Origin of the sequence: Micromonospora sp. C41, assembly GCF_018070485.1 — a bacterium.
Taxonomy (GTDB): domain Bacteria; phylum Actinomycetota; class Actinomycetes; order Mycobacteriales; family Micromonosporaceae; genus Micromonospora; species Micromonospora chalcea.
Genome location: NZ_JAGPXP010000008.1, coordinates 163881 through 213548, shown reverse-complemented (window position 1 = coordinate 213548; position 49668 = coordinate 163881). Strand labels below are relative to the sequence as shown.

50 protein-coding genes, 1 pseudogene and 1 riboswitch (1 of these 52 cut by a window edge) are annotated in these 49668 nt (G+C 72.6%); of the genes and pseudogenes, 34 read left to right on the top strand and 17 right to left on the bottom strand.

Annotated features, from left to right (window positions below; translation table 11 throughout):
- Both KBX43_RS12225 and KBX43_RS12220 read left to right on the top strand, forming a co-directional pair.
- On the top strand, positions 1 to 2676 hold a 2676-nt coding region (locus tag KBX43_RS12225), incomplete at its 5' end, for a HAMP domain-containing protein (RefSeq protein ID WP_210884432.1).
- Positions 2673 to 3230 carry a two-component system response regulator gene (locus KBX43_RS12220; protein ID WP_013283536.1) on the top strand — a complete coding sequence of 186 codons (558 nt, stop codon included), beginning with the start codon at positions 2673 to 2675 and terminating at the stop codon, positions 3228 to 3230. The genes KBX43_RS12225 and KBX43_RS12220, both read left to right, overlap by 4 nt.
- 4 nt (positions 3231 to 3234) lie before the next feature.
- Here KBX43_RS12220 and KBX43_RS12215 read toward each other — a convergent pair whose 3' ends face one another.
- Positions 3235 to 3759, bottom strand: coding sequence for a GbsR/MarR family transcriptional regulator (locus KBX43_RS12215; protein ID WP_244206219.1), 525 nt, complete (start codon positions 3757 to 3759; stop codon positions 3235 to 3237).
- Between the two features lie 53 nt (positions 3760 to 3812).
- Here KBX43_RS12215 and KBX43_RS12210 point away from each other — a divergent pair, with 53 nt between their 5' ends.
- Positions 3813 to 4706, top strand: coding sequence for an ABC transporter ATP-binding protein (locus KBX43_RS12210; RefSeq protein WP_069088713.1), 894 nt, complete (start codon positions 3813 to 3815; stop codon positions 4704 to 4706).
- Positions 4703 to 6295 (top strand): ABC transporter permease, encoded by a 1593-nt coding sequence (locus tag KBX43_RS12205; RefSeq protein ID WP_069088712.1) that lies wholly within the window; start codon positions 4703 to 4705, stop codon positions 6293 to 6295. The genes KBX43_RS12210 and KBX43_RS12205 overlap by 4 nt, the downstream gene beginning before the upstream one ends.
- Before the next feature lie 96 nt (positions 6296 to 6391).
- Here the strand turns inward: KBX43_RS12205 and KBX43_RS12200 are convergent, their stop codons facing one another.
- Entirely contained in the window at positions 6392 to 6724 is a 333-nt protein-coding gene (locus KBX43_RS12200; RefSeq protein ID WP_210884431.1) for an STAS domain-containing protein, read from the bottom strand.
- 144 nt (positions 6725 to 6868) lie between these two features.
- Between KBX43_RS12200 and hemL the strand changes: the two genes are divergently transcribed.
- Genes hemL through ccsB form a run of 6 tightly spaced genes read left to right on the top strand, consistent with a single transcriptional unit; the run spans position 6869 to position 12881 of the window.
- Complete coding sequence (hemL, locus tag KBX43_RS12195) at positions 6869 to 8206, top strand: glutamate-1-semialdehyde 2,1-aminomutase (protein WP_166455683.1); 1338 nt, start codon at positions 6869 to 6871, stop codon at positions 8204 to 8206.
- A gap of 2 nt (positions 8207 to 8208) precedes the next feature.
- Positions 8209 to 8856, top strand: coding sequence for a histidine phosphatase family protein (locus KBX43_RS12190; protein ID WP_013283542.1), 648 nt, complete (start codon positions 8209 to 8211; stop codon positions 8854 to 8856).
- Entirely contained in the window at positions 8856 to 9431 is a 576-nt protein-coding gene (locus KBX43_RS12185) for a TlpA disulfide reductase family protein (protein ID WP_030500717.1), read from the top strand. Before KBX43_RS12190 ends, KBX43_RS12185 begins: the two co-directional genes overlap by 1 nt.
- A complete protein-coding gene (locus KBX43_RS12180) occupies positions 9431 to 10297 on the top strand; it encodes a cytochrome c biogenesis CcdA family protein (RefSeq protein ID WP_064448401.1) in 867 nt (288 codons plus the stop codon). Before KBX43_RS12185 ends, KBX43_RS12180 begins: the two co-directional genes overlap by 1 nt.
- Positions 10297 to 11916 (top strand): cytochrome c biogenesis protein ResB, encoded by a 1620-nt coding sequence (locus KBX43_RS12175; protein WP_210884430.1) that lies wholly within the window; start codon positions 10297 to 10299, stop codon positions 11914 to 11916. Before KBX43_RS12180 ends, KBX43_RS12175 begins: the two co-directional genes overlap by 1 nt.
- Positions 11916 to 12881 (top strand): c-type cytochrome biogenesis protein CcsB, encoded by a 966-nt coding sequence (gene ccsB, locus KBX43_RS12170; RefSeq protein ID WP_064448403.1) that lies wholly within the window; start codon positions 11916 to 11918, stop codon positions 12879 to 12881. The genes KBX43_RS12175 and ccsB overlap by 1 nt, the downstream gene beginning before the upstream one ends.
- On the opposite strand, the gene KBX43_RS12165 is transcribed toward ccsB, so the two are convergent.
- Both KBX43_RS12165 and KBX43_RS12160 read right to left on the bottom strand, forming a co-directional pair.
- Positions 12850 to 13074: a hypothetical protein gene (locus tag KBX43_RS12165; RefSeq protein ID WP_043327397.1), complete on the bottom strand. Its 225-nt coding sequence runs from the start codon at positions 13072 to 13074 to the stop codon at positions 12850 to 12852. The two genes, ccsB and KBX43_RS12165, sit on opposite strands and share 32 nt — an antisense overlap.
- Positions 13075 to 13118: 44 nt before the next feature.
- Entirely contained in the window at positions 13119 to 13589 is a 471-nt protein-coding gene (locus KBX43_RS12160) for a MarR family winged helix-turn-helix transcriptional regulator (RefSeq protein WP_113972218.1), read from the bottom strand.
- 63 nt (positions 13590 to 13652) lie between these two features.
- Between KBX43_RS12160 and KBX43_RS12155 the strand changes: the two genes are divergently transcribed.
- From KBX43_RS12155 to mqnP, 3 genes are all read left to right on the top strand, one after another.
- Entirely contained in the window at positions 13653 to 14207 is a 555-nt protein-coding gene (locus tag KBX43_RS12155; protein ID WP_210884429.1) for a carboxymuconolactone decarboxylase family protein, read from the top strand.
- 93 nt (positions 14208 to 14300) lie between these two features.
- A complete protein-coding gene (locus KBX43_RS12150; protein WP_043327390.1) occupies positions 14301 to 15761 on the top strand; it encodes a menaquinone biosynthesis decarboxylase in 1461 nt (486 codons plus the stop codon).
- Positions 15761 to 16666, top strand: coding sequence for a menaquinone biosynthesis prenyltransferase MqnP (gene mqnP / locus KBX43_RS12145; RefSeq protein ID WP_043327388.1), 906 nt, complete (start codon positions 15761 to 15763; stop codon positions 16664 to 16666). The genes KBX43_RS12150 and mqnP overlap by 1 nt, the downstream gene beginning before the upstream one ends.
- 19 nt (positions 16667 to 16685) lie before the next feature.
- Here the strand turns inward: mqnP and KBX43_RS12140 are convergent, their stop codons facing one another.
- On the bottom strand, positions 16686 to 17651 hold the full coding sequence (locus tag KBX43_RS12140) for a hypothetical protein (protein WP_064448406.1): 966 nt from the start codon (positions 17649 to 17651) through the stop codon (positions 16686 to 16688).
- Positions 17652 to 17796: 145 nt separating this feature from the next.
- Here KBX43_RS12140 and KBX43_RS12135 point away from each other — a divergent pair, with 145 nt between their 5' ends.
- On the top strand, positions 17797 to 18441 hold the full coding sequence (locus KBX43_RS12135; RefSeq protein WP_043327384.1) for a UbiX family flavin prenyltransferase: 645 nt from the start codon (positions 17797 to 17799) through the stop codon (positions 18439 to 18441).
- A gap of 57 nt (positions 18442 to 18498) precedes the next feature.
- Here the strand turns inward: KBX43_RS12135 and KBX43_RS12130 are convergent, their stop codons facing one another.
- Positions 18499 to 18765: a BldC family transcriptional regulator gene (locus tag KBX43_RS12130; RefSeq protein WP_013473529.1), complete on the bottom strand. Its 267-nt coding sequence runs from the start codon at positions 18763 to 18765 to the stop codon at positions 18499 to 18501.
- A 267-nt stretch (positions 18766 to 19032) separates the two neighbouring features.
- On the opposite strand from KBX43_RS12130, the gene KBX43_RS12125 reads away from it, so the two are divergent.
- The 3 genes from KBX43_RS12125 to KBX43_RS12115 are packed head-to-tail and all read left to right on the top strand — an operon-like array spanning position 19033 to position 21478.
- Positions 19033 to 19491: an Lrp/AsnC family transcriptional regulator gene (locus tag KBX43_RS12125; RefSeq protein ID WP_018787850.1), complete on the top strand. Its 459-nt coding sequence runs from the start codon at positions 19033 to 19035 to the stop codon at positions 19489 to 19491.
- A gap of 42 nt (positions 19492 to 19533) precedes the next feature.
- Complete coding sequence (locus KBX43_RS12120) at positions 19534 to 20376, top strand: SDR family oxidoreductase (RefSeq protein WP_210884428.1); 843 nt, start codon at positions 19534 to 19536, stop codon at positions 20374 to 20376.
- Between the two features lie 10 nt (positions 20377 to 20386).
- The gene (locus KBX43_RS12115) at positions 20387 to 21478 is read left to right on the top strand and encodes a PLP-dependent cysteine synthase family protein (protein WP_210884427.1); all 1092 of its coding nucleotides are present in this window, start codon (positions 20387 to 20389) and stop codon (positions 21476 to 21478) included.
- Between the two features lie 30 nt (positions 21479 to 21508).
- Here KBX43_RS12115 and KBX43_RS12110 read toward each other — a convergent pair whose 3' ends face one another.
- The 4 genes from KBX43_RS12110 to KBX43_RS12095 all read right to left on the bottom strand — a co-directional run bounded on the left by KBX43_RS12110 (position 21509) and on the right by KBX43_RS12095 (position 27969).
- Positions 21509 to 22129 carry a putative glycolipid-binding domain-containing protein gene (locus tag KBX43_RS12110; protein ID WP_210884426.1) on the bottom strand — a complete coding sequence of 207 codons (621 nt, stop codon included), beginning with the start codon at positions 22127 to 22129 and terminating at the stop codon, positions 21509 to 21511.
- A gap of 97 nt (positions 22130 to 22226) precedes the next feature.
- On the bottom strand, positions 22227 to 24128 hold the full coding sequence (locus KBX43_RS12105) for a DEAD/DEAH box helicase (RefSeq protein ID WP_210884425.1): 1902 nt from the start codon (positions 24126 to 24128) through the stop codon (positions 22227 to 22229).
- A 189-nt stretch (positions 24129 to 24317) separates the two neighbouring features.
- Positions 24318 to 26279 carry a hypothetical protein gene (locus KBX43_RS12100; protein ID WP_064448412.1) on the bottom strand — a complete coding sequence of 654 codons (1962 nt, stop codon included), beginning with the start codon at positions 26277 to 26279 and terminating at the stop codon, positions 24318 to 24320.
- A gap of 109 nt (positions 26280 to 26388) precedes the next feature.
- Positions 26389 to 27969 carry a C40 family peptidase gene (locus KBX43_RS12095; RefSeq protein WP_210884424.1) on the bottom strand — a complete coding sequence of 527 codons (1581 nt, stop codon included), beginning with the start codon at positions 27967 to 27969 and terminating at the stop codon, positions 26389 to 26391.
- A 221-nt stretch (positions 27970 to 28190) separates the two neighbouring features.
- On the opposite strand from KBX43_RS12095, the gene mqnE reads away from it, so the two are divergent.
- The 3 genes from mqnE to KBX43_RS12080 are packed head-to-tail and all read left to right on the top strand — an operon-like array spanning position 28191 to position 30101.
- Positions 28191 to 29360, top strand: a complete 1170-nt coding sequence (gene mqnE / locus KBX43_RS12090) for an aminofutalosine synthase MqnE (RefSeq protein WP_043327375.1) — start codon at positions 28191 to 28193, stop codon at positions 29358 to 29360.
- A 7-nt stretch (positions 29361 to 29367) separates the two neighbouring features.
- Positions 29368 to 29796, top strand: coding sequence for a hypothetical protein (locus tag KBX43_RS12085; RefSeq protein WP_209959656.1), 429 nt, complete (start codon positions 29368 to 29370; stop codon positions 29794 to 29796).
- Between the two features lie 26 nt (positions 29797 to 29822).
- Positions 29823 to 30101 (top strand): DUF4229 domain-containing protein, encoded by a 279-nt coding sequence (locus KBX43_RS12080; RefSeq protein WP_069088699.1) that lies wholly within the window; start codon positions 29823 to 29825, stop codon positions 30099 to 30101.
- Positions 30102 to 30190: 89 nt separating this feature from the next.
- Here KBX43_RS12080 and KBX43_RS12075 read toward each other — a convergent pair whose 3' ends face one another.
- Entirely contained in the window at positions 30191 to 31531 is a 1341-nt protein-coding gene (locus KBX43_RS12075) for a C39 family peptidase (RefSeq protein WP_166455691.1), read from the bottom strand.
- Between the two features lie 207 nt (positions 31532 to 31738).
- Between KBX43_RS12075 and KBX43_RS12070 the strand changes: the two are divergent.
- The 4 genes and pseudogenes from KBX43_RS12070 to KBX43_RS12055 all read left to right on the top strand — a co-directional run.
- Positions 31739 to 33058 (top strand): annotated as a pseudogene (locus tag KBX43_RS12070) (M14 family metallopeptidase); the annotation flags it as partial.
- Positions 33059 to 33178: 120 nt separating this feature from the next.
- Positions 33179 to 33272: riboswitch (cobalamin riboswitch) on the top strand.
- 107 nt (positions 33273 to 33379) lie between these two features.
- A complete protein-coding gene (locus KBX43_RS12065; RefSeq protein WP_043327365.1) occupies positions 33380 to 34312 on the top strand; it encodes an ABC transporter substrate-binding protein in 933 nt (310 codons plus the stop codon).
- A 77-nt stretch (positions 34313 to 34389) separates the two neighbouring features.
- Complete coding sequence (locus KBX43_RS12060) at positions 34390 to 35484, top strand: iron ABC transporter permease (protein ID WP_051611556.1); 1095 nt, start codon at positions 34390 to 34392, stop codon at positions 35482 to 35484.
- Positions 35481 to 36260 carry an ABC transporter ATP-binding protein gene (locus KBX43_RS12055; protein ID WP_043327362.1) on the top strand — a complete coding sequence of 260 codons (780 nt, stop codon included), beginning with the start codon at positions 35481 to 35483 and terminating at the stop codon, positions 36258 to 36260. Before KBX43_RS12060 ends, KBX43_RS12055 begins: the two co-directional genes overlap by 4 nt.
- Before the next feature lie 273 nt (positions 36261 to 36533).
- On the opposite strand, the gene KBX43_RS12050 is transcribed toward KBX43_RS12055, so the two are convergent.
- From KBX43_RS12050 to KBX43_RS12040, 3 genes are all read right to left on the bottom strand, one after another.
- Entirely contained in the window at positions 36534 to 37292 is a 759-nt protein-coding gene (locus tag KBX43_RS12050; protein WP_210871003.1) for a VOC family protein, read from the bottom strand.
- Between the two features lie 94 nt (positions 37293 to 37386).
- Complete coding sequence (locus tag KBX43_RS12045; RefSeq protein WP_043327358.1) at positions 37387 to 38124, bottom strand: ABC transporter permease; 738 nt, start codon at positions 38122 to 38124, stop codon at positions 37387 to 37389.
- A 9-nt stretch (positions 38125 to 38133) separates the two neighbouring features.
- Positions 38134 to 39021: an ABC transporter ATP-binding protein gene (locus KBX43_RS12040; RefSeq protein ID WP_043327355.1), complete on the bottom strand. Its 888-nt coding sequence runs from the start codon at positions 39019 to 39021 to the stop codon at positions 38134 to 38136.
- 154 nt (positions 39022 to 39175) lie between these two features.
- Here KBX43_RS12040 and KBX43_RS12035 point away from each other — a divergent pair, with 154 nt between their 5' ends.
- Genes KBX43_RS12035 through KBX43_RS12020 form a run of 4 tightly spaced genes read left to right on the top strand, consistent with a single transcriptional unit; the run spans position 39176 to position 41399 of the window.
- Positions 39176 to 39496, top strand: coding sequence for a type VII secretion target (locus KBX43_RS12035; RefSeq protein ID WP_064448420.1), 321 nt, complete (start codon positions 39176 to 39178; stop codon positions 39494 to 39496).
- 9 nt (positions 39497 to 39505) lie between these two features.
- Entirely contained in the window at positions 39506 to 40432 is a 927-nt protein-coding gene (locus KBX43_RS12030; protein WP_043327351.1) for a WXG100 family type VII secretion target, read from the top strand.
- Positions 40433 to 40441: 9 nt separating this feature from the next.
- Entirely contained in the window at positions 40442 to 40795 is a 354-nt protein-coding gene (locus tag KBX43_RS12025) for a YbaB/EbfC family nucleoid-associated protein (RefSeq protein WP_043327350.1), read from the top strand.
- A 4-nt stretch (positions 40796 to 40799) separates the two neighbouring features.
- On the top strand, positions 40800 to 41399 hold the full coding sequence (locus tag KBX43_RS12020; RefSeq protein ID WP_069088829.1) for a hypothetical protein: 600 nt from the start codon (positions 40800 to 40802) through the stop codon (positions 41397 to 41399).
- A 55-nt stretch (positions 41400 to 41454) separates the two neighbouring features.
- Here KBX43_RS12020 and KBX43_RS12015 read toward each other — a convergent pair whose 3' ends face one another.
- On the bottom strand, positions 41455 to 43518 hold the full coding sequence (locus KBX43_RS12015) for an AAA family ATPase (protein WP_069088830.1): 2064 nt from the start codon (positions 43516 to 43518) through the stop codon (positions 41455 to 41457).
- A 236-nt stretch (positions 43519 to 43754) separates the two neighbouring features.
- On the opposite strand from KBX43_RS12015, the gene KBX43_RS12010 reads away from it, so the two are divergent.
- The 5 genes from KBX43_RS12010 (at position 43755) to KBX43_RS11990 (ending at position 47330) form a co-directional block, all read left to right on the top strand.
- Positions 43755 to 44108: a type II toxin-antitoxin system RelE/ParE family toxin gene (locus tag KBX43_RS12010; RefSeq protein ID WP_043330725.1), complete on the top strand. Its 354-nt coding sequence runs from the start codon at positions 43755 to 43757 to the stop codon at positions 44106 to 44108.
- Entirely contained in the window at positions 44105 to 44425 is a 321-nt protein-coding gene (locus tag KBX43_RS12005) for a helix-turn-helix transcriptional regulator (RefSeq protein WP_043327344.1), read from the top strand. The genes KBX43_RS12010 and KBX43_RS12005 overlap by 4 nt, the downstream gene beginning before the upstream one ends.
- Before the next feature lie 55 nt (positions 44426 to 44480).
- Complete coding sequence (locus KBX43_RS12000) at positions 44481 to 45062, top strand: helix-turn-helix transcriptional regulator (protein ID WP_043327342.1); 582 nt, start codon at positions 44481 to 44483, stop codon at positions 45060 to 45062.
- A gap of 40 nt (positions 45063 to 45102) precedes the next feature.
- Positions 45103 to 46344: an MFS transporter gene (locus tag KBX43_RS11995; protein WP_210884422.1), complete on the top strand. Its 1242-nt coding sequence runs from the start codon at positions 45103 to 45105 to the stop codon at positions 46342 to 46344.
- Between the two features lie 134 nt (positions 46345 to 46478).
- The gene (locus KBX43_RS11990; RefSeq protein WP_030500756.1) at positions 46479 to 47330 is read left to right on the top strand and encodes a menaquinone biosynthetic enzyme MqnA/MqnD family protein; all 852 of its coding nucleotides are present in this window, start codon (positions 46479 to 46481) and stop codon (positions 47328 to 47330) included.
- Between the two features lie 44 nt (positions 47331 to 47374).
- Here KBX43_RS11990 and KBX43_RS11985 read toward each other — a convergent pair whose 3' ends face one another.
- A complete protein-coding gene (locus KBX43_RS11985) occupies positions 47375 to 48310 on the bottom strand; it encodes a hypothetical protein (protein WP_187693541.1) in 936 nt (311 codons plus the stop codon).
- Positions 48310 to 49290 carry a hypothetical protein gene (locus KBX43_RS11980; protein WP_043327335.1) on the bottom strand — a complete coding sequence of 327 codons (981 nt, stop codon included), beginning with the start codon at positions 49288 to 49290 and terminating at the stop codon, positions 48310 to 48312. Before KBX43_RS11980 ends, KBX43_RS11985 begins: the two co-directional genes overlap by 1 nt.
- 366 nt (positions 49291 to 49656) lie before the next feature.
- On the opposite strand from KBX43_RS11980, the gene paaA reads away from it, so the two are divergent.
- A protein-coding gene (paaA, locus tag KBX43_RS11975) for a 1,2-phenylacetyl-CoA epoxidase subunit PaaA (RefSeq protein ID WP_043327333.1) crosses the window boundary here: on the top strand, positions 49657 to 49668 show its start. The gene runs 1056 nt beyond the window's last position; the window shows 12 of its 1068 coding nt (coding positions 1–12); the start codon lies at positions 49657 to 49659; its stop codon lies beyond the right edge, outside the window.

Below are 49668 nucleotides of genomic sequence, written 5' to 3'. Positions count from 1 at the left end.
GACAACGTCAACTCGATGGCGTCGAACCTGACCGCGCAGGTGCGCAACATCGCCCAGGTGTCCACGGCGGTGGCCAAGGGTGACCTGTCGCAGAAGATCACCGTGGACGCGCAGGGCGAGATCCTGGAGCTGAAGTCGACTGTCAACACGATGGTGGACCAGCTGTCGTCGTTCGCCGACGAGGTCACGCGGGTGGCCCGTGAGGTGGGCACCGAGGGCAAGCTGGGTGGTCAGGCCCAGGTCAAGGGCGTCTCGGGTACGTGGCGGGACCTGACCGACAACGTGAACTCGATGGCGTCGAACCTGACCAGCCAGGTGCGGAACATCGCCTCGGTCACCACCGCCGTGGCGAACGGTGACCTGGGTCAGAAGATCACCGTGGACGCGCAGGGCGAGATCCTGGAGCTGAAGAACACCGTCAACACGATGGTCGACCAGCTCTCCTCGTTCGCCGACGAGGTCACGCGCGTGGCGCGTGAGGTGGGCACCGAGGGCAAGCTGGGTGGTCAGGCCCAGGTCAAGGGCGTCTCCGGTACGTGGCGCGACCTCACCGAGAACGTCAACCAGCTCGCCTCCACGCTCACCACGCAGTTGCGCGCGATCGCGCAGGTCTCCACGTCGGTGACCCGCGGCGACCTGACCCAGCGGATCAACGTGAAGGCGCAGGGCGAGGTCGCCGAGCTGAAGGACAACATCAACCAGATGATCGTCACCCTCCGGGAGACGACGAAGAAGAACGCCGAGCAGGGCTGGCTCGACTCGAACCTGGCCCGGATCGGTGGTCTGCTGCAGGGCCAGCGCGACCTGGGCGAGGTCTGCCGCATGATCATGATGGAGGTGACCCCGCTGGTGGACGCGCAGCTCGGCGCGTTCTTCCTGGCGGACAGCTCCGAGGGCAGCATGCGGCTGCGGCTCACCGCCTCCTACGGGTACGTGGCCCGGGGGCACGACGTCACGTTCGGCCCGGGTGAGGGGCTGGTCGGGCAGGCCGCGTTGTCCCGCCGGACCATCCGGGTCAAGGCGCAGCCGGACGGGCGCCTCGTGGTGCGCTCCGGGCTGGCCGACACGCCCCCGGCCGACCTGGTGGTGCTCCCGGTCCTGTTCGAGGGCGAACTGCTCGCCGTGATCGAGTTCGCCGGCGTGGCCACGTTCTCCGACCTGCACCTGGCGTTCCTGGAGCGGCTGGTGCTCACCATCGGCGTCGCGGTCAACACCATCCAGGCCAACCGGCGTACGGAGGAGCTGCTGGCGCAGTCGCAGCGGCTGGCGCACGAGATGCAGGACCAGTCGGCCGAGTTGCAGCGCACCAACGCCGAGCTGGAGGACAAGGCGAAGCTGCTGTCCGAGCAGAAGGCCAACATCGAGACGCAGAACCGGGAGATCGAGCTGGCCCGACTCGGCTTGGAGGAGAAGGCGCAGCAGCTCACCCGGGCGTCGGCGTACAAGTCGGAGTTCCTGGCGAACATGAGCCACGAGCTGCGTACGCCGCTGAACTCGCTGCTCCTGCTGGCCCGGCTGCTGGCCGAGAACCCGGAGCGCAACCTCAGCGCGAAGCAGATCGAGTTCGCGCGGACCATCCACGGCGCCGGCTCGGACCTGCTCTCGCTGATCGACGACATCCTCGACCTGTCGAAGATCGAGGCGGGCCGGATGGACGTGGAGCCCACCGAGATCCAGTTCGCCGAGATCCGGAGCTACGTGGAGCAGGCGTTCGCGCCGCAGGCCGAGGAGAAGGGCCTGGACTTCCAGGTACGGGTCAGCAGCGATCTGCCGCCGGCGCTGGTGACCGACGCCCAACGGTTGCAGCAGATCCTGCGCAACCTGCTCTCCAACGCGGTGAAGTTCACCGACAACGGCGCGGTGACGCTGCGGATCGGGCCGGCGGCCGAGAACGCCGTCTTCGACGTGCCGGCGCTGACGAACGCGCAGCGGGTGATCGCGTTCACCGTGATCGACACCGGCATCGGCATCTCCGACGACAAGCTGTCGCTGATCTTCGAGGCGTTCCAGCAGGCGGACGGCACCACCAGCCGGCGGTACGGCGGGACCGGCCTGGGCCTGTCCATCAGCCGTGATCTGGCCCGCCTGCTCGGCGGCACGATCACCGTCTCGTCCGCGCCCGGTCAGGGTTCGACGTTCACTCTCTTCGTACCCGATGTGCTGGCGCCGGACGCGGTGGTGGCGCCGGCGCCGCCGTCGCCGAGCCGCGCGGGCCTGCCGTCGTCGCTGCTCATGCCGATGGAGCTGCCGCAGCCGCAGGAGACGCCGGCCACCCGGCGGCTGGACGGCGTGACCGTGCTGATCATCGACGACGACGTGCGGAACGTGTTCGCGTTGACGTCCGCGTTGGAACTGCACGGCATGACCGTGTTGTACTCGGACAACGGGGCGGACGGCGTCCGCCAGCTCGCCGAGCATCCGGAGGTGGACATCGTGCTGATGGACGCCATGATGCCGGACCAGGACGGGTACGAGACGACCGCGCAGATCCGCCGCAACCACCGGTTCGCGGACCTGCCGATCGTCTTCCTGACCGCCAAGGCGATGCCCGGCGACCGGGAGTCGGCGCTCAGCGCCGGCGGCAGCGACTACATCACCAAGCCGGTGGACCTAGACGAGCTGATCGAGCTGATGGCGTCCTGGATCGGCCGCAGCCGAGGCGAGGAGAACGCGTGACGCAGACGGCCAAGGCCCTGCTGGTGGACGACCGGCGGGAGAACCTGATGGCGCTGGAGGCGATCCTCCAGGGTCTCCCGGTGCAGTCGGTCGCGGTGGAGAGCGGCGAGGCCGCGCTCAAGCAGCTCCTCGTGGACGACTTCGCGGTGATCCTGCTGGACGCCCAGATGCCCGACATGGACGGCTTCGAGACGGCGACGCACATCAAGCGGCGCGAGCGCACCCGGCACGTACCGATCATCTTCCTGACCGCCGCGGACAAGGACGCGCAGCTCGCGTTGCGCGGCTACGCGGCGGGTGCGGTCGACTACCTGACCAAGCCGTTCGATCCGTGGGTGCTGCGGGCGAAGGTGACCGTCTTCGTCGACCTGTGGGTGAAGACCCGGCAGCTCGCCGCCCAGTCGGACCTGGTGCGGGAGCGGGATCTGCAGTGGCGGCACCTGACCGACGCGGTGGACGAGGCGACGGCGCTGCTGCGCGCCGACGACGACCCGTCCACCCGCGAACGCGCGGTCGAGCTGCTGGAGCAGGCGCGCTGGGGCAACACCCGCTGACGGTTCAGCCGCCGGCCGGGCCGCCGTGCCCGGTCGCGGCCCGCCGGGCCCGCCACCGGTCGCCGAGCGATTCCAGTTCCTCCTGTACGAAGAGGAAGAAGTCGCGCATCTCGGCGACCCGTTCACCGGCCGGGGTGCTGCGGCCGTGCAGCGCGTCGACCCCGCCGGCGGCGATGTCGATGAAGTTCTTGTAGAGCGTGGTCTTGGTGATGGTCGCCTCGTACCAGGGGTTGTCCGGCATCCGGTAGCGGTCGCGCCGGGAGCCCTTGACCGGCTCGCGGACCAGCATGGCGAACTGGGTCAGGTAGCGGACCGCGCCGCTGACCGCCGCCGCGCTGACGCCGAGCCGTTCGGCGATCTCGCCCGCGGTGAGCGGGTCGTCGGCGCTCATCACCGTGAACAGGACCCGGGCGGCCATCCGGGGGAAGCCCACGTCGGCGAAGGCCATCGCCATCCGCTCCACGAAGAGGTGGACCTCCTCCTCGTCGTGGCGGAACGGCTTGTTCATGGTCGGCTCCTCGACACTCACCCCGTGACCTTACAGTCTTCACAAGTTTGTGAAACGAGCGTAGCTTCTGAATTATGGAAACGGCAATCGATGTGTCCGGCCTGGTGAAGACCTTCGGCCGCACCCGGGCCCTCGACGGGCTCGACCTGACCGTCCGCACCGGGGAGGTGCACGGCTTCCTCGGCCCGAACGGCTCCGGCAAGTCGACCACCATCCGGGTGCTGCTCGGCCTGCTGCGGGCGGACGCGGGGGCCGCCCGGCTGCTGGGCGGCGACCCCTGGCGGGACGCGGTAGCGCTGCACCGCCGCCTCGCGTACGTGCCCGGCGACGTCACGCTCTGGCCCAACCTCAGCGGCGGCGAGGTGATCGACCTGCTCGGCCGGATGCGCGGCGGGCTCGACCCGAAACGCCGCGCCGAACTGCTGGACTCCTTCGAGCTGGACCCGCGCAAGAAGGGCCGCACCTACTCCAAGGGCAACCGGCAGAAGGTCGGCCTGGTCGCCGCGCTCGCCTCCGACGTCGAACTGCTCATCCTCGACGAGCCGACCTCCGGGCTCGACCCGCTGATGGAGGAGGTCTTCCAGCACTGGGTCCGCCGCGCCGTCCACGACGGACGCACAGTGCTGCTGTCCAGCCACATCCTCGCCGAGGTGGAGGCGCTCTGCGACCGGGTGACGATCATCCGGGCCGGCCGGACGGTGGAGTCCGGCACGCTCGGCGACCTGCGCCACCTGCACCGCACCGCGATCGACGCCGAGGTCACCGCGCCGCTCGACGGCCTGGCCGACCTGCCCGGCGTACACGACCTGCGGGTCGACGGGCGGCGGGTGCGCTTCGACGTCGACACCGCCGCGCTCGACGCCGCGCTGCGCCGGCTCACCGAACTGGGCGTACGCAGCCTGGTCAGCACGCCGCCCACGCTGGAGGAACTGTTCCTGCGGCACTACGAGACGGCGGACCGGGCATGAGCACGCTCACCGGCACCCGCCACCTGGTCCGGCTGATCCTGCGCCGGGACCGTCTCCTGCTGCCGCTGTGGGTGCTGATCCTCGCGGTGCTGCCGATGACGTACGCGGCCAGCTTCGCCGGGCTGTTCCCGACCGCCGCCGAGCGGGCCGCGTACCTGGAGGGCACCGCCCGCAACCCGTCCATCGTCGCGCTGCTCGGCCCCGCCTACGGCGACAGCATCGGCGGGCTGACCGCCCAGCGCAGCGGCTTCCTGCTGCTCATCGTCGCGCTGGCCAGCCTGCTCACCGTCATCCGGCACACCCGCACCGAGGAGGAGGCCGGCCGGCGGGAACTGCTCGGTGGCAACGTGCTCGGGCGGCACGCCGGGCTGACCGCCGCGCTGCTCGTCACGTACGCGGCGGATCTGCTGCTCGGCCTGCTCACCGCCGCCGGGCTGGTCGCGACCGGGCTGCCGGTCGGCGGCTCGCTGGCGTACGGCCTGGTCACCGTGCTGACCGGCGTCGTGTTCGCCACGCTCGGCGGGCTGGCGGCCCAGTTGACCGAGACCGCGGGTGGGGCGCGGGGCATCGGCCTCGCCGGTCTCGGCGCCGCGTTCGGGCTGCGCCTGGCCGGGGACACGGCGGGCAACGACTGGCCGAGCTGGCTGTCCCCGCTGGGCTGGGCCGCCCGGGTCCGCCCGTACGAGGGGGAGCGGTGGTGGGTGCTGCTGCTGCCGCTTGCCGCCACGGCGCTGCTCGCCGCGTTCGCGTACCCGGTCTCGGTCCGCCGCGACCTGGGCGCGGGCGTGCTGCCGCCCCGGCTCGGCCCGGCCGCCGCCGGTGGTGGCCTGTCCGGTCCGTTCGGCCTGGCCTGGCGGCTGCACCGGGGGCAGATCCTCTGGTGGTCGGTCGGGTTCGGCCTGCTCGGGCTGATCCTCGGTGGCGCGGCCGAGGCGGCCGGCCGGTCCGTCGAGGGCAGCCCGCGGATGGAGGAGATCGTGGCCCGGCTCGGCGGGGCGTCCGGCATGGCCGACGCGTACCTGGGCGTGACGCTGAGCCTGGCCGGGCTGGCCGCCGCCGGGTACGGCATCCAGGCCGCGCTGCGGATGCGCGCCGAGGAGTCCGCCGGGCACGCCGAGCCGGTGCTGGCCACCGGCACCCGCCGCTCGACCTGGCTGCTCTCGCACGTGACGTTCGCGCTGCTCGGCCCGGTGGTGGTGCTCGCGGTGACCGGGCTGGCCACCGGCCTGACGTACGGGCTGAGCACCGGTGACGTGCCCCGGCAACTCGGCCGGATGCTCGCCGCGGGCCTGGCTCAGGTGCCGGCGGCGTGGGTGCTGGCCGGGCTCGCCGTGCTGCTCTACGGCCTGCTGCCCCGGCTCGCGCCGGTCACCTGGGCGGTGCTGGCGGTCTGCGTGCTGCTCGGGCAGCTCGGCGCGGTGCTGGAGCTGGACCAGTGGCTGCTGGACCTGTCCCCGTTCACGCACACCCCGCAGGTGCTCCGCGACGCCTGGACCCCCACCCCGCTCTACCTGCTCACGGCCCTGGCGGTGACCCTGGCCACGGCTGGCCTGCTCACCTTCCGCCGCCGCGACGTCCCCGTCCTCTAGCAGCGTTGATCTTGCACTTGCGGCCCCGGCGAAAGGGGTGAATCACCCTCGTGGAGGGCCGCAAGTGCAAGATCGCGGAGGAAAGCGAGGGTCGGGCTACGGGGTGGCTTCGTTGCGGATCATCAGGGCGCTGCGGAGACCGGTGATGTCCAGGACGCGGATCAGGAAGTCGCCGACGTTGGTGAGTATCAGCAGGCACTGGGTATGACTGGCCTTGCGGCTGAGCACCACGAGCGTGCCGAGGCCCTGCGAGTCGCAGAACGTGACCCCGGCCAGGTCGAGCACGATGCGCGGGGGCGGATCCGCCAGCACCTCGTTGACCACCGTCGAGAGCTGGGCGGCCGTGAGCATGTCGATCTCACCGGCCAGACGAAGCACTGCTTCGTCACCGGTCCGCTGTACGGCGATGGACAGTTCGGCACGATCCACCCGGTCAGCCTATCGCGATCTCGACCGACGGGCCTGTCGAGCGGATCGCTGGCGGCCTGCCGCCGCTCACCGGGGTGAGCCTGGTAACCCCCGTCGCGGGGTGCGTGCCAGGCAGTGCTCCGGCGCTGACACAATGGGCCCATCGTGACCGAGACGCTTTCCGCCGGATCCGGCCGCTACCCGGCCGACGCCCCGGCCTCCGAGGCCCTGTTCGACCGCGCCAAGGCCGTCGTGCCCGGCGGGGTGAACTCTCCCGTGCGCGCGTTCCGTGCCGTCGGCGGCACCCCGCGCTTCATGGTCCGGGGGGAGGGTCCGTGGCTCTTCGACGCCGACGGTCGTCGGTACGTCGACCTGGTCTGCTCCTGGGGCCCGCTCATTCTCGGCCACGCGCACCCGGCAGTGGTGGAGGCGCTGCGCGAGGCCGCCACGCTGGGCACGAGCTTCGGCACGCCCACCCCGGGTGAGGTAGACCTGGCCGAGGAGATCATCGCGCGGACGCCGGTCGAGCAGGTGCGCCTGGTCAACTCCGGCACCGAGGCGACCATGTCGGCGATCCGGCTGGCCCGCGGCTTCACCGGCCGCTCCAAAATCATCAAGTTCGCCGGCTGCTACCACGGCCACTCGGACGCACTGCTCGCCGCCGCCGGCTCCGGCGTGGCCACGTTCGGCCTGCCCGACTCGCCCGGCGTGACCGGCGCGGCAGCGGGCGACACGATCGTGCTGCCGTACAACGACCTGCGCGCGGTCGAGGAGGCGTTCGCCGCCCAGGGCCAGCACATCGCCGCGATCATCACCGAGGCCGCCGCCGGCAACATGGGCGTGATCGCCCCGCGTGACGGCTTCAACGCCGAACTGGCCCGGATCGCGCACGCGCACGGCGCGCTGCTCATCGTCGACGAGGTGATGACCGGGTTCCGGGTGTCCCGCGCCGGATGGCACGGCCTCGACCCGTCGGACGCGGACCTGTGGACGTACGGGAAGGTCATGGGTGGCGGCCTGCCCGCCGCGGCGTTCGGCGGGCGCGCGGAGATCATGGCGAAGCTCGCCCCGGCCGGCCCGGTCTACCAGGCCGGGACGCTCTCCGGTAACCCGCTGGCCTGCGCCGCCGGACTGGCCACGCTGCGGCTGGCCGACGACGCGCTCTACCGGCGGCTCGACGAGACCTCCGCCGCGCTCGGCAAGCTCACCACCGAGGCGCTGTCCGCGGCCGGCGTGCCGCACCGCCTCTCCACCGCCGGCAACATGTTCTCGGTCTTCTTCACCGACGCGGACGTGCGCGACTACGACAGCGCCCGTACCCAGGTGGTGCCGGCGTTCAAGGCGTTCTTCCACGCGATGCTCGCCGGTGGCGTCTACCTGCCGCCGAGCGCGTTCGAGTCGTGGTTCGTCTCGACCGCGATCGACGACGCGGCGTGGGAGCAGATCGCCGCCGCCCTGCCGGTGGCGGCGCGGGCGGCGGCAGCGGCGGGAAGCGGGGGGTAACTATGGCGGAGACCGTGGTGCACGTGCTGCGGCACGGTGAGGTGCACAACCCGGACGGCATCCTCTACGGCCGCCTGCCCGGGTTCCGCCTCTCCGAGCTGGGCGTGCAGATGGCGAAGGCGGCCGCGCAGGCGCTCGCCGACCGGACCGTGGTGCACGTGGTGGCCAGCCCGCTGGAGCGCGCCCAGCAGACCGCCGAGCCGATCGCGGCGCAGTTCGGCCTCTCCGTCGGCGTCGACGAGCGGCTGATCGAGAGCGCGAACTGGTTCGAGGGCAAGAAGGTCTCGCCCGGTGACGGCTCGTTCCGCGACCCGCGCAACTGGTGGGTGCTGCGCGACCCGGTGACCCCGTCCTGGGGCGAGGCGTACCGGGCCATCGCCGAGCGCATGTTCGCCGCGCTGCACGCCGCCCGCGTCGCCGCCGAGGGCCGCGAGGCGGTGCTCGTGTCGCACCAGCTCCCGATCTGGACGCTGCGCCGGCACGTCGAGCGCAAGCGCCTCTGGCACGACCCGCGCCGCCGCCAGTGCGGCCTGGCCAGCCTCACCTCGTTCCACTTCGACGGCGCCAAGATCGTCGGCATCGGGTACTCCGAGCCGGCCGCCCACCTGGTGTCGATCTCGCCGACCGCCCGGACGGCCAAGGGGGCCTGATGCTCACCCGGAGGCTCGCCGCCGCCCTGCTCGCCGCCGTCACCGCCGGTACGGCGCTGGTCGGCTGCTCCTCCGGCAGCCAGGAGAGCCGGTGCGCGGCCGACGGCTCCGTCGTCACCTGCGCACCCGACCAGCGCTCGAAGACGCCGAAGGTCAGCGGTGAGCTGCTCACCGGCGGCGGCTACGACATCTCCCGCGACCGCGGCCAGGTCGTCGTGGTCAACTTCTGGGGCTCCTGGTGCGCGCCCTGCCGTGCCGAGGCGGACGACCTGGAGGACACCTACCAGGCCACAAAGGGCTCCGGCGTGACGTTCCTCGGCATCAACGTGCAGGACAGCAAGGACAAGGCGCTCGCCTTCGAGGAGGGCCGGGTCACGTACCCGAGCATCTTCGACCCGGCCAGCCGGCAGGCGCTCAACTTCGACATCCCGCCGAACACCACGCCGGCCACCGTCGTGCTCGACCGCGAGGGCCGGATCGCCGTGGTGATCCGCCGGGCCGTCACCCGCGACGAGCTGCGGCCGATCGTCGAGAAGATCGCCGCCGAGTCACCGGCGCCGAACGGCGCCCGCTGATGGGCGAGACGTTCCGCCAGCTCGCCGAGTCCGGCCCGCTGCTGTTCGCGGTGGGCGCGGCCGCACTGGCCGGGCTGGTGAGTTTCCTGTCCCCGTGCGTGCTCCCGCTGATGCCCGGTTACCTGTCGTACGTGACCGGCCTGGCCGGCGCCGACCTGGAGGGTGCAAGGAAGGGCCCCCTGTTAACGCCTCCGGTAGAGGAAGGGCCCCTTGTTAACAGCGGCGGCGCGAGCGGGGGCGGTGTGGGCGTCGCCGAGCGGGCGGCGCCGGCCCGGACCACCGCGGCCGTCAAGGGCCGGGTGCTCGCCGGCACGCTGCTGTTCATCGCCGGCTTCACAGTCGTGTTCGTCGCCACCGCGATCCTCTTCTCCGGCGTCGGCAAGCTCTTCTTCCGGTACGAGCGCACGCTGGAGATCGTCATCGGCGCGCTCGTGGTGGTGCTCGGGCTCGGCTACCTCGGGGTGATCCCCGGCATGCAGCGGGAGTTCCGCATCCGCTGGCTGCCCTCCGCCGGGCTGCTCGGCGCGCCGGTGCTCGGCGCGGTCTTCGCGCTCAGCTGGCTGCCCTGCACCGGCCCGACGCTCGGCGCGGTGCTCGGCATGGCGGCCACCGAGGGGGGCACCGACCGGGCCGTGGTGCTCGCCGTGGCGTACTGCCTCGGGCTGGGGATACCGTTCGTCGTCTTCGGGCTGGGCTTCCAGCGCCTGCTCGGGGTGTTCCGCGCCGTCCGGCGCAACAGCCGCTGGGTCACCCGCATCGGCGGGGCCCTGCTGATCGCGATCGGCCTGGCGCTGATCAGCGGCGGCTGGGTGAACGTGGTGATCTGGCTGCAGACGAACGTGGGCGTGGGCGAGGTGAGCATCTGATGACGACCGTCGACGACCGGCCGTCGACCCCTCCGGCGCAGGCGCCCCGACGGCGGGTCAACCCGGTGCTGGCCCTGCTGCGCAACTCGTGGCGGCAGCTCACCAGCATGCGTACCGCGCTGATCCTGCTGTTCCTGCTCGCCGTCGCGGCCATCCCCGGCTCGGTGCTGCCGCAGCGCGGCGTCAACCCGGAACGGGTCAACCAGTGGTTCGTGGACCACCCCGACCTCGCGCCCCGGCTGGACCAGATCGGCGCGTTCGAGGTCTTCGGCTCGGTCTGGTTCTCCGCGATCTACCTGCTGCTGTTCACCTCGCTGATCGGCTGCATCCTGCCCCGCGCCCGGGACCACGTCCGCGCGCTGCGGATGAAGCCGCCGGCCGCGCCGAAGCGGCTCGAACGGCTGCCCCAGCACACGGTGCTGGAGGCCCCGGCCGCCGCCGACCCCGAGGCGATCGCGGCGGTGCTGCGCGGCCGCCGGTGGCGGGTCACCGTGCGCGGCAACGAGGTCTCCGCCGAGAAGGGCTACCTCAAGGAGACCGGCAACCTGCTCTTCCACGTGTCGCTGGTCGCCGTCCTGCTCGGGGTCGCGCTCGGTTCCTGGTACGGATGGCACGGCAACCGCATCCTGGTCGCGGGCGAGGACAACGCCTTCTGCAACACCCGTCAGCAGTACGCCGAGGCGTCGCTCGGCCCGCGCGTGGACAGCGCCGACCTGCCGCCGTTCTGCCTGACGCTGGAGAAGTTCGAGGCCGACTACCTGCCGTCCGGGCTGGCGTCCCGCTACTGGGCCACGGTGACCGTGGAGGAGCCGGGCGGCGAGGCGCGGACCGCCGGCTTCTCGGTCAACTCGCCGCTGCGGCTCGGCTCGGCGAACGTTTACCTGCTCGGCAACGGCTACGCGCCGCTGCTGAAGTACACCGACAAGTACGGCCGCAGCCAGACCAGCGAGGCGCCGTTCCTGCGTACCGGCGACTCCAACGCGACCGAGGAGGGCGTGGCGATCTTCCCGGACGCCAACGTCGACCCGAAGACCGGCGCGCGGTCCCCGGACCAGCAGATCGCCTTCGACGGGCTCTACCTGCCCACCGGGCCGGAGAGCGCGCCGTACGTGGCGTCGCAGTACCCGGCCGAGCGCAACCCGATGGTGAACCTGACCGCGTACCGCGGGAACCTCGGGATGGACGCCGGCATCCCCGGCTCGGTATACGCGCTGGACCGGCGGCAGATCGACGACGGCAAGCTCAAGGAGATCGGCACCAAGCTGCTGCGGCCGGGGGAGAAGTGGACCCTCGACGACGGCAGCACGCTGGAGTTCGTCGGCACCAAGCCGTACATCACGCTCGCGGTCCGGCACGCGCCCGGGCAGACGCTGCTGCTGGTGGCCAGCGGCACGCTGCTGCTGGGCCTGATGGGCTCGCTGTTCGCCCGGCGGCGACGGGTGTGGTTCCGGGTTTCGCCCCCGGAGGGTGGATCTCCGACGGGCGGTAGTAGTTTGGTGGAGGCCGGTGGGCTGCCGCGCACCGAGCACCCAGGGTTCGCCGACGAGTTCGCGCAGCTCGTCGCCGCGGTGAGCGGCGACGCGCCGGACGCGCGGCGGGCGCGAGAAGGAGACGAGTGATGTCCGCACTCTCCGACCAGCTGGTCGCGTACGCGATCCTGGTGTACCTGATCGCGATGATCAGCCACGCCGTGGAGTTCGCGCTGGGCAACGCGCGGAAGGTCCCCGCGGCCGCGCCCGCGCGGGAACTGGTCGGCGCGGGCGTCGGCGGCGCCGGCGGCACCGTCGACGAGCCGGCCGCGCCGCCGCGGCCGGACCACTCCGCCGCCCGGGCCGTGCTGGCCGGCCGGATCGCCGGCTGGCTCACCGCGGTCGCCGCCGCCGTGCACCTGGGCGCGGTGATCACGCGGGGCGTCGCCGCCGACCGGATGCCCTGGGGCAACATGTACGAGTTCGTGCTGACCGGCACCTGGATCGGTGTGGCGGCCTGGCTCGTGGTGCTCTGGAAGCAGCCGTGGCTGCGCCGGCTCGGGCTGTTCCTGACGCTGGTGATGGTGCTGCTGCTGGCGTTCGCCGAGCTGAAGCTCTACGTGCCGATCGAGCCGCTGATGCCGGCGCTGCAGTCGTGGTGGTTCATCATCCACGTCTCGACGATCATCTTTGCCTCGGGCCTCTTCCTGCTGGGCGTGGTGCCCGCCGCCGCGTACCTGATGCGGGCCGGCTGGGAGCAGGGTCGCCGCAGCTTCCCGTACACCCTGGCCCGCCGCCTTCCGGCGGCGGCCGGGCTGGAGCGGTTGACCTTCACGCTGCACGCCTTCTCGTTCCCGATCTTCACGTTCGCGGTGATCGCGGGCGCGATCTGGGCCGAGGCGGCCTGGGGCCGCGCCTGGGGCTGGGACCCCAAGGAGACCTGGGCGTTCATCTCCTGGGTGGTGTACGCGGGCTACCTGCACGCCCGGGCCACGCCGAGCGTGAAGCGCAACGTGGCCACCTGGATCTCCATCGTGGGCTTCCTGACCGTGATGATGAACCTGTTCGGCGTGAACTTCTTCTTCACCGGTCTGCACTCGTACGCCGGGGTGTAGTGGCCGGGCGCGCGCTCAGCACCTCGTCCACCCGGCGCGTGACCTGGTAGGCCACCTCCGGCAGGTCGGCCAGTTCGAGGCGGTCGGCCCGGAGCGCGAACTGGGCGTGCAGTTCGCGGGCCACCGCGTCGCGGATCTCTGCCTGGAGTGGGCTGAGGCCGTCCGGGTCACCCACCACGTATGCGTCGTCCATCCGTCGATGATGAACCGCCGTCGGCGAACCTGTCAGTGACGAATTCATCCGCCGAACCAGCCGGGGACGTCGAGGCGGAACACGTCGGCGGGAACCATCCGGCGCAGGTCGTCCTCGATGGCGGCGACCCGGTCCGCGCCGAGCGTGGCCGCCCAGCGGTCGCGTAGCTCGTCGAAGACCGCCGCCGAGCGGTGCAGCCCGTCGCGGCCCTTCGCGGTCGTCCGGACCAGCTTGCGTCGGGCGTCGGCGGGGTCGTCCACGCGTTCCAGGTAGCCGAGCGCGACCAGCCGGTCCACCGTCTTGCCGGCGGCCTGCTTGGAGACGCCGAGGCGCTGGCCGAGGTCGGAGGCGGTGGTGCCGTCCGGGCCTACGGCCTGGAGGACGAACCCGTGGGCCGGGCGCAGCTCGGGGTGCCCCTGGCGGGCCAGCTCGGCGTGCAGGTCGTCAACGAGCGTACGGAAGCCGGCGAGCAGGAGCAGCGGCAGCGCGAAGCCGGGGCGGTCAGGCGTTGCCACGTTCGACAACCACGTTTACTATTTCGTCAACCACGTTGACCATCTTACGAGAGGGGCACAGTCATGTCCCGCTTCACCACGTACGAGCCGGACACCGCACCCGCCGCCGCCCGCCCGGTCATGGCCGGGGTACGCCGCTCGCTGGGCCACCTGCCCGCTGCCGTCGGCCTGATGGCGGGCTCACCCGAACTATTGAAGGGCTTCCTCGCCGCCAACGCCGCGTTCGAGGCGACCGACCTCGACGCGGTCGCCCGGGAGGTGGTCGTGCTCACCGTCGCCACCCGCAACGGCTGCCACCTCTGCGTGGCCATGCACACCGCTACGCTCGTCCGGCACGCCGCCGCGCCGGAGCTGATCGAGGCGCTGCGGACCGGCGCGACGCTGCCCGACCCCCGGCTGGAGGCGCTGCGCCGGTTCACCGTCGCCGTCCTCGACCACCGGGGCGCGGTCCCCGACGCCGACCTCGACGCGCTGCTCGCCGCCGGGTGGCAGCGCCGGCACGCGCTGGACGTGGTGCTCGGCGTCGGCACGTACACCATCTCCACGTTCGCCAACCGGCTCACCGAGGCGCCGCTCGACGCGCCGCTGGCCGCGTACGCCTGGACGCCCGCGGCCTGAGCTGCGGGGTGTTAAGAAGGGGCCCGTCCTCTACCGGAGGCGTTAACAGGGGGCCCTTCCTTACCTCGCAGGAACGTGCGGGAGGATGGCGGCATGGCGGCTCGTGGCTTCCCGTACACCGATCTCAAGGACTTCCTCGCGGCGCTGGAGCGCGCGGGCGAGCTGCGGCGGGTGAGCGCGCCGGTCGACCCCACGCTGGAGATCAGCGAGATCGTCACCCGCACCGTCCGGGCCGGCGGGCCGGCGCTGCTGTTCGAGCGCCCCACCCGGGGCGAGATGCCGGTGGCGATCAACCTGTTCGGCACCGAGAAGCGGATGGCGATGGCGCTCGGGGTGGAAGACCTCGACGAGATCGGCGCGCGGATCGGCGACATGCTCAAGCCGGAGCTGCCGCAGGGCTTCTCCGGGATGATGGGTGGCCTCGGCAAGGTCATGCAGCTCAAGTCGATGCCGCCGAAGAAGGTCAAGACCGCCCCCTGCCAGCAGGTCGTCTACCGGGGCGACGACGTCGACCTGAACCGGCTGCCCGGGTTGCAGGTGTGGCCCGGCGACGGCGGGATCTTCCACAACTTCGGGCTGACCCACACCAAGCACCCGGAGACCGGCAAGCGCAACCTCGGGCTCTACCGGCTCCAGCAGCACAGCCACAACACGATCGGCATGCACTGGCAGATCCACAAGAACTCCACCGCGCACCACGCGGTCGCGGAGCGGCTGGGCGAGCGGTTGCCGGTGGCGATCGCCATCGGCGCGGACCCGGTGGTGGCGTACTCGGCCAGCGCGCCGCTGCCCGCCGACATCGACGAGTACCTGTTCGCCGGGTTCCTCGCCGGTGAGCGGGTCGAGATGGTCGACTGCCTGACCGTCCCGCTCCAGGTGCCGGCGCACGCGCAGATCGTGCTGGAGGGCTACATCGAGCCGGGCGAGCGGCTGCCCGAGGGCCCGTTCGGCGACCACACCGGCTTCTACACGCCGGTCGAGCCGTTCCCGGTGATGCACATCGAGTGCATGACCATGCAGCGCGACCCGGTCTACCACTCGATCGTCACGTCCCAGCCGCCGCAGGAGGACCACGGTCTCGGCAAGGCCACCGAGCGGATCTTCGCGCCGCTGCTGCGCTTCCTGATCCCGGACATCGTCGACTACGACCTGCCCGCCGCCGGTGTCTTCCACAACTGCGCGATCGTGTCGATCCGCAAGCGCTACCCGAAGCACGCGCAGAAGGTGATGAACGCGATCTGGGGCGCGCACATGATGTCGCTGACCAAGCTGATCGTGATCGTGGACGAGGACTGCGACGTCCACGACTACAACGAGGTCGCGTTCCGCGCCTTCGGCAATGTCGACTACGCCCGGGACCTGTTGCTCACCGAAGGCCCGGTGGACCATCTCGACCACGCCTCGTACCAGCAGTTCTGGGGCGGCAAGGCGGGCATCGACGCGACCCGCAAACTGCCCGAGGAGGGCTACACCCGGGGTTGGCCGGAGGAGATGCGGATGTCGCCCGAGGTGGTCTCACTGGTGGACAAGCGCTGGAAGGAATACGGGATCTGATGACGGCGGCGGTACAGGAACGGCCCGGCCGGGTCGCGTCCTTCCTCAAGCTCGTCGCCATCGAGCACTCGGTCTTCGCGCTGCCGTTCGCGTACCTGTCGGCGCTGACCGCCATGCAGCTCAACGGCGGCCGGGTGCGCTGGGGCGACCTGCTGCTGATCACCGTGGCGATGGTCGGCGCGCGGACGTTCGCCATGGCCGCGAACCGCATCCTCGACCGGCGGATCGACGCGCGGAACCCGCGTACGGCGAACCGGGAACTGGTCACCGGCGCGGTGAGCGTGCGGACGGCCTGGACCGGCGCGGCCGTCGCGCTCGTGGTGTTCCTGGCCGCCGCCGCCCTGCTCAACCCGCTCTGCCTGGTGCTCGCGCCGCTGGCCGTGGTGCCGCTGATCGTCTACCCGTACGGCAAGCGGTTCACCAACTGGCCGCACGCCATCCTCGCGGTGGCGCAGGCGGTCGGCCCGGTCGGCGCCTGGCTGGCGGTCACCGGCACGCTCGACGGCTCCGGCCCGGCCTGGCTGCTCGGCGCGGCGGTCGGCCTCTGGATCGGCGGCTTCGACCTGATCTACGCCTGCCAGGACTCGGAGATCGACCGGGAGATCGGCGTGCACAGCGTCCCCGCCCGGTACGGCCGGCGCTTCGCGCTGCACGCCTCCACCGTCGCGCACGTGGTGACGTTCGCGCTGTTCATCTGGTTCGGCGCGTGGGTCGGCTTCGGCTGGCTGTGGTGGATCGGGCTGGCGCTGACCGCTGCCGCCTTCGCGTACCAGCACCTGGTGGTCAGCCCGACCGACCTGAGCAAGGTCAACCGGGCGTTCTTCACCGCGAACGGCTTCGTCGGCATCGCGTTGTTCGTCCTCGCGCTGCTCGACCTGGTGATCCGGCTCGGCCTGCGGCCGTAACGGCAACGCCGGAACGCGGTCAGGACGCCGGGGTGACCGGATAGCGGGCGCTCTCCAGCGTCCAGTCCACGGTGCCGCGCACGGCGGCGGCCAGGCCGTCGAGGTGGACGGCGACGGCGTCGTCGAGCGTCGGGCCGAACGACGGCGCCGCCGCGCGGAGCGCCGCGAACCGGGCCATCTCGGCCCGCCAGTGCCCGGCCACCAGGTCGACCGCCGCCGGCAGCGGCACGCCCCGCTCGGCGGCCACCGCCAGCACCAGGTTGTGCCCGCCGCCGGTGGCGTGGTCGCGCTCCAGCGAGGCGATGTCGTTGAACCAGGACAGCAGGTCGTTCGCGAGGTCCGCGAGCCGCCGCAGTGCCGGGTGGTGGTAGACCGCGTCGGGCAGCGGGCGTCCGGACGCGAACTCGATGAGCGGGTACGACACGTACGCCGCCGAGGTGGCCCGGCGCAGCCGCACGTACTCGGCGACGCCCGGCGGACGGCCCGACCCGGTGGCGGTGGCCTCCCGGTGGACGCCGTCGAGGTGGTCGGCGACCGCGTCGGCGAAACGTAGCCGCCAGCGGGCCGGCATCCGGCGGCGGGGCTCCCGCCACGCCTGCACCAGCAGGCGCCGCAGCGGGCCGGAGAAGCCCGGATGGCGGGCTCGCGGACCCTCGCGCAGCAACGCGAGCGCGCCGTCGCGCAACGCGCGGATCTGCCCCGGCGTCAGCCCGTCCCGCCCGTCGCAGGCGTCGTCGACCAGGAAGAACCAGGTGAACAGCGCGGTCAGCACCCGCAGGTCCGCCTCGGTGGCGTCCGGGTAGAGGCGGCCGGCGTACCGGGCGAACCCGGCCCGCGCCAGCCGCCGCCGGGTGGCCGGGTCGGGCGGCAGACCGAGCCGGTCGACCAGTTCCACCAGCCAGCCCTGCACGTCGTCCGCGTACGGGGAGAGGCGGGGCGTGATGGGGCAGTCGGAGCGCAGCGCCCGCAGCACCGCCGCAGTCATCACCGGCCCTTCCCACGGAAGTGGATTTGCCGATCGAAGAATTTCACGCCGAGGGAACTCCCGTGAACCCTCTGGACATCCCGGGCGGGCCGCCCGAACGGGGGTCGTGGTCCGCCGCCCGCGGCGACCAGGCACGCTTGAGGGCATGCGCGAACCATGGGTGGTGGGTGTCTCCGGCGCCTCGGGCACGCCGTACGCGGCGGCGGTCGTCCGGGCACTGCTCGACGCGGGCCAGGCGGTGGACCTGATCGTGTCCCGGGCGGCCCGGCTGACAGTGCTGGACGAGACCGGCCGGCCCTTCCGGGACGGGCACTGGGCCGAGGACCTGGCCGCCTGGCTCGACCGCGACCTCACCGGCGCGGACATCCGGCACTGGCCCGCCGGTGACCTGGCCGCCGGCCCGAGCAGCGGCTCCTATCGGGTACGCGGCATGGCGGTGGTGCCGGCCAGCACCGCCGCCTGCGCCGGCATCGCCATCGGGCTCTCCAAGGACCTGCTCCAGCGTGCCGCCGAGGTGAACCTCAAGGAGCGCCGCCCGGTAGTGGTGGTGCCCCGGGAGACCCCGGTGACCCGCAGCCACCTGGAGCACCTCATCGCGCTGCACGACGCCGGCGCCGTGGTGCTGCCGGCCAGCCCGGGCTTCTACGGCGCCGGGGCGGCGGCCTCCGCCGGGCAGCTCGTGGACTTCGTGGCCGGCAAGGTGCTGGACGCGCTGGGCGTCCCGCACACGCTGTTCCGCCGGTGGGCCGGCGAGCTGGCCTCCGGTCGCCGGGAACCCGGCCCGGCCTGACCGGACCCGGCGTACGACGAGCGGGGCGCGGCCTCGATCGGACCGCGCCCCGCACGTTCAGTACATGCCGGCGTTCGCCGGGCCGGGGCCGGTGGAAGCGGTCGGGCCCATGTTGCGGGCCTTGCCCATGTCCTCCGCCTCGTCCAGCATGCCCTCCCCCTCGAGCAGGGCCCGCACCTCGGATTCCCGAAACCGGCGGTGCCCTCCTGGAGTCCGGATACTGCCGATCCGGCCGGCCGCTGCCCATCTGGTCACGGTTTTCGGGTCAACCCGAAACAGCGCAGCGACCTCACCCGGTGTCAGCAGGCGATCTCCAGTGTCCACAGCCCCCTCCTCGCGTCGACGAAGCCCCCGGCTGAACACACTGCCCCCGGCCGGTGCGAGCCCAGAGCCGTCATGAGGGACGTATGGCAATTACAGCACCGGCTACCGGACGTGTCCGCCAAACGCGAAAAACGCACACACTGGGAAGTTAGGAAATGGTACCGGCGGAGAACCCCCGTGAGCGCACGTTTGTGATAGGCGCGGCCCGACCTCATCGTCGCCCGGTGGCCGCAGTGCCGGGCCCCGATCGAGATAGGGTCACTCTCCGTGGACACGATCGACCTGAGCCTTGTGGAGCTGTTGCGAGGCAACGCCCGTCTGTCGTACGCCGAGCTGGCCCGTCAGGTCGGCCTCTCCGCCCCGGCCGTGCACGAGCGGGTCGGCAAGCTGGAGTCCAGCGGCGTGATCCGGGCGTACCGGGCCGAGGTCGAGCCGGAGTCGATCGGGCTCGGCGTCACCGCGCTCATCGGCATCATCGAGGACTCCGACGCGGACACCGACGACGTGCTGGAGTCGTTCCGGCGCATCCCCGAGATCGAGTCCTGCTACTTCATGGCCGGCGTCGAGTCCTTCCTGCTCAAGGCGCGGGTCGGCACGATCGCCGAGCTGGAGCAGCTGATCGTCCGGCTGAACCGGACGGCCGGCGTGGCATCCACCCGTACCAGCATCGCCCTGTCGACCAAGTGGGAGAACCGCCCGCAGCCGCTGGAACCGCCCACCGCCTGATCACTCTGGCCCCGGCGCGGGGATTGCGGTTACCGTGCGCCGATGACGATCTCGGGACGCGGCGCCGCAGTGGTCACCGGTGCGGCCGGCGGGCTGGGCCGGGCCATCGCCGTCGCGCTGCACGCCGACGGCTGGAATGTGCTGCTCACCGACGTCGACGCCGATGCCGTGGCGACCGCCGCCGCGCCGCTGGGTGGCTGGTCGCGCCCGCTCGACGTACGCGACGAATCCGCCTGCGCGGACGTGGCCGCCGAGGCGGCGGCCGCACCCGGCGGCCTCGGGCTCTGGGTGAACAACGCGGGCATCCTGGTCACCGGGCCCTCCTGGGCGCACGACGCCCCGACCCGGCGCGCGGTGGTCGAGGTGAACGCGCTCGGCGCGATGAACGGCACGCTCGCCGCCGTCGCGGTGATGCGCGAGCAGGGCCGCGGCCACGTACTGAACGTCGTCTCGCTGGCCGGGCTGATCGCCGCGCCAGGCGAGACGGTGTACGCGGCCAGCAAGCACGCCCTGCTCGCGTTCAGCCTCGGCACGATGAGCGACCTGCGGATGGCCGGCGTCCGGGGCGTACACGTGTCGTGCCTGTGCCCGGACGGGATCTGGACGCCGATGCTGCACGACAAGCTGGACGACCCGGGCGCGCTGGCATCCTTCACCGGTTCGCTGCTGACGCCGGAGCGGGTGGCCGCGCGGGCCGTCCGGCTGGCCCGGCGGCCCCGGCCGGTGGTCAGCCTGCCGCGCTGGCGCGGCGCCCAGGTACGGCTCCTGGACGCCTTCCCCCGGCTCGCCCTGGCGCTCACGCCGGTGATCCGGGCCACCGGCCGGGCCGGTCAACGGCGGCAGGCCCGCCGGGTCCGGGAAAACCCGAGCCCACCTCGCTTGTAACGTTGCCGACGTGACTCATCTCGACCGGTGCGACGAGGCCAGCCGGCGCTGGGTGACCGAGGCGATCGCCGCTGTCGAGGCGGACGCCAACCGCTCCGCCGACACCCACCTGCTGCCGTTCCCGCTGCCCCGCGAGTGGGGGATCGACCTCTACCTCAAGGACGAGTCGGTGCACCCCACCGGCTCGCTCAAGCACCGGCTCGCCCGCTCGCTGTTCCTCTACGGGCTCTGCAACGGCTGGATCGGCCCGGACACCACGATCGTCGAGGCGTCGTCCGGCTCGACGGCGGTCTCCGAGGCGTACTTCGCGCGGATGCTCGGGCTGCCGTTCATCGCGGTCATGCCCGCCTCCACCTCGCCGGAGAAGATCGCCCAGATCGAGTTCCAGGGCGGGCGCTGCCACCTCGTCCAGGACCCGGCGAAGGTGGTGGTGGAGGCGCGCTGGCTCGCCGAGGACAGCGGCGGCCGGTTCATGGACCAGTTCACGTACGCCGAGCGGGCCACCGACTGGCGGGGCAACAACAACATCGCCGAGTCGATCTACGCCCAGCTCGCGCTGGAACGGCACCCGGTGCCCGCCTGGATCGTCGTCGGCGCCGGCACCGGCGGCACCAGCGCCACCATCGGCCGCTACGCCCGCTACCGGCGGCTGCCCACCAAGCTCTGCGTGGTGGACCCGGAGAACTCCGCGTTCTACCCCGCCTGGCAGGCCGGTGACTGGTCGGTACGCACCGACCGAGGTTCCCGGATCGAAGGCATCGGGCGGCCCACCGTCGAGGCGTCCTTCCTGCCCAGCGTGGTGGACCGGATGGTGCAGGTGCCGGACGCCGCGTCGCTCGCCGCCATGCGGGCCGGCTCGGCGGTGCTCGGCCGCCGCGTGGGCGGCTCCACCGGCACCAACCTGTGGGGCGCGTTCGGGCTGATCGCCCAGATGCTGGCGGACGGACGTACCGGCTCGGTGGTCACGCTCATCTGCGACCCGGGCGACCGGTACGGCGACACCTACTACTCCGACGAGTGGGTGGCCGCGCAGGGCCTCGACCTCGCCCCGCACCTGGCCACCATCGACCGGTTCCTGACCGACGGCGCCTGGCCGGCCTGACCGGCGCCCCGGCTTTGGCGGCGGCGGACGTCAGCGCGGGTCGACCCGCTCGGCCAGCCCCGGATAGCGCACCACGAAACCCTCCGGGTCGACCTCCAGGTCGGCCGTGAACGTGCCGCTGGCGTACCGGACCCGGCCCGGGCCGAGCGAGGTGTAGACCTGCTCGGCCGGGATCACGGCCAGGCCGGGCAGCAGCACCCAGGCCACGGTCACCGCCGTCGCCATGTCGGCGGGCAGCCGCCCCAACCCGATCCGGCGGATCGGCATCGTGTTCGTCAGCGGGGACCCGCCCAGGTCGACGTCGAGCGCGTCGTCCAGCCGACCCGGGTCGTCGGTGCCCGGCAACCCCGCCGGTGGGTGGCCCGCCGCGCTCAGCGCCGCGTCCAGGTCACCCTCCTCGCCGGTACGCACGCGCCACCCGTCCCGGCCCCGTTCCAGGCGTACGCTCCGCGACCAGCCCGCGCCCTCTGCCTCGACCTCCAGCTGGTCGGTCGACCAGTCGGGCGCGAGCGCCAGGCGGTAACGGCAGGTGTACGGGATCGGGTCCACGGCGAGTGCCACGCCCTGCGCGGTCAGCCCCTGGCCGCCGTCGAGCACGACGTGCTCGCAGCCGGCGGTGTCGGTCCGGGCCCAGAAGAGCGACTTCGGCATGGTCCGGACGTTACGCGACCCGGCCGTCGGCGGCAGCGGATGCGCGAACGCCGCCGCCGAGCGGGTGCTCGGCGGCGGCGTCGTGGGTGCGCTCAGATCAGTGGGTACGCGCCGGCGGTCGCCCGCCGAAGCCGCGCCGGTCGTCCCGGCCCCGCCCCTCGGCCCGGAAACCGCCGCTCCGGCGCTCGGCCGGGCGCGCGTCGCCCCGGTCACCGAAACGCCGCTCGGCGTGCGGGCGGTCCTCCTGGCGACGGTCACCGAAGCCACCCGGCCGGTCGTCGTACCGCCGCTCGTCGCGGTCGTACCCGCGCCCGGCCGCCGGCCGGTGCCGGTCCCCGAACGGGCGGTCGGCGCGCTCGCCGAAACGCCTGTCGTCGCGCTGGCCGCCGAAGCGGTCGCTGCGCTGGCCACGGTCGTCGGACCGCTGCTCGCCGAAGCTCCGGCCGTCGGACCGCCGGTCGCCGAAGCTCCGGTCGTCGCGACGCTCCGGCCGCCCGAAGCGGCGCTCGCCGCCACCGGCCCGCTCGCCCGAGTAGCGCTCGCCCGCCGGACGGTCGCCGAACCGGCGGTCACCGCCACGGTCCGCGAACCGGTCGCCGGACCGCTCGCCCGCGGGCCGGTCGCCGTAACGGCGCTCGCCCCGGCCGTCGCGGTCGCCGAACCGGCGCTCGCCACGGTCGGAGAAGCCACCCCGGCCGCCCCGGTCGAAGCCCCGGCCGTCCCGGTCGCCGAAGCGGCGCGGGCCGCCGCGCCGCGGCTCCGGCTCGTCCCGCACGGGTACACCGCTGGGCTCGCGCGCGCCGGTCAGCTCGGCCAGCGCCTCGTCGCCCGCCCGGACCCGGGTCTCGGCCGGCTCGACGCCCGCCTTCTCCATCATGGCCAGGGTGGTGCGGCGCTGCTTGGGCAGCACGAGCGTCGCCACCGCGCCCGACTCGCCGGCCCGGGCCGTACGGCCGGCCCGGTGCAGGTAGTCCTTGGGGTCCTTCGGCGGGTCCACGTGCAGCACCAGCGACACGCCGTCGACGTGGATGCCGCGGGCCGCCACGTCGGTAGCGACCAGCACGGGCGTGCGGCCCTCGCGGAACTCGGCGAGCGTCTTGGTACGCATTCGCTGGGTCTTGCCGCCGTGCAGCCCACCGGCCCGCACGCCGACGGCCGCGAGCTGCTCGACCAGCCGGTCCACGCCGAGCTGCGTACGGGCGAACAGCATGGTGCGGCCCTCGCGGGCGGCGATGGACGCGGCGACCGCGAACTTGTCGTGCGGCGGGATCAGCAGCAGGTGGTGGTCCATGGTGGACACGGCAGCGGTGGCCGGCGCGGTCGAGTGGGTGACCGGGTCGGTCATGAACCGCTTGACGAGCGTGTCGACGTCGTTGTCCAGAGTGGCCGAGAACAGCAGCCGCTGCGCGTCCGCCGGGGTCTTCGACAGCAGCTGGGTGACCTCGGGCAGGAAGCCCATGTCGGCCATCTGGTCGGCCTCGTCCAGCACGGTGATCTCGACGTCGTCGAGCCGGCATACGCCGCGCTCGATCAGGTCGCCGAGCCGGCCCGGGGTGGCCACGACGATCTCAACGCCGCGGCGCAGCGCGTCGATCTGCCGGTCGTACGGCACGCCGCCGACGGCGGTCTTCAGGAAGACGCCCACCGACTTGCCGAGCGGCATGAGGGCGTCGTTGACCTGCATGGCGAGTTCACGGGTGGGGACCAGGACGAGAGCGCGGGGGTGCAGCGGCCGGGCCCGGTTGCGGTCGGCGACCCGGGCGATCACCGGCAGGCCGAAGGCGAGCGTCTTGCCCGAGCCGGTCTGGCCCCGGCCGAGTACGTCGCGGCCCGCGAGCGAGTCGGGCAGGGTGGCCCGCTGGATCTCGAACGGGGTGGTGATGCCCTGCCGGGCGAGCGCCTCGACGAGCTGCCGGGGCAGGCCGAGCGACGCGAAGTCGACGGCGTCGGAGTTCGGGTCGACGGACGGGGACGTGCTGGATTCAGCGAACGTGGTCAAGAAATGCCTCTCGAGCGGGGCGCATCTTCGCGATGGCCCGCCGCGGCCTGTCACGCCGCCGAATCGCCCGCAAGATCGCCCATGAGCGCGCAATCGGGGCGCGCCAGGTCAGTAATCGGAGACAAGTGTACGGCGCTTCGCCCACTCCGCCACGGCAGCGCGAGGCGGTAGTGGGCGGGCTCACCCCCGTCACTCGACCGGCATGGCTCCGGTCAGGCCGCTGAGCGCGTCGTTGGCCAGGAAGACCACGAGCAGACTGATCGCGATGAGCATGGTCAGCGCGACCGCCAGCACGATGATCACCTTGGTGTTGCCGCCCCGGGCCGCCGGGCTCTCCTCGGACCAGCCCTGAGCCAGGATGTGCCCGGTCAGCGAGCCGGAGTTCTCCAGCGGATTGCCCTGCGGGAACGACACGGTGGCGAAACCGGGTCCGTCCGTCCCGCCGCCGTAGACGGCGCCGGCGAGGTCCGTGCTGCCGGACTGCTGACGTACCGGACGGGTCGCGTCGGCGTCGCGGGCCGGCGTGGCCGGCGGCGGCCAGGTCGGCAGCGCCGGCGCCGGGACCGCGGGCGGCGGCGGGGCGGAGACGGGCGCGGCGGCCCACGCCGGAGGCGACTCGGCGGAGGACGCCGGAGTGCCGGTCGTGGCCGGCGGCGCGGACGGGAAGGGCGTGGTGGCCGGCGCGGGCGGCACCGCCGAGCCGGCCGACGGCGTGGCGAACGACGGCGGGCCCGCGGTGACCGGTGGCGTGACGAACGACGGCGCGCCTGGGGTGGCCGACGGCGTGCCGAACGACGGGCCTGCGGTGGCCGGTGGCGCGGGGAACAGCGGCGCGGGCAGCGGGTTCGCCGCGGCCGTCATCGCCGGTGGTGGCGGGAACGGAGGCGCGGGCATCGGACCCGGTGGGGGCGGCGGCGGGGGCACCGCGGGTCCGGGCGGCGGCACCGGCGGCCCCGGTACGGGCGGAACCGGCCCCGGTGGGGTGGGCGCCGGCGCGGGCGGCGCGGGCGCGGGCGGCGTGGGCCGGAACGGCGGCTCCGGCTCCGGCACCGGCGGCGCGGGCGACGGCGGGGTCGGACCCGGTACCGGGGTCGGCGCCGGCTCGGGCTCCGGACCGTGCGGGGCCGGGGGCTGCGCGGGCTCCGGCGGCTGGGCGGGCTCGGGCGGCTCCGGGTTCACCGGACCCGCCCGGTAGACGGTCGCGGCGGCGGGAGCGGTCACCACCGAGGCGGCGATCTCGTCGGCGGACACCCGGCTCAGGCCGGGTACCGCGGCGCTGGCCCGGGCGTGCGCCGTCCCGCCTTGCCCGGCCGGCTTCGTGGACAGCGCCGCATTGAGCCCGGCGGGCTTCGCGGACGGCGCCGCATCGAGGTCGGCGGGCTTCGCGGAGGGCACCGCACCCGGCCCGGCCGGTTGCTCGGCGAGGGCGGGGGACGCGGTGCCGGAGTCGGCGGACCCGGCTGCCGGGGCGCCGTCCCGGGGATCGGTGGCGGTGCTTCCGGCCGCGTTCTCCGGCCCGCCCGGCGCGGCGTCGCGGTCCGGTCGATCGTCGGTCGCGACCGCATCCGCGCCGGCGGCGTCCTCACCCGGCGTCTCGCCGCCCGCCGGAGTGGACACGCCAGCCGGAGCGGCCGGTGTGGACGAGTCGGCGGGAGCGGAAACGGCGGGAGCGGACACGGCAGGCGGAACGGCCGGGGCAGCCGAGTCGGCGAGGGCCGTCGGAGTGGGCACGGGCACCCGGGCGGAACCGGAGACACGGGGAGCCGGGATACCGGCCGCCGGGCCGTCCGGCGTGGCCGGGGAGGGCGTACCCGCAGCGGGTGTGCTGATGGGGGCCTCGGGTGTCGCCGGGCGTTCGGCCACGGCGAAGGCGGACCAGGTCGACGGGGGAACTGTCGCGCCGGGCTGACGCCGGTCCAGCGGCGGGGCGTCCGCCGGGGTGCCCGCGCGGTACGTGGTTGGGCTCGACGGCGCCGCCGGCGGCTCGTCGCCTGCGGGAGGCGGTACGGCCGCCCCGGCGACGGTCACCCGTGCCCGCGCGACGGCCACCGGCCCGGGGCGGGCCGCTGCCGGGCTGTCGTCGGCAGGGTCGGCGGCGTCGGGCGTCGGTCCGGGGTGGACCTTCTCCGCCGGAACCTCGTGCTCGCCCATCTCGCCCCTCCGCACCTACGCTCGCCCCCGACCGTGGCGCCGGCCGAAAGTGCCTGGATCTCACCGTGCCATATTCCGGCCCGGGCGCACAGCCGGAGTGCGGGTTGGGTCAGTCGGCGCTGCCGCTCGCGCTGGCAGAGGCGCTGGCGGACGTGCTGCGCGACGGGGCGACGCTGCTGCTGCTCGGGGCGGCGCTGGTGCTCGGCGCGGCGCTCTTGCTCTCGCTCGGCGTCGGCGTCGGCTCCTCGGGCGGGCTGGGCGGCGTGCTGGGCGTCGGGCTGGAGGTCGTCGGGTCCGGCGTGGGCGTGGTCGGCCTCGGGGTGGTCGGCGTCGGCCTGGGGGTCGTCGGCGTCGGCTTCGGCGTGGTGGGCGTCGGCTTCGGCGTCGGGGACGACGGCGGCGGGGTGGTCGGCACGGGCGGCGGGGGAGCCGGGGTGGCCGGGGCGGCGACGGCTCCGATCACCCGGGTCGCGGCGTAGAGCCGGGACCAGCGGACCACCGAGATCTTGACGACGTCGCCGGTCCGGGGCGCCTCCACCATCTTGCCGTTGCCGATGTACATGGCGACGTGGTGGATGCTCGTCCAGCTGCTGCTGGAGGCGAAGAAGAGCAGGTCGCCGGGGAGCAGCGCGTTCGGTGAGACGGTGCGGGAGCGGGTGGCGTAGTACTGGTCCTTGGCGACCCGCGGCAGGCCCTTGTAGCCGGCCGACCGGTAGGAGGCGAGCACCAGGCCGGAGCAGTCGAACCGGTCCGGGCCCTCGGCGGCCCAGAGGTACGGGTCGCCGAGCTGGGCGAGGGCGTAGCGGACCGCGGCGAGCGCCTTGGGGTCCGCCGCCAGACCGTCGATGCTCTGGTTGACGACGTACGAGCTGCCGAGCTGCTGCTCGGCGGCGTCGGCCAGGCGCTCGATCTCGAGCAGCTTGGCGGCGTTCTCCTTGCGCAGCGCGACGAGCGTCGTCTCCTGCTTGCGCAGGTCGGTCTCGGCGCGGGTGAACTCGGCGGCCTTCTCGGTCGCCCGGCGCTGGGCCGAGTCGTGCGCCTCCCGGGCGATCCGCTCGGCGTTCGTGGCCCGGAGGAGTTCGCCGGTCACCGACGTGGTGGCGCCCTCGGCCTTGTCGCCCCGGGTGATGCGCTGGAGGTTGGCGAAGTCACGCAGGCTGGCGCCGAACTCGCCCGGCGGCAGCGCCGCGTCGGCCTTGACCGCGTCGGCGGCGGCGCTCTTCGCGTTCTCCTGGGCCCGGGTGAGCGCGTCCTGGGCCTCCTTGAGCCGGGCGGCGGACTGGGTCAGCTCGGCCTGTGCGGCGTCCCGCTCGCCCTTGATCCGCAGCATTTCCTCGCCCAGCAGCCCGACCTGGGCGTCGAGCTGGTTGATCTGCGCGATCAGCGGGCCGTCGGCCGGGTTGGTGACGCCGGTGGTGCCGCCCGGCAGGCCCGGGACGGTTACTCCGGGCACGCCCGGAACGCTGCCGGGCAGGCCGGGGACGCTGCCGGGCAGTTGCAGGGGGCCGGTGACCTGGGGGCGGGAGCCGGTGCTGGGCACGGTGTCGGGCAGCGGGTCGGCCCAGGCCGGGGTGGCGAGCGCCGCCGCCGCGACCGCACCGAGGAGGGCGGACCAGAGGGCCGGACGCAGGACCGGTGAGATCACCGGCTGCCGGCCTCGTCGCCGCCGGGCCTTGGTGCTGTCGGACATTCCGCTCCCCGTCCGGTCTGGTGCCCGCCACGCGAGGTGGGGCGTGTCAGGACAGGACGGCACTGGTGTGTGTTCCGCCCCACCCTGTCTTACCTCACCGTCGCAGCGATGTCGATGTGCGGAGAGTGACGGCGGGTGAACTGGCTCGACCACGTCGGCGGCTGGTCGGACCCGCGACGTACGCTCGATCGGGAACCCAGGGGGAAGGACGTGGCTTTCGGATGGACGCCGGACTCAAGCGCGAACTCGAAGCGAAGGTGTACGCCGGGGAGCGGTTGACCCGCGAGGACGGCATCGCCCTCTACGACAGCGACGACCTGACCTGGCTGGGCCGGCTGGCCCACCACAGGCGTACGGAGCTCAACGGCGACCGGGTGATGTTCAACGTCAACCGGCACCTGAACCTGACGAACGTCTGCTCGGCGTCGTGCGCGTACTGCTCGTTCCAGCGCAAGCCGGGCGAGAAGGACGCCTACACGATGCGGATCGACGAGGCGGTCCGCAAGGCCAAGGAGATGGAGGACGAGCAGCTCACCGAGCTGCACATCGTCAACGGCCTGCACCCGACGCTGCCCTGGCGCTACTACCCGAAGGTGCTGCGGGAGCTGAAGGCCGCGCTGCCGAACGTCAACCTCAAGGCGTTCACCGCGACCGAGGTGCAGTGGTTCGAGAAGATCAGCGGGCTCACCGCCGACGCGATCCTCGACGAGCTGATGGACGCCGGCCTGGAGTCGCTGACCGGCGGCGGCGCGGAGATCTTCGACTGGGAGATCCGCCAGCACATCGTCGACCACAACTGCCACTGGGAGGACTGGTCGCGCATCCACCGGCTGGCCCACTCCAAGGGCATGAAGACGCCGTCGACCATGCTCTACGGCCACATCGAGGAGCCCCGGCACCGGGTCGACCACGTGCTGCGGCTGCGCGAGCTGCAGGACGAGACCGGTGGCTTCCAGGTCTTCATCCCGCTGCGCTACCAGCACGACTTCGTCGACTCGGCGGACGGCAAGATCCGTAACCGGATCCAGGCCCGCACCACGATGGCCTCGCCGGCCGAGTCGCTGAAGACGTTCGCGGTCTCCCGGCTGCTGTTCGACAACGTGCCGCACGTCAAGTGCTTCTGGGTCATGCACGGCCTGTCGGTGGCGCAGCTCTCGCTGAACTTCGGCGTCGACGACCTGGACGGCTCGGTCGTGGAATACAAGATCACCCACGACGCCGACTCGTACGGCACGCCGAACACCATGCACCGCGACGACCTGCTGCACATGATCTGGGACGCCGGGTTCCGCCCGGTCGAGCGGAACACCCGCTACGAGATCGTGCGCGAGTACGACGGGCCGCCGTCGCTGGCCGAGCGCCGGTCCGAGCCGCAGCAGGTCTGGGCCTGAGCGGGCGATGAGCGGCGAGGAACAGCAGCGCGCCTTCCCCCGGCGTGACGCCGAGGGGCGCATCCTGACCCTCGGTGACCTGCTCGGCGTGAGCCTCGCCGGCCTGGTCATCGGGGTGCTGGCGCTGCTGGTCTTCGAATGGGCGTTCGCCACCATCGGCGACAGCGGCTTCGGGGGCACGAACGGCTGGCTGGCGGTGATCCTGCCGCTCTGGTTGTTCTGGGACGAGTTCCGGGCCTGGGAGTTCGGCGCCGCCCGGGTGGTGGCGGCGCTGACCGGCATCGCGCTCGGCGTGCTCGCCGGTCTGCTGGCCGCCGGACTGGCCTCGGGGCTGCCCGCGCTGTTCACGGGAGCGTTGGCCGCGGCGGTGTTCACCGTGGTCTACGCGGTCGTCTGGTTTCATGGCGTGCACTGGCTGGCCCGGCGTACGGGCTGAGGCACGAAGAGAGTGGGAATGCGGGAATGAGCGCGGCGCTCAAGTACACGCTGGGCCGGATCGGGCTGTTCGTCGTCGTGCTGGCGGCCCTCTGGTTCGTCGACATGAACATGTTCCTGCGGCTGATGCTGGCGCTGATCTTCTCCGCCACGCTGTCGTTCTTCCTGCTCAAGGGCCTGCGGGACCAGATGGCCGGGGAGATGGCGGAGGCGGCCGAGCGGCGCCGCGTGGAGAAGGACCGGCTGCGCTCCGCGCTGGCCGGTGAGGACCAGGCCGAGCCGGACGGCGAACGCCGCGACAGCTGAGCGGACCGGCGGGGCCCGGCGCGCGACGTCGCGCCGGGCCCTTCGCCGTTCACCAGCCGGTCGAGCGGTTCACCGGATGGTCGAGCCGCTCACCAGTTGGTCGAGCCCGGGACGACCGGCCACGGCCGGTCGACCGGCTTGATCAGGTACGCGATGCCGCCCGAGCCGGAGGCCACTGTGCCGTTGGCCCGGTAGCGCTTGGTGCGCAGCCAGATCTGCTCGAACTGCTCCCGCTTGTAGACGTTGCGCACCGCCTCGTTCGAGGAGGACGCGGGGTCGTTGACGATCACGTCGCCCTCGGCGGTGAAGCCGACGATCACGAACAGGTGCCCGGCGGTGCCGTAGTTGGCCCCGTCCAGTTCGCTGGCGAGGAACGACTGCGAGGTGACCACCGGGATGCCGGCCTTGATGAAGCGTTCTGCCTCGTCCAGCGAGTGCAGCCGGGTGACCCGGCCCTCCAGGCCGGGGAAGCTCGCCGCGTACGCGGTGTTGAACGGCCAGTTGCCGGCGCCGTCGTACTCGTAGTCGTAGGTCATCCGGGCGGCGTGGTCGACAGTCGGGTCGGGGTAGGCGGGGTCGACCCAGGAGGTGTCCTCGGCCGAGGGCTTGCGGCCCCAGTACTCGACCACCATCTCCGTCGAGGTGGGGGAGCACCACGCCTCGCCGCCGCCGTTGTACTCGGGGTACTCGCCGATGTGGACGTTCTGCGAGTAGCGCGGCACGGCCAGCTCGGTGCCCCAGGCGATGCCGCCCCGGCTCGGGGTGACGGTGAACCGGTCGGGCACGTTCGACGCCATCGCGCCGACCATCCGCACCTGCGGCGCGGCGGCCTGGCCGGGCGCGCGGTAGAGCGTCAGCCGCAACTGGTACGAGCGCAGCAGCACTCCGGCGTCGGCGTCGTCGATCGAGAACGTGTCGGTCCAGATGCTCGACCAGGGGTCGCCCTGGCCGTCCAGCGTGGACCGCTTGATGTCCTGGTCGCCGGAGGCCCAGCGGCCCATGACGAACCACGGGGTCTGCGCCCCGGTGTTGTACGTGCCGTGCAGCTCGACCTGGATCCAGGTGCCGGCCGGGGTGGCGGCGTTCCAGGACGCGACCATCTCGCTGGCGTCGAAGCCGATCCGCCGCTCGGGCGAGGTCCAGGTGGCGTACTCCCAGGTTCGGGTCGTGCCGGTGTGCTCGTCGGTGAACTCGGTGGTGCCCGCCGGGCGGTCGATGGTCAGCGCGGGGTGGCGGCCCGGTACGGCGCGGGTGCCCTGGTGGGAGCCGCTGCGCCAGTCGGGGAAGCGGGAGAACTCCTGGAACGTGATCTGTTCGTCGTGTGTGACGCCCGGCCGCGGGGCTTGTGCCTGGGCCGGTGCGGTGGTGCCGAGGAGGGTGAGCGCGGTGAGGCCGGCGAGGGCGGCCGCGCGCATGGGTCGTCCGAACATGGCAGCTCCACGGGGAGACGGCATCGTTGCCGTTCACTGTCGCGCCTGGCGGGAAGTTTCGCCAGATGTTCAGGCATGGAAAATCATTGCCGAAGTGACGATCAGGTCGGGATGACTAAAGGGAGAGACAGATATTGATATGACCATGTGTCTCCTGGTGGAGTGTGCGGACAACGGGAGCTCTCCCGTACCCCCAGGAGGTTGTCCATGGCCTTCCGCACCTCTCCGTTCCGCCGCCGGCTGGCGCTCGCCGCCGCCGTCGGCCTGACCATCGTCAGCGCGGCCGCCGCGCCCGCCGTCGCCCGGCCCGCGCCGGAGGGCTCCGGCGAGCCGGCCACCGTCGCGTACCGGGTGCTCGGCCCCCGCACCGCCGCGGACCGCACCGCGGTCGCCGGCACCGGCGCCGCCATCGACTACTCCGAACACGGTGTGTTGCACGTCACGGCCACCAAGGCCGAGGCGAACGCGATCACCCGGCTCGGGTTCCGGCTCGAGAAGGACGTCGTGCCGGAGCACGACCACGCCGACGGGGGCATGACCGCCAACGCGTTCCCGCCCGCCGACTCGAACTACCACGACTACGCCGAGCTGACAGCGGTGGTGAACAAGGTGGTCGCCGACCACCCGACCATCGCGCGGAAGCTGAGCATCGGCACGTCCTACCAGGGCCGGGACCTGATGGCCGTGAAGATCTCCGACAACGTCGCCACCGACGAGGCGGAGCCGGAGATCCTGTTCAACGCCCAGCAGCACGCGCGTGAGCACCTCACCGTCGAAATGGCGATCTACCTGCTCAACCTCTTCACCGACAACTACGGCAGCGACTCCCGGATCACAAACATCGTCAACACCCGGGAGATCTGGATCGTCCCCACCGTCAACCCCGACGGCAGCGAATACGACATCGCCACCGGCTCCTACCGCTCCTGGCGCAAGAACCGGCAGCCCAACAGCGGCTCCACCGCCGTCGGCACCGACCTGAACCGCAACTGGGGCTACCAGTGGGGCTGCTGCGGCGGCTCGTCCAGCTCGAAGTCGTCGGACACCTACCGGGGCCCGTCCGCCTTCTCCGCGCCGGAGACCGCGGCGCTGCGCAACTTCGTCAACAGCCGGGTCGTCGGCGGGGTGCAGCAGATCAAGGCGAACATCGACTTCCACACCTACTCGCAGCTGGTGCTCTGGCCGTACGGGTACACGTACAACAACACCGCCACCGGGATGAACACCGACCAGTACAACACCTTCGCCACCATCGGACGGCAGATGGCGGCGACCAACAACTACACCCCGGAACAGTCGAGCGACCTCTACATCGCCGACGGCACCAGCATCGACTGGATGTGGGGCGCCCACAAGATCTGGGCGTACACCTTCGAGATGTACCCCGGCTCGGCCTCCGGCGGCGGCTTCTACCCGCCGGACGAGGTGATCCCGGCGCAGACCTCACGCAACCGGGAGGCCGTGCTGATCCTGTCCGAGTACGCCGACTGCCCGTACCGGGCGATCGGCAAGCAGAGCCAGTACTGCTGACCTCACCACCGGGTGGGAACCCCGGTTCCACCCCCGCCGGGGTTCCCACCCACCCCCACCGTCCGGACGATCTCCGCTGGTCGTGCGCTACCGTGGCACCGACCGTGCCACAGCGAAGCCGGTGCGAAACCGGCGCTGTCCCGCAACTGTGATGCCCCGTACGCGCGGCGTCGGCCTCCCGCCGGCGCCGACGGACGTGGGACGAGCCAGGTCGCCTGCGGCCCGGTCGCGACACGCGCTCTCGAGGAAGGGCGCCTCGCGGACGGGCCTCTCTTCCTGTCGGCGAAGCACCACACTCCTCGACCGACAGGAGGCTTCATGTCCCGACGTACCCCCCGGCTCTTCGCCACCGCGCTCGCGGCCGGCGTGCTGCTTCTCGGCGGTTGCGCCGAGAAGACCTCGACCGACACCCCCGCCGCCGGCGCCTCCGGCGGCGCGTTCCCGGCCACCGTCGGCAAGCTGACGCTGGAGAAGCGGCCCGAGAAGATCGTCTCGCTCTCGCCGACCTCCACCGAGATGCTCTTCGCCATCGGCGCCGGCAAGCAGGTCACCGCCGTCGACGACCAGTCGAACTACCCGGCCGACGCGCCCCGCACCGACCTGTCCGGCTACCAGCCGAACGCGGAGGCGGTCGCCTCCCGCAACCCCGACCTGGTGGTGATCTCGGACAACCTCAACAAGATCGCCGACCAGCTCGTCGCGCTGAAGATCCCGGTGCTGCAGATCCCCGCCGCGGCCACGCTCGACGACACGTACCGGCAGCTCACCGACCTGGGCACGCTCACCGGCCACCGGTCCGAGGCCGAGGCCGTGGTGCAGAAGATGAAGGACGACATCACCGCGCTGACCAAGGACCTGCCCAAGCGCACCGAGAAGCTGACCTACTTCCACGAACTGGGTCCGGAGCTGTACACCGCGACCAGCAAGACGTTCATCGGCACCATCTACGCGCTCGCCGGGCTGGAGAACATCGCCGACCCGTCCGACGCCGACGGGAAGAACGGCGGCTACCCGCAGCTCTCCCAGGAGGTCATCGTCAAGGCGAACCCCGACTTCGTCTTCCTGTCCGACACCAAGTGCTGCAAGCAGAACGCCGACACGGTGAAGGCGCGCAGCGGGTGGGCCGGCATCAACGCGGTGAAGAACAACCAGATCGTGGAGCTGGACGACGACATCGCCTCGCGCTGGGGGCCGCGCGTGGTCGACCTTCTCAAGGTCATCGTCGACGCCACCGCCAAGGTCCCGGCCTGACAGTGGCCCTACGACAGGCGGACTCCGCCCCGAACCCGGCCGGAACGCCTCGGGCGTCCCGGCCGGGCATCCGGCCGCTGTCCCGCCCCGGGCGGCGCGGGGCGCCCGGCGCGGGCGGCGCCCCGGTCCGGCCCGCCGGGCTACGCAAGCGCTGGCTGCTCGCCGGAGTCGTGGCCGTGCTCGTCGCGCTGGTGGCCGGCGTCTCACTCGGCCCGGTCAGCCTGCCGCCCGGCAGCGTCGCCGCCGAACTGCTCAACCTGCTACCCGGGGTACGCCTCGACAGCGGGCTCACCGAGCGGGAAATCGCGATCATCACCGAGCTGCGGCTGCCCCGGGTCGTGCTCGGCCTGCTCGTCGGCGCGCTCCTCGCCCTGGCCGGCGGCTGCTACCAGGGCGTCTTCCGCAACCCGCTGGCCGACCCGTACCTGCTCGGCGTGGCGGCCGGCGCCGGCTTCGCGGTCACCACGGCGATCGTGCTCGGCGCCGGAGCCGGCGGGGCGCTGACCGGGCTGCCGATCACCATCCCGCTCGCCGCGTTCGTCGGCTCGCTCGGCGCGGTCGTGCTGACGTACCTGCTCGGCGCGGCCGGCGGACGGGACCGGTCACCGGCCACGTTGATCCTGGCCGGGGTGGCGGTCTCGGCGTTCTTCGGCGCCGGGCAGACGTACCTGCTGCAACAGCACTCCGACAACATCCAGCAGGTCTACTCCTGGCTGCTCGGGCGGCTCGCCACCGCCGGCTGGCACGACGTGTGGCTGGTCCTGCCGTACTTCGTGCTCACCGCCGTGGTGGTGCTGCTGCACCGGCGTGAGCTGGACGTGCTCTCCGTCGGCGACGACGAGGCCACCGGCCTGGGGCTGCACCCGCAGCGCTCCCGCTACCTGCTGATCGCCGCCGCGTCGCTCGGTACCGCCGCCGCGGTCTCCGCGTCCGGGCTGATCGGCTTCGTCGGCATCATCGTGCCGCACACCATGCGGCTGCTCTTCGGCTCCAGCCACCGGATCATCCTGCCGCTGTCCATGCTGTTCGGCGGCGCGTTCCTCGCGCTCACCGACGTGGTCGCCCGTACCGCCGCCGCCCCCGCCGAGATCCCGATCGGCGTGGTCACCGCGCTGCTCGGCGGCCCGTTCTTCGTCCTCGTCCTGCGTACCGCCCGCCGGGTGGCGATGTGAACGCCCCCGCCGTGCGCGTGCACGACCTGCGGGTCGCCCTCGGCGGCAACCCGATCCTGGCCGGCGTCGACCTCACGGTCTCCGCCGGTGAGTGGGTCACCGTGATCGGACCCAACGGCGCCGGCAAGTCGACCCTGCTGCGCGCCGTCGGCGGCCTGCTGACCGGCCCGGGCGAGGTCGCACTCTTCGGTACGCCGATCGGCGCGCTCCGCCGCCGCGAACGGGCCCGGGTGGTGGCCACGGTGGCCCAGTCCCCGGTGGTGCCGGCCGGCATGTCGGTCTTCGACTACACGCTGCTCGGGCGTACCCCGTACATCCCGGCGCTGGGCCGCGAGTCCGCCGCCGACCTGGCCGCCGTGCACGAGGTGCTGGACCGGCTCGACCTCGGCCCGTTCGCACACCGTGAGCTGGCCACGCTCTCCGGCGGCGAGCGGCAGCGCGTCTTCCTGGCCCGGGCGCTGGCCCAGGGAGCCACCCTGCTGCTGCTGGACGAGCCGACGAGCGCGCTGGACATCGGGCACCAGCAGGAGGTGCTGGAACTGGTCGACCAGCTCCGCCGCGAGCACGGCCTGACCGTGCTGGCCACCATGCACGACCTCTCGATCGCCGGCGAGTACGCCGACCGTCTGGTGCTGCTGGCCGACGGCCGGGTGGCCGCCGCCGGTCCACCGGACGAGGTGCTCACCGAGGCCCTGCTGGCCCGCCACTACCGAGCCCACATCCGGGTGATCCCCGGCGACCACGGCCCCTTGGTGGTCCCCGTCCGCCCAACCTGACCTCACCCGCCCCGCCTTCGCGCCGTCGATCTTGCACTTCCGGCCCCGACAAAAGGTGCGAATGTAACGCCACGAGGGCCGCAACTGCAAGATCGGCGGACGGGGTGGCGGCTTTGCCGCTGAACAGCCCACCCTCAGGGAGCGCCGTCCCGAATCCTGGGCAGGTGTTCCGATTGCCGGGAGGGCAGATAGATCTTGGTGCGAACAGGCCCTCCTGGGGGCCAACCCGTACCAAGATCTCGACCGGACCCGCCTCGCGCGCGGCGGAGGGGGTCAGCGGAGGGTGGAGATGGAGAAGAGGGCGCCGGACGGGTCGCGCAGGGCGGCGCTGCGGCCGGCCGGGTTGTCGCGCGGCGGGACCAGGATGGTGCCGCCCAGCTCGGCGGCCCGCGCGGCAGTGACGTCGGCGTCCTCCACCGCGAAGTAGACGGCCCAGTACGCGGGCAGGTCCTCCGGCATCGGCTCGGCCCGGGGCAGCATCCCGGCGACGATCCGGGCGCCGCAGCGCCATCCGGTGTACGGCACCGGCCCGGCGGGACGTTCCTCCGGGTGCCAGCCGAAGACCAGCGCGTAGAACTCCTTGGCGTTCTCCGGATCGGGGGTGACCAGCTCGTTCCAGCACATCGCGCCGGGTGCGTTGAACAGTTCGGCCCCGCGCATCGCCATCGGCTGCCAGACGCTGAACACCGCGCCCGCCGGGTCGGCGAGCACCGCCATCCGGCCCTGCGTGGCGACGTCGAACGGGGAGACCACCACCTGCCCACCGGCCGCCTCCACCCGGGTCGCGACCAGGTCGGCGTCGTCGGTGGCCACGTACATCGACCAGACCGGCACCTGGTCCGGCGTGGCCGGCGGGCCGGCCCCGGCGACGGCCTTGCCGTTCTTCTGGAAGACGGTGTAGCCGCCCGCTTCCGGCTCGGGGGAGATCTGCCCGGTCCAGCCGAACAGCTCGGGGTAGAACCGTCGCGCGTCCTCCAGCCCCGGCGTGGCCAGGTCGGTCCAGCAGGGTGTGCCGGGCTCGACGCCGTTCACGGTGACCCCTCTCGCCGGGGACGGTCCCGCTGACCCGCCCTGTCGGCATCGTGGCACCGCCGGGTCGGCCACCGGGCCGGAACCGGACAAAAGGTCAGGTGAAGCGGCGTCCCTCGTCCCGCCGGTACGCCCAGCCGGCGGCCGCGGCGAGCACCAGCACCCAGACTCCCAGCATCACCAGCGACAGGGTGCCGGGCCGGAAGTCGGTCACCGCCGCCCAGATCAGTTCCACCGCGCCCCGGGTCGGCAGGTAGGGGGCGATCGCCTTGATGAAGCCGGGCGCGTCGTCCGGCCCGGAGAGCAGGCCGCCGCCGAACGCCAGCGGGAAGAAGATCACCTGCGCCACCACGATCGCCGCCTTGCTCGGCAGCGCGTAGCCGATCGCCAGGCCGAGCAGCGTGAACGGCACCGAGATCACCGCTACCGCGCCGAGCCCGAGCAGGAACTGCAGCGCGCTGACCCGGGCCTCGGTGGCCACCGCGGCGATCACCACTACCGGGATCATCGACACGTACGTCAGCACCAGCCCGGCCAGGATCCGCCCGGTGAGTCGCGGGGCCGGTCCGGTCGGCAGGGTCCGGGTGTACGGGTTCCAGGGCTGGTCGCGGTCCTCGGCGACACCCACGCCGTACTGGAAGATGTTGGCGCTCATCACCGCGAACGTCACCATGGCGGCGGTGGCGTAGGTGGCGCCGGTGGGGTCGTCGCCGGCGAACGGCACCACGAAGAAGAGCATCGCGGCCGCGGGGAAGAAGGCGCTGCCCACCACCGCCACCGGAATCCGGATGATCTCCAGGAGGTGGTAGCGGGCGTGGACGAGGGCGAGCGGCACGACTGTCTCCTAGGCGGGGGTGGGCGCGGGCCGGTCGCCGGCCGTGATGGCGAGGAACGCCTCCTCCAGCGAGGTGGGCCGGACCTCCAGGTCGCGGAACGCCACCCCGGCGGTGACCAGGTCGCGGACGAGCTGGTCGGCGTCGGTGGTGAGCAGGTGCACCCGCCCGTCGGCGCGTTCGGTGGCGACCACCCCGGGCAGCGTCGGCAGGTCGTCGGCGACCAGGCTGACCCGGCGTACGCCGACCATCCCGCGGATCGCCGCCACCGAGTCGTCGGCCAGCACCCGCCCGTGGCCGATCACCACGACGCGCTGCGCGAGCGCCTCCACCTCCTCCAGGTAGTGGCTGCTCAGCAGCACGGCGCCGCCGTCGGCGTGGAAGCCGCGGATCGCGTCCCAGAGCGCGTGCCGCGCCTCCACGTCGAGGCCGGTGGTCGGCTCGTCCAGCACCACCAGCCGGGGACGGCCGACGAACGCCAGCGCCACCGCCAGCCGGCGACGCTGGCCGCCGGAGAGGCCGCCGGTCTGCCGGCGTACCTGGTCGGCGAGGCCGAACCGGTCGAGCAGTTCGCCCCGGGGCACCGGGTCGGGGAAGTGCGCGGAGACGAAGTCGACCACCTCGCCGACCCGCAGCGTGCCGGGCAGGCCGGTCTCCTGCGGCGTGACGCCGAGCTGCCGCCGGCTCGCCGGGTCACGCGGGTCGCCGCCGCACAGCTCGACCCGGCCGCCGCTCGGGCGGCGCAGCCCGACCAGCAGGTTGATCAGGGTGCTCTTGCCGGCGCCGTTCGGGCCGAGCAGGCCGACCAGCTCCCCGGCCCGGACGGTCAGGTCGACCCGGTCCAGGGCCAGCACGTCGCCGTAGCGGCGACTGACCTGTTCGGCGCGGGCCAGGATCATCCGGGGCTCCTCGGGCGGCGGAAGGGTGCTCGTGCACTCCCTGTCTACCGTGCCGGGGCAACCGTCGCCGCCCCCTGTGGAACTGCGCACATCCCCTAGGCTGGTGGCGCCGTCGAGGACGGTGGAAGTTCCGACCGGACACTGGGGAGGGTCCGTGACCAGTCCGAGCAGGAATCTCGCGGTGCAGCCGGAGGCGTTGACGGCGTTCGCCGCCGCCTCCCGGGACCGGGCCGGCCAGTTCCGTGAGCTGCACCGGCTGTTCCGCGACGGCCACGTGGCCCGGCACGCGTTCGGCGTGATGCCCGCGTCGTTCAGTCTCGCCGCCGCGTACGAGCAGCAGTTCGAGGCGTGCCTGGCAGGGCTGGAGGACGGCGCCGAGGTGATGGCGACGATCGCCGAAGGGCTCCGCGACACCGCCGAGGCGTACACCGGCACGGACGTGGCGAACACCGACATGTTCCAGCCGGGCGCCTGAGGGGGCGGGATGAGCACCGAGGCGCTGCAGCGCAACAAGACCTACTTCGAGCAGATCGTGTCGGGCACGCCCGACCCGTTCAAGCCGCTCTCGAACGCCGTGCTGTGGCCGTTCGAGCAGCTGCTGGAACTGGTCGCCGGCGAGCCGGACGATCTGATGCGGGCGGCCCAGCTCGCGCTGACCACCGGCGACGCGGTCCGGCGGATCGCCGGCGACCAGGTCGCCGACCGGGCCCGGCTGCGCGGCGCCTGGGACGGCGACGCGGCGGACAAGTTCCACGCCTCGATGGAGTCGATCGAGGAGGCGATGGAGGAACTGGCCAAGGGGCTGGACGGCACCAAGGAGGTGCTGGTCGACGCCGCCAATGCCGCTGTCGACGCGTTCAACCTGCTGGTCGAGCTGATCCTGGAGTTCCTGCTCTGGTTCCTGACCGAGGTCATCATCGCCGCGGTGGCGGCAGTGCTGAGCGCCGGGGTGAGCCTGGCCGCCACAGTGGTACGGGTGCTGGCCCGGCTCGCCACCACCGTCGGCCGCATGGTCAAGATCGTGGCGCGGTTCGCGGAGATCCTCACGAAGCTCGCCACCAAGCTCCAGAAGGTCGCCGAGCTGCTCATGCGCTACCGCCAGGTGGTGCTGGAGCTCCGCAAGGCCAAGAAGGCGTACGGCGCGTTCAGTAAGGCCGGCTACACCAGGGAGGCGGTGCTGTTCAAGGCCAAACGCGCCGCCATCCTGTTCCCGGGCAAGTTCGCCATCAACCAGGCGTCACCGGTGAACATCCCCGGTATCGGCGGCGCCCTGCTCGACACCGGCATGGGGCTGCACGACATCTCCGACGGGCGCAAGGACCGCAACTACCTGGTGGACGGCACGTACCGCGAGGATCTCGGCCCGTACACAAAGGGCGTGCAGAACGTGTTCGACTCGATCGTGAACTGAGAGGCACCCATGACGTTCCCGGCCCTGGACCGGATCGAGGCGCTGGCCCGCAACCTGGACGGGTGGCAGCGCGAACTCGGCGCGCGGATGGCCGAGCTGGAGCAGAGCAGCGCCCAGGGGGTCAGCGACTCCGGCCTGGTCACCGTGGTGGCCGCCGCCGACGGCAAGATCCTCTCCACCGATATCAACGCGCGGGCCATGCGGTTCGACTCGTACACGCTGGCCGAGGAGATCACCGCCGCGGCGAACCGGGCGCAGGAGGCCGCCGCCGCCCGGGTACGCGAGATCGTCGGCGAGGTGATGGGCAACGCCCCGGCGGCGGAGCGCCGTACCGACGACGGCTACGGCGACGGCCGATACTGAGCCGATGGACGAGACCAGATACCGCGACCCGATCGACCGGCTCGTCGAGCCGGGCGAGCGCGTGCTGGCCCACGCCAAGGCCGACGTCGGCCAGGGCCTCGCTCCGGCGCCGCCGCCCGAACCGGAGTCCACTGCCGAGCCGGGTCGGCGGACGCTCGGCTCGGTGCTGCTGAACGTCCTCCTGCCGCTCGCCACCTGGGACCGCGGCGACCGGCTGGTCGATGCGATCGGCTGGGGGATCGCCGGCCGTGGCGAGCCCGGCTCGGCCGCCTCCCGCCTGCACCGCGCGCTCCGCCCGGCCCGGCCCGACCTCCAGGTCCGGGAGACGCTGCTCGCGGTCACCGACCGGCGGCTGCTGGTCTGCCGTACCGGCGGGGTCAAGCTGCTGGCCGGGCGCGAGGCCGAGGAACGCGCGCTGGCCGAGACGTCGGTGGCGTGGTCGGCCGCGCGTGCGGAGGTCGCCTCGGCCCGGGTCGGGTGGCACCGGCTCAACCCGAAGCGGCTGCGGATCGACTTCACCGACGGTTCCTGGCTGTCGTTCACCGTGCCGATCGCCGACTCCGGCCGGCCGCTGCGCGAGGTCGCCGCCGCGTTGAGCACCTGACCGGGCCCGCTCGCCGGGCCGCGACCAGGGGCCGGGCCGCAGCAGCCCGCCCAGGTCAGGTGGCCAGCGGCGCGGGCAGCGGCTCGCGGTGCAGCACGGCCAGGCGGGAGACCGCCCGGGTCAGCACCACGTAGAGGCGGTGCAGCCCACGCGGCTCCGCGGCCACGATCGCGGCCGGCTCGACGACCACCACGTGGTCGTACTCCAGGCCCTTGACCAGCGTCGCCGGGACCACTGTGACGCGCGCCGCGGCCTCGACGTCGTCGGCCGTCGCGGTTGCGACGCCCGCGTCGGCGAGCGCCGCGCGCAGCCGGTCCACCGCGTCGTCCGCGGCGATCACACCGACCGAGCCGTCGTGCGCGAGCGCCGCCCGCACCTCGGCCACCGTCGCGGCCGCCAGGTCCTCGGCGGTACGCACATCCAGCGCGCCGTCGTGGCGAAGCGAGCGGGCCGGGGGTACGTCGACGGCGAGCGCCGGCAGCAACCGGTTCGCGAACGCCACCACTGCCGCCGGCACCCGGAAGCCCACGCTCAGCGGCACCACAGCGGCGTCCGGCTTGCCCAGGTGGGCCAGCGACTCCCGCCAGTCAGTCGCGGCCCACGGCGCGGTGCCCTGGGCGAGGTCGCCGAGAAGCGTGATCGAGCCGTGCTCGCTGCGCCGGGCGATGGCGCGGCACTGCATCGGGGAGAGGTCCTGCGCCTCGTCCACCACCACGTGCCCGAAGCCGGCGGGCCGTTCCAGCAGCCCGGCCACCTCGTCGATGAGCACCGCGTCGGCGGCGGTCCACCGGGTCGCCTTCGCGGTGCGCGCGGGCTTGCCGGACCGGAACAGCTCCTGCTCCTCGGGCGTGAGCAGGCCGTCCGCGGCGGCGGCGAGCGCGTCGGCGTCGGTGCGCAGCCGGTGCAGCAGCCCGTCCGGGGTGAGCGCCGGCCAGACCGCGTCGAGCAGGTCGGTGACCGGCTTGATCCGGCTCATCCGCCGCAGCCAGGCGTCGCTCGGCGACTCCGCCCGGCGCGCCTCCGCCTGGCGTTGCAGCAGTCCCACCACCCGCGCCCGGACCCGTTCCCGGCCGGTGGCGTAGGGCAGCCCTTCCTGGCGCGTCTCGGTGACCAGCCGGTGCAGCGGGTCGAGCCCGATCCGCCACCGGTACGAGCCGTCCGACACCATGATCGGCTCGGTGGGCGTACCGATGTGGGCCTCGACGGCCCGGCGCAGCACCTCGGCCATCCGGACGTCGTGCTTGAGCGCGGCGGCGGCCGGATCGTCGACCGCGCGGACCGGGACCCGCGCGACCAGGTCCTCCACGGTGGCCTGCTCGACCTCGACCTCACCGAGCGCGGGGAGCACCGCCGCGATGTACGACAGGAACGCCCGGTTCGGCCCGACGATCAGCACTCCCGAGCGGCGCAGTCGTTCCCGGTGCAGGTAGAGCAGGTACGCGGCGCGGTGCAGCCCGACCGCTGTCTTCCCGGTGCCGGGCGCGCCCTGCACGCAGATCGAGTCGGCCAGGTCGGCCCGGACCAGTTCGTCCTGCTCCGGCTGGATGGTGGCGACGATGTCGCGCATCGGGCCGACGCGGGGGCGCTCGATCTCGGCGGTGAGGATGCGGCTGGCGGTGCCGAGTTCCTCGCCCCGGTCCAGGTGCTCGTCCTCGAAGCTGGTCAGCACGCCCGCGCTGAACCCGAACCGGCGGCGTACGGCGACGCCCTGCGGGTCACGCGCGCTGGCCCGGTAGAACGACCGGGACACCGGGGCCCGCCAGTCCAGCACCAGCGGCTCGCCCAGCTCGTCGGTGACGTGCCGCCGCCCGACGTGGTAGTCCCGCCCGGCGTGGTCCGGGTCCGTCTCCCCGAAGTCGAGGCGGCCGAAGAACAGCGGCGTGGTCGGGTCGTCGGCCAGCTCCTTGACCCGCCGGGCCATGTGCCGGCCGAGCTGCTCGGCGGTGTACGAGTCACCGGCCACCTTGTCGCCGGTGGCGAAGAGCGCCTCGGCGCGTTCCCGCATCCGTTTCAGCGCGACTCGGGAGGCGTCGAGGTGGGCACGTTCGGCGGTCAGCTCGGCGTCGAGGTCGGGCGTGGCGTCACGTTCGGGCGTGGTGTCAAGTTCGGTTGCGGGCACTGTGAACTCCGATGGCTCAACTGAGGCTCGCTCGCGTGTCCGGGGCGGTTGGCCTGCTCCCGGCGCGGGGACGTCCGCTGCGGTGCATGCTCACCGCGGCCGTCGGGCGGCCATCCACGCTACGGCCATCCAGCCGCCCGCACCACCGATTTTTCCTGCCGAGCGTGTCACTCGACCGACCCGGCTCTTAATAATATTCTTAAGTTCGGGGGTGAGAAGTGGAGTGGGAAATTCTGATGACCGGGCAGGTCGAGGACTTCCTCGATGAGCTCTACGCTGCCGACCGTGAGTCGCACCGCCTGGTGAACCAGGCAATCCTGGTGCTGGAACGCAACGGTCCCATCGAGGGGCGCCCGCTGGTCGACAGCATCACCGCATCTCGCCTCAGTAACCTCAAGGAGCTGCGGCCTCCCTCTGCCGGGCGCACCGAGATCAGGATTCTCTTCGTCTTCGACCCGTGGCGCTCCGCGGTTCTGCTGGTCGCCGGCGACAAGTCGGGGCAGTGGACGCGCTGGTACCGGGATGCCATTCCGGAGGCGGAGCAGCTCTACGACACCTATCTCAAGGAGCGGCAGGAGGAGATTCGATGAGCGGCGTCAAGCGGTGGCGTGACACCTCGCACCTGGGCCGGGCGGTGGAGACCGCCGGTGGTGTGCAGGCATTCGAGGCCGCGATCGGTGGCATGCTCGACGAGGCCCGCGGGTGGCGTCTCGCGGAGCTGCGCAAGCGGCGCGAGATGACTCAGGAGCAGGTCGCGTTGAGGATGGGTGTGTCGGTCGCGCGGGTGTCGCAGATCGAGGCGGGCAGTGTCGCGACCCAGGACGTGCTCGCGCGATACATCGCCGCTCTCGGCGGCACGCTCAAGCTGATCGCCGATTTCGGCGACGAGCAGCTCAAGGTCGCCTGAGTCGACGGGCTCCACCCTGCGTGTCCAGGTGTCGGCGGCGCGGGATCATTGGGGCATGACCGAGGCGCGGCCCGAGCAGCGCCGAGTGACGATCAGCGACCCGCAGGTGATGCGGGCGCTGGCTCACCCGGCCCGTATGGCGATCATGGAACATCTCGGCACGCTGGAGGGCGGTGCGACGGCCACCGAGTGCGCCGAGATCGCCGGGCTGTCGCCGAGCGCGACCAGCTACCACCTGCGTGAGCTGGCGAAGTTCGGGCTGATCCGGCAGGCGCCCGGCCGGGGGGACGCGCGGGAGCGGGTGTGGCAGGCGGTGAATCCGTCGTTCCACGTCGAGGTGGGGCCGGATGCCGAACCGGAGGCACGCGCCGCCGAGGCGGCCCTGGTCGAGGCGCACATGGTCCGCGACGCCCAGCGGGTCCGGGACTGGTTGCGCCGCGCGCCGGACGAGTCGCCGGAGTGGTACGCGGCGACCTGGTTCAGCGACAGCGTGCTGCTGGTGACCGCCGAGGAGTTGAGCGAGTTGAACCAGGCGATCCAGGCGCTGATGGAGCCGTACCGGCGGCGGCATCGGGCCGATCCACCCGCCGGGGTCCGTGCGGTGGCGGCTCAGTACCGGGCGATGCCCATCGACTGAGGGGTTGCGCGCACCAGGTGTGAAGGATTATTTTCGAAGTATGTCCTTCGCATCTGGCTCCTCGTGCTGGCCGGACGTCTGGCTCGCGGCCACCGCGCGTGGCATCTCCAGTTGCGGGAACTTCCTGGTCACCAGCGCCCTCACGCTCGCGCTCCAGTCCGCCGGGGCCGGTGGGCTCGCCGTCTCCGGGCTGCTGCTCGCCGCGACGCTGCCGCTGGTCGCGCTCGCGCCGCTGACCGGTCGTCTCGCCGACCGGGTGGACAGCCGGGTGCTGCTGATCGCGACCGGGCTCGGTCAGGGGGCGACCTGCCTGGCGCTCGCCTACGCACCGGGTCCGGCGCTGGTGATCGCCCTGGTGGCACTTCTGGCCACCGGCCTCGCGGTCTCCCAGCCGGTGATCTCCGCGCTGGTGCCGGTGATGGTGCGGCCGGAGGACCTGCCCCGGGCCGGCGCGCTCAACCAGACCGCCGGCACACTCGGCGCGCTCGCCGGACCGGCGTTGGCCGGGCTCCTGGTCGGCCAGTTCGGCACCCGGGTACCGCTGCTCCTCGGCGCGCTCAGCTATCTCTCCCTGGTGGCGGCCGGGCTGCTCGTCCGTACCCGAAGGGGTGGCCGCCGGGTGACCGTCGGCGCCGCCGCGGCGGTCGCGCCCCCGTGGCGGTTCCGGCGCGACCCGCTGCTGACGGTGATGGTCGGCAGCGTGGCCGCGGTGATCGGCGCGGTCGGGGCGGTGAACGTGATCGAGGTCTTCTTCATCCGGGAGACGCTCGGCAGCAGCGCCACCGTGTACGGGCTGGTCACCGGCTCGTGGACGCTCGGCATCGTGCTCGGCGCGTGGCTGTTCGCCCGGGTCGCCCGCCGGCTCGCCGACGACGGCGCGCTGCTCGGCGCCGGGCTGGTGCTGCTCGGCGGATGCTGCCTGGCGGTGCTCGTGTCGGCGGCGGTGCCCTCGGCGTGGCTGCTCGTGCCGATCTGGTTGCTGGGCGGGGTCGGTAACGGCGGCGACAACGTCTTCAACAACCTCCTGCTGGCCCGGCGGGTGCCGGAGGCGACCCGGGGCCGGGCGTTCGCGGTCTTCGGCGCGGCGGCACAGGGCGCCGCGATGGGCGGCTACCTGGTCGGGGGCCTGCTGCTGGAGGTGGCCGGCCCGCGCACGCTGATCGCCGGCTGCGGCGTGGCCGGCCTGCTGGTGGTGGCGGCGCTGGCCGGGCCGGTCCGCCGGGCGGTACGCGCCGAGCGCGCCGTCGTCCCCGCCGCAGCCGTGGCGGCGGAGGCCGCGTGAGCTGGTGTTAAGAAGGGCCCCTTCCGCTACCGGAGGCGTTAACAAGGGGCCCTTCCTTACCGCCGGGTGCGGGGTTCACCACTCCATCGGATCCCCCGGCGGCGGGGGAGAGGTCGCGGCGATACGGTCGGGTCATGGCCGATCGCATCGCCCGCCCCCGGGTGGGGCACATCCAGTTCCTCAACTGCCTGCCCATCTACTGGGGGCTGATGCGGTCCGGCGCGCTCATCGACGTCGACCTGCACAAGGACTCGCCGGACCGGCTCAGCGCCGACCTGGTCGCCGGTGACCTCGACATCGGCCCGATCACGCTCGTGGAGTTCCTCAAGCACGCCGACGACCTGCTGCTCCTGCCCGACCTGGCGGTCGGCAGCGACGGGCCGGTGCTCTCGGTGAACATGGTGTCCACCCGCCCGCTGGGCGAGCTGGACGGCGCCCGGGTCGCGCTCGGCTCGACGTCGCGTACCGGGGTGCTGCTGGCCCAGCTGCTGCTCGCCGAGCGGCACGGGGTGCGGCCGGAGTACTTCCGCTGCCCGCCGGACCTGACCCAGATGCTGCTGGAGGCCGACGCCGGGGTGCTGATCGGCGACGTGGCGCTGCGCGCGCTGTACGAGGCGCCCGCCAAGGGCCTCGAGGTGACCGACCTGGGTCAGGCGTGGCACGACTGGACCGGACTGCCAATGGTCTTCGCCGTCTGGGCGGTACGCCGTGACTTCGCCGCCGCCCACCCCGGCCTGGTCAAGGAGGTGCACGAGGCGTTCCTGCGCTCGCGTGACCTGTGCCTGGCCGAGCTGGACCAGGTGGCGGAGGCGGCGGCCCGCTGGGAGACGTTCGACGCGGACACGCTCGCCACGTACTTCCGGGCGCTGGACTTCTCGCTCGGTGAGCGGCAGGTGGCCGGGCTGCGCGAGTTCGCCCGCCGGGCGGCCGCGTACGGGGAGGTGCCGGCGCTGCCGGCCGACGGTCCGGAGTTCTTCCAGGGCTGAGCGTGCGGCCCGGCTGCCGACCCCGCGGTGGGCGGCCGGGCGGATCAGGTGGCCGGGCGCAGCAGCGCCTTGGTGATCCGTTCGCAGGCGTCCATGCCGTACTCCCAGCCGCCCTCGACACCGAACGGGCTGCGGACCATCACGCCCATCGTCCACGTCTCGCCGATGGCGAGGCAGTTGACGTGGTACTCCTTTTCCTTGTCCCGGTCGATCCACCCGTTCTTGATGGCGATCTTCTTCTGCTGGGCGGCCGGGAACGCCTTGCGGATGCCGAAGTCACCGGGGGCGCGTACCTGGCGCATCTCGTTGAGCAGCCACTTGGTCCACTTCGGCCCCGCCGCGCGGCCGTCGTCGATGCAGAGCCCGAGCCGGGCGGTGTCCCGGGGGGACAGCTCGGTGCGGCTCCAGCCGCCGTCGTCGGCGACCGCGCTGTCGGTGAGCTTGCAGATCGAGATGAGCCGCTCGATCGAGTCGGAACCGCCCACGCTCTCGTAGAACTCCTGGGCGCGGGTGTTGTCGCTGTCGCGAATGATCTTCGTGGCGTCGGCCAGCTTCGCCTCGCTCGGCGTCCTGCCGTCCTCGGCGCGCAGGCGCAGGTAGTCGGCCACCACCCAGGACTTGATCAGCGAAGCGGTCGTGCTGGTCTCGTCCATGTTCGCCGAACCGATGATCTTTCCGGTGCGCTTGTCCAGCACGGACCAGGCGTACCAGCCCTTGATCTTCAGGCTGTCCAGGTTCTTCTCCTGGAACGGCAGCGGGGTGAGCGCCGGTGAGGGGGCGACGCGCGGCGCGTTGCGGTCGACCGGTTGCCGGGCGGACCGCTCGTTGGTCGGCTCGGGGTGCGAGCTTGCGGTGGCCTCCAGCGGCGAGCCGGGGATCACCCGCAGGGAGAGGCCGAGCAGTCCGAGGAGAACCACTGCCAGGGCGCTGAACGCCAGCGGGCGGCGATGGCTGCCGGGTCGACGCCGGGCGCCGGCCATCAGAGCTTCCCGGCCGGCTGTTGCGGCACCTTGAGCGCGGCGCCGGGCTGCGGCGTCACGAGCTGGGTGGCGACGCTGGCGCACATCTTCGCGCCGTACGACAGGCCGGCCCTGGCCGGGTAGCGCATCATGACCGAGAGACTCCACTTGTCGGTGAACGCCAAGCAGCTGACGTGCCAGTTGCCGTCGTAGGCGAGCCGCGTCCAGCCGTTCTTCATGTGCACCGGGCCCTGCGCCTTGATCGTCGCGGGCAGGCCGTCGATGATGCCCCACCGGCCGCCGCCGGAGCGCTCCTCCTGCTGCTTGACGCTGCCGGCCACCTTGGTCATTTCGCTGAGCAGCCACTTCGTCCACTTGGGCCCGGCGGCGCGGCCGTCGGCGATGCAGTCGCCGAGGCGAACGGCGTCCCGGGGGGACATCTCGGTGAAGCTCCACCAGCCTTCGTAGTCGGGCACGTCGCCGGGCCTGGTGTCGGTCAGGCCGCAGATCCGGATCGCGCGCGCGATGACCGGGTCCGGCTTGCCGCCCGGCTGCGGGCGGTAGGAGCCGCCGGCCGCCCGGTAGACCCGGTTGGCGCCGTCGTCGTCGCTGTCCCGGATCGCCAGGATCGCCGCCTTCTTCAGGTCGTCGCTCGGCTCCTTCTCGCCGAGCTGGCGCAGGTAGTCCGCGACGATCCAGGCCTTGAGCATCGACTCGGTGGAGCTGGTCTGGTTCATGTTCTTCGCGCCGGTGACGGTGCCCGTCTCGCGGTCCATCAGTGCCCAGGAGAAGAACTCGCCCTCGAACTTCACCGAGACCGGCGCGTCGGCGAGCGTCGGCGGTGCGGGGGCGGTCGGGCTCGGCGCCGGGACCTGTCCACCGCCGCCGATGCCGCCCTCGCCGCTGCCGCCGGCGAACTTGGCGTACGCGGCGGGCACCAGCATGACGCCACCGACGAGGACCGCCACGATGGCGAGCACCATGGTCACGCGAGGTCGCATGAGTGGTGAACTCCAGATGTATGGCCGGGGGGACCGGCGCTTCCGCAGGTTTCGCTCCGGTCGCCACAAGGCCGGGGGACGTTGGCCTGAACGGTGACGATCTTGGAGCCGAACGGCTTGCCGGGGGAAGTCTACTTCCGGACTGTCGATATGCCAGGTCTCGACACCCGCCGACTTGGTGGGAAGGGCGGGTTATTGACGTGCTTTGCCAGCCTTGGGAGGTTTCACCTTCATCGAGTGATCGACATCACAGTCACTCTCCGATTGCTGGCGATGACGGCAGGCGCTTGTCCGGTCGTGGAAGGCGGCTCGCGAATGCTGTTACACCCTCTGGTGTCAATCGTGCCGAGCTGTAACACTAGCTACATGTATGGCAAT

Coding starts and splice junctions, on each gene's coding strand:
- KBX43_RS12210 (WP_069088713.1), top strand. CDS start 3,813: ATGGAAACGGCAATCGATGTGTCCGGCCTGGTGAAGACCTTCGGCCGC.
- KBX43_RS12205 (WP_069088712.1), top strand. CDS start 4,703: ATGAGCACGCTCACCGGCACCCGCCACCTGGTCCGGCTGATCCTGCGC.
- KBX43_RS12190 (WP_013283542.1), top strand. CDS start 8,209: ATGGCGGAGACCGTGGTGCACGTGCTGCGGCACGGTGAGGTGCACAAC.
- KBX43_RS12185 (WP_030500717.1), top strand. CDS start 8,856: ATGCTCACCCGGAGGCTCGCCGCCGCCCTGCTCGCCGCCGTCACCGCC.
- KBX43_RS12180 (WP_064448401.1), top strand. CDS start 9,431: ATGGGCGAGACGTTCCGCCAGCTCGCCGAGTCCGGCCCGCTGCTGTTC.
- KBX43_RS12175 (WP_210884430.1), top strand. CDS start 10,297: ATGACGACCGTCGACGACCGGCCGTCGACCCCTCCGGCGCAGGCGCCC.
- ccsB (WP_064448403.1), top strand. CDS start 11,916: ATGTCCGCACTCTCCGACCAGCTGGTCGCGTACGCGATCCTGGTGTAC.
- KBX43_RS12165 (WP_043327397.1), bottom strand. CDS start 13,074: ATGGACGACGCATACGTGGTGGGTGACCCGGACGGCCTCAGCCCACTC.
- KBX43_RS12155 (WP_210884429.1), top strand. CDS start 13,653: ATGTCCCGCTTCACCACGTACGAGCCGGACACCGCACCCGCCGCCGCC.
- KBX43_RS12150 (WP_043327390.1), top strand. CDS start 14,301: ATGGCGGCTCGTGGCTTCCCGTACACCGATCTCAAGGACTTCCTCGCG.
- mqnP (WP_043327388.1), top strand. CDS start 15,761: ATGACGGCGGCGGTACAGGAACGGCCCGGCCGGGTCGCGTCCTTCCTC.
- KBX43_RS12140 (WP_064448406.1), bottom strand. CDS start 17,651: ATGACTGCGGCGGTGCTGCGGGCGCTGCGCTCCGACTGCCCCATCACG.
- KBX43_RS12135 (WP_043327384.1), top strand. CDS start 17,797: ATGCGCGAACCATGGGTGGTGGGTGTCTCCGGCGCCTCGGGCACGCCG.
- KBX43_RS12120 (WP_210884428.1), top strand. CDS start 19,534: ATGACGATCTCGGGACGCGGCGCCGCAGTGGTCACCGGTGCGGCCGGC.
- KBX43_RS12110 (WP_210884426.1), bottom strand. CDS start 22,129: ATGCCGAAGTCGCTCTTCTGGGCCCGGACCGACACCGCCGGCTGCGAG.
- KBX43_RS12100 (WP_064448412.1), bottom strand. CDS start 26,279: ATGGGCGAGCACGAGGTTCCGGCGGAGAAGGTCCACCCCGGACCGACG.
- KBX43_RS12095 (WP_210884424.1), bottom strand. CDS start 27,969: ATGTCCGACAGCACCAAGGCCCGGCGGCGACGAGGCCGGCAGCCGGTG.
- mqnE (WP_043327375.1), top strand. CDS start 28,191: ATGGACGCCGGACTCAAGCGCGAACTCGAAGCGAAGGTGTACGCCGGG.
- KBX43_RS12085 (WP_209959656.1), top strand. CDS start 29,368: ATGAGCGGCGAGGAACAGCAGCGCGCCTTCCCCCGGCGTGACGCCGAG.
- KBX43_RS12080 (WP_069088699.1), top strand. CDS start 29,823: ATGAGCGCGGCGCTCAAGTACACGCTGGGCCGGATCGGGCTGTTCGTC.
- KBX43_RS12075 (WP_166455691.1), bottom strand. CDS start 31,531: ATGTTCGGACGACCCATGCGCGCGGCCGCCCTCGCCGGCCTCACCGCG.
- KBX43_RS12065 (WP_043327365.1), top strand. CDS start 33,380: ATGTCCCGACGTACCCCCCGGCTCTTCGCCACCGCGCTCGCGGCCGGC.
- KBX43_RS12040 (WP_043327355.1), bottom strand. CDS start 39,021: ATGATCCTGGCCCGCGCCGAACAGGTCAGTCGCCGCTACGGCGACGTG.
- KBX43_RS12030 (WP_043327351.1), top strand. CDS start 39,506: ATGAGCACCGAGGCGCTGCAGCGCAACAAGACCTACTTCGAGCAGATC.
- KBX43_RS12025 (WP_043327350.1), top strand. CDS start 40,442: ATGACGTTCCCGGCCCTGGACCGGATCGAGGCGCTGGCCCGCAACCTG.
- KBX43_RS12020 (WP_069088829.1), top strand. CDS start 40,800: ATGGACGAGACCAGATACCGCGACCCGATCGACCGGCTCGTCGAGCCG.
- KBX43_RS12010 (WP_043330725.1), top strand. CDS start 43,755: ATGACCGGGCAGGTCGAGGACTTCCTCGATGAGCTCTACGCTGCCGAC.
- KBX43_RS12005 (WP_043327344.1), top strand. CDS start 44,105: ATGAGCGGCGTCAAGCGGTGGCGTGACACCTCGCACCTGGGCCGGGCG.
- KBX43_RS12000 (WP_043327342.1), top strand. CDS start 44,481: ATGACCGAGGCGCGGCCCGAGCAGCGCCGAGTGACGATCAGCGACCCG.
- KBX43_RS11995 (WP_210884422.1), top strand. CDS start 45,103: ATGTCCTTCGCATCTGGCTCCTCGTGCTGGCCGGACGTCTGGCTCGCG.
- KBX43_RS11990 (WP_030500756.1), top strand. CDS start 46,479: ATGGCCGATCGCATCGCCCGCCCCCGGGTGGGGCACATCCAGTTCCTC.
- KBX43_RS11985 (WP_187693541.1), bottom strand. CDS start 48,310: ATGGCCGGCGCCCGGCGTCGACCCGGCAGCCATCGCCGCCCGCTGGCG.
- KBX43_RS11980 (WP_043327335.1), bottom strand. CDS start 49,290: ATGCGACCTCGCGTGACCATGGTGCTCGCCATCGTGGCGGTCCTCGTC.